The organism is Asanoa siamensis, from assembly GCF_016862555.1.
GTDB lineage: Bacteria > Actinomycetota > Actinomycetes > Mycobacteriales > Micromonosporaceae > Asanoa > Asanoa siamensis.
This window is the reverse complement of sequence record NZ_BONE01000044.1, coordinates 1-55533: the sequence shown is the minus strand read 5'-3', so window position 1 is coordinate 55533 and position 55533 is coordinate 1. Positions and strand designations below refer to the sequence as shown.

56 protein-coding genes, 1 tRNA gene and 2 pseudogenes (1 of these 59 only partly in view) are annotated in these 55533 nt (G+C 72.3%); 28 read left to right on the top strand and 31 right to left on the bottom strand.

The genetic code is table 11. The features are described 5' to 3' along the window. Window positions 1–134 carry the 5' portion of a helix-turn-helix domain-containing protein gene (locus Asi02nite_RS25260; RefSeq protein WP_203716398.1) on the bottom strand. The gene continues 808 nt to the left of window position 1, outside the view, so the window shows 134 of its 942 coding nt (coding positions 1–134); it begins with the start codon at window positions 132–134; its stop codon lies beyond the left edge, outside the window. A gap of 150 nt (window positions 135–284) precedes the next feature. Here Asi02nite_RS25260 and Asi02nite_RS25255 point away from each other — a divergent pair, with 150 nt between their 5' ends. Then, window positions 285–686, top strand: a complete 402-nt coding sequence (locus Asi02nite_RS25255; protein ID WP_203716397.1) for a GlcG/HbpS family heme-binding protein — start codon at window positions 285–287, stop codon at window positions 684–686. Between the two features lie 728 nt (window positions 687–1414). On the opposite strand, the pseudogene Asi02nite_RS25250 reads toward Asi02nite_RS25255, so the two are convergent. Continuing rightward, window positions 1415–1570 (bottom strand): annotated as a pseudogene (locus Asi02nite_RS25250) (DUF255 domain-containing protein); the annotation flags it as partial. 90 nt (window positions 1571–1660) lie between these two features. Between Asi02nite_RS25250 and Asi02nite_RS25245 the strand changes: the two are divergent. After that, window positions 1661–2617 carry a phosphotransferase gene (locus Asi02nite_RS25245; protein WP_203716396.1) on the top strand — a complete coding sequence of 319 codons (957 nt, stop codon included), beginning with the start codon at window positions 1661–1663 and terminating at the stop codon, window positions 2615–2617. On the opposite strand, the gene Asi02nite_RS25240 is transcribed toward Asi02nite_RS25245, so the two are convergent. Beyond that, window positions 2614–3492: an oxidoreductase gene (locus Asi02nite_RS25240; RefSeq protein WP_203716395.1), complete on the bottom strand. Its 879-nt coding sequence runs from the start codon at window positions 3490–3492 to the stop codon at window positions 2614–2616. The two genes, Asi02nite_RS25245 and Asi02nite_RS25240, sit on opposite strands and share 4 nt — an antisense overlap. A 97-nt stretch (window positions 3493–3589) precedes the next feature. Between Asi02nite_RS25240 and Asi02nite_RS25235 the strand changes: the two genes are divergently transcribed. Then, entirely contained in the window at window positions 3590–4159 is a 570-nt protein-coding gene (locus Asi02nite_RS25235) for a TetR family transcriptional regulator (RefSeq protein WP_203716394.1), read from the top strand. A gap of 3 nt (window positions 4160–4162) precedes the next feature. Here the strand turns inward: Asi02nite_RS25235 and Asi02nite_RS25230 are convergent, their stop codons facing one another. From Asi02nite_RS25230 to mca, 3 genes are all read right to left on the bottom strand, one after another. Continuing rightward, entirely contained in the window at window positions 4163–6682 is a 2520-nt protein-coding gene (locus Asi02nite_RS25230) for a putative bifunctional diguanylate cyclase/phosphodiesterase (RefSeq protein WP_203716393.1), read from the bottom strand. A 261-nt stretch (window positions 6683–6943) separates the two neighbouring features. Next, window positions 6944–7192: a hypothetical protein gene (locus Asi02nite_RS25225; RefSeq protein WP_203716392.1), complete on the bottom strand. Its 249-nt coding sequence runs from the start codon at window positions 7190–7192 to the stop codon at window positions 6944–6946. 74 nt (window positions 7193–7266) lie between these two features. Beyond that, window positions 7267–8148 (bottom strand): mycothiol conjugate amidase Mca, encoded by an 882-nt coding sequence (mca, locus tag Asi02nite_RS25220; RefSeq protein ID WP_203716391.1) that lies wholly within the window; start codon window positions 8146–8148, stop codon window positions 7267–7269. A 123-nt stretch (window positions 8149–8271) separates the two neighbouring features. Here mca and Asi02nite_RS25215 point away from each other — a divergent pair, with 123 nt between their 5' ends. After that, window positions 8272–8706, top strand: a complete 435-nt coding sequence (locus Asi02nite_RS25215; RefSeq protein WP_239127056.1) for a DUF4307 domain-containing protein — start codon at window positions 8272–8274, stop codon at window positions 8704–8706. Window positions 8707–8792: 86 nt separating this feature from the next. Beyond that, entirely contained in the window at window positions 8793–9293 is a 501-nt protein-coding gene (gene greA / locus Asi02nite_RS25210; protein WP_203716389.1) for a transcription elongation factor GreA, read from the top strand. Window positions 9294–9306: 13 nt separating this feature from the next. On the opposite strand, the gene ilvA is transcribed toward greA, so the two are convergent. The 4 genes from ilvA to Asi02nite_RS25190 all read right to left on the bottom strand — a co-directional run bounded on the left by ilvA (window position 9307) and on the right by Asi02nite_RS25190 (window position 13908). Beyond that, complete coding sequence (gene ilvA / locus Asi02nite_RS25205; RefSeq protein ID WP_203716388.1) at window positions 9307–10518, bottom strand: threonine ammonia-lyase; 1212 nt, start codon at window positions 10516–10518, stop codon at window positions 9307–9309. Then, the gene (locus Asi02nite_RS25200; protein WP_203716387.1) at window positions 10515–11237 is read right to left on the bottom strand and encodes a DUF4328 domain-containing protein; all 723 of its coding nucleotides are present in this window, start codon (window positions 11235–11237) and stop codon (window positions 10515–10517) included. The genes ilvA and Asi02nite_RS25200 overlap by 4 nt, the downstream gene beginning before the upstream one ends. Before the next feature lie 86 nt (window positions 11238–11323). Beyond that, window positions 11324–12715: an amidase gene (locus tag Asi02nite_RS25195; protein ID WP_203716386.1), complete on the bottom strand. Its 1392-nt coding sequence runs from the start codon at window positions 12713–12715 to the stop codon at window positions 11324–11326. Window positions 12716–12765: 50 nt separating this feature from the next. Continuing rightward, window positions 12766–13908: a cystathionine gamma-synthase gene (locus tag Asi02nite_RS25190; protein ID WP_203716385.1), complete on the bottom strand. Its 1143-nt coding sequence runs from the start codon at window positions 13906–13908 to the stop codon at window positions 12766–12768. Between the two features lie 106 nt (window positions 13909–14014). On the opposite strand from Asi02nite_RS25190, the gene Asi02nite_RS25185 reads away from it, so the two are divergent. Then, window positions 14015–14869 carry an NAD-dependent epimerase/dehydratase family protein gene (locus tag Asi02nite_RS25185; RefSeq protein ID WP_203716384.1) on the top strand — a complete coding sequence of 285 codons (855 nt, stop codon included), beginning with the start codon at window positions 14015–14017 and terminating at the stop codon, window positions 14867–14869. Here Asi02nite_RS25185 and Asi02nite_RS25180 read toward each other — a convergent pair whose 3' ends face one another. Both Asi02nite_RS25180 and Asi02nite_RS25175 read right to left on the bottom strand, forming a co-directional pair. Then, window positions 14870–15361, bottom strand: a complete 492-nt coding sequence (locus tag Asi02nite_RS25180) for a GNAT family N-acetyltransferase (protein WP_203716383.1) — start codon at window positions 15359–15361, stop codon at window positions 14870–14872. Between the two features lies 1 nt (window position 15362). After that, window positions 15363–15644 carry a type II toxin-antitoxin system TacA family antitoxin gene (locus Asi02nite_RS25175; protein WP_203716382.1) on the bottom strand — a complete coding sequence of 94 codons (282 nt, stop codon included), beginning with the start codon at window positions 15642–15644 and terminating at the stop codon, window positions 15363–15365. 172 nt (window positions 15645–15816) lie between these two features. Here Asi02nite_RS25175 and Asi02nite_RS25170 point away from each other — a divergent pair, with 172 nt between their 5' ends. Next, complete coding sequence (locus tag Asi02nite_RS25170) at window positions 15817–16689, top strand: DUF4253 domain-containing protein (protein WP_203716381.1); 873 nt, start codon at window positions 15817–15819, stop codon at window positions 16687–16689. Here Asi02nite_RS25170 and Asi02nite_RS25165 read toward each other — a convergent pair. From Asi02nite_RS25165 to Asi02nite_RS25150, 4 genes are all read right to left on the bottom strand, one after another. Next, on the bottom strand, window positions 16624–17007 hold the full coding sequence (locus Asi02nite_RS25165) for a hypothetical protein (RefSeq protein WP_203716380.1): 384 nt from the start codon (window positions 17005–17007) through the stop codon (window positions 16624–16626). The two genes, Asi02nite_RS25170 and Asi02nite_RS25165, sit on opposite strands and share 66 nt — an antisense overlap. 48 nt (window positions 17008–17055) lie before the next feature. Then, a complete protein-coding gene (msrA, locus tag Asi02nite_RS25160) occupies window positions 17056–17727 on the bottom strand; it encodes a peptide-methionine (S)-S-oxide reductase MsrA (RefSeq protein ID WP_203716411.1) in 672 nt (223 codons plus the stop codon). A 102-nt stretch (window positions 17728–17829) separates the two neighbouring features. Further along, window positions 17830–19074, bottom strand: coding sequence for a glycoside hydrolase family 16 protein (locus tag Asi02nite_RS25155; protein WP_239127051.1), 1245 nt, complete (start codon window positions 19072–19074; stop codon window positions 17830–17832). Between the two features lie 130 nt (window positions 19075–19204). Further along, window positions 19205–20881 (bottom strand): substrate-binding domain-containing protein, encoded by a 1677-nt coding sequence (locus Asi02nite_RS25150; RefSeq protein ID WP_203716378.1) that lies wholly within the window; start codon window positions 20879–20881, stop codon window positions 19205–19207. A gap of 488 nt (window positions 20882–21369) precedes the next feature. On the opposite strand from Asi02nite_RS25150, the gene Asi02nite_RS25145 reads away from it, so the two are divergent. Continuing rightward, window positions 21370–21894, top strand: coding sequence for a GNAT family N-acetyltransferase (locus Asi02nite_RS25145; RefSeq protein WP_203716377.1), 525 nt, complete (start codon window positions 21370–21372; stop codon window positions 21892–21894). A 186-nt stretch (window positions 21895–22080) separates the two neighbouring features. Here Asi02nite_RS25145 and Asi02nite_RS25140 read toward each other — a convergent pair whose 3' ends face one another. Next, on the bottom strand, window positions 22081–22359 hold the full coding sequence (locus Asi02nite_RS25140; protein WP_203716376.1) for a hypothetical protein: 279 nt from the start codon (window positions 22357–22359) through the stop codon (window positions 22081–22083). Window positions 22360–22541: 182 nt separating this feature from the next. Here Asi02nite_RS25140 and Asi02nite_RS25135 point away from each other — a divergent pair, with 182 nt between their 5' ends. Next, window positions 22542–24257, top strand: a complete 1716-nt coding sequence (locus tag Asi02nite_RS25135; protein ID WP_203716375.1) for an aminotransferase class V-fold PLP-dependent enzyme — start codon at window positions 22542–22544, stop codon at window positions 24255–24257. 77 nt (window positions 24258–24334) lie between these two features. Further along, entirely contained in the window at window positions 24335–25294 is a 960-nt protein-coding gene (locus Asi02nite_RS25130; protein WP_203716374.1) for a S1C family serine protease, read from the top strand. Between the two features lie 280 nt (window positions 25295–25574). On the opposite strand, the gene Asi02nite_RS25125 is transcribed toward Asi02nite_RS25130, so the two are convergent. The 3 genes from Asi02nite_RS25125 to Asi02nite_RS25115 all read right to left on the bottom strand — a co-directional run bounded on the left by Asi02nite_RS25125 (window position 25575) and on the right by Asi02nite_RS25115 (window position 29227). Then, window positions 25575–27308 carry a collagen-binding domain-containing protein gene (locus tag Asi02nite_RS25125; protein WP_203716373.1) on the bottom strand — a complete coding sequence of 578 codons (1734 nt, stop codon included), beginning with the start codon at window positions 27306–27308 and terminating at the stop codon, window positions 25575–25577. 125 nt (window positions 27309–27433) lie between these two features. Then, window positions 27434–28804, bottom strand: a complete 1371-nt coding sequence (locus Asi02nite_RS25120; RefSeq protein WP_203716372.1) for a cystathionine beta-synthase — start codon at window positions 28802–28804, stop codon at window positions 27434–27436. A gap of 66 nt (window positions 28805–28870) precedes the next feature. Continuing rightward, window positions 28871–29227: a YkvA family protein gene (locus Asi02nite_RS25115; protein ID WP_203716371.1), complete on the bottom strand. Its 357-nt coding sequence runs from the start codon at window positions 29225–29227 to the stop codon at window positions 28871–28873. 147 nt (window positions 29228–29374) lie between these two features. On the opposite strand from Asi02nite_RS25115, the gene Asi02nite_RS25110 reads away from it, so the two are divergent. From Asi02nite_RS25110 to Asi02nite_RS25100, 3 genes are all read left to right on the top strand, one after another. Then, on the top strand, window positions 29375–30478 hold the full coding sequence (locus tag Asi02nite_RS25110) for an SGNH/GDSL hydrolase family protein (protein WP_203716370.1): 1104 nt from the start codon (window positions 29375–29377) through the stop codon (window positions 30476–30478). Beyond that, window positions 30475–31269 (top strand): SGNH/GDSL hydrolase family protein, encoded by a 795-nt coding sequence (locus Asi02nite_RS25105; protein ID WP_203716369.1) that lies wholly within the window; start codon window positions 30475–30477, stop codon window positions 31267–31269. Before Asi02nite_RS25110 ends, Asi02nite_RS25105 begins: the two co-directional genes overlap by 4 nt. Before the next feature lie 62 nt (window positions 31270–31331). Beyond that, the gene (locus tag Asi02nite_RS25100; protein ID WP_203716368.1) at window positions 31332–32594 is read left to right on the top strand and encodes an acetyl-CoA C-acetyltransferase; all 1263 of its coding nucleotides are present in this window, start codon (window positions 31332–31334) and stop codon (window positions 32592–32594) included. A gap of 638 nt (window positions 32595–33232) precedes the next feature. Here Asi02nite_RS25100 and Asi02nite_RS25095 read toward each other — a convergent pair. Both Asi02nite_RS25095 and Asi02nite_RS25090 read right to left on the bottom strand, forming a co-directional pair. Beyond that, window positions 33233–33964 carry an ABC transporter substrate-binding protein gene (locus tag Asi02nite_RS25095; RefSeq protein WP_203716367.1) on the bottom strand — a complete coding sequence of 244 codons (732 nt, stop codon included), beginning with the start codon at window positions 33962–33964 and terminating at the stop codon, window positions 33233–33235. 361 nt (window positions 33965–34325) lie between these two features. After that, window positions 34326–36164 carry a hypothetical protein gene (locus tag Asi02nite_RS25090; protein WP_203716366.1) on the bottom strand — a complete coding sequence of 613 codons (1839 nt, stop codon included), beginning with the start codon at window positions 36162–36164 and terminating at the stop codon, window positions 34326–34328. Window positions 36165–36277: 113 nt separating this feature from the next. On the opposite strand from Asi02nite_RS25090, the gene Asi02nite_RS25085 reads away from it, so the two are divergent. Then, window positions 36278–36358: transfer RNA gene (locus tag Asi02nite_RS25085), tRNA-Leu, on the top strand. Between the two features lie 14 nt (window positions 36359–36372). Here the strand turns inward: Asi02nite_RS25085 and Asi02nite_RS25080 are convergent. Genes Asi02nite_RS25080 through Asi02nite_RS25070 form a run of 3 tightly spaced genes read right to left on the bottom strand, consistent with a single transcriptional unit; the run spans window position 36373 to window position 39323 of the window. Further along, a complete protein-coding gene (locus tag Asi02nite_RS25080) occupies window positions 36373–37500 on the bottom strand; it encodes an acyl-CoA dehydrogenase family protein (RefSeq protein WP_203716365.1) in 1128 nt (375 codons plus the stop codon). Window position 37501: 1 nt separating this feature from the next. Then, window positions 37502–38323, bottom strand: coding sequence for a GNAT family N-acetyltransferase (locus tag Asi02nite_RS25075; protein ID WP_203716364.1), 822 nt, complete (start codon window positions 38321–38323; stop codon window positions 37502–37504). Between the two features lie 55 nt (window positions 38324–38378). Then, on the bottom strand, window positions 38379–39323 hold the full coding sequence (locus Asi02nite_RS25070; RefSeq protein ID WP_203716363.1) for an RNA polymerase sigma factor: 945 nt from the start codon (window positions 39321–39323) through the stop codon (window positions 38379–38381). Window positions 39324–39431: 108 nt separating this feature from the next. Between Asi02nite_RS25070 and Asi02nite_RS25065 the strand changes: the two genes are divergently transcribed. The 13 genes from Asi02nite_RS25065 to Asi02nite_RS25005 all read left to right on the top strand — a co-directional run bounded on the left by Asi02nite_RS25065 (window position 39432) and on the right by Asi02nite_RS25005 (window position 50191). Continuing rightward, window positions 39432–40208: a Bax inhibitor-1/YccA family protein gene (locus tag Asi02nite_RS25065; RefSeq protein ID WP_203716410.1), complete on the top strand. Its 777-nt coding sequence runs from the start codon at window positions 39432–39434 to the stop codon at window positions 40206–40208. 90 nt (window positions 40209–40298) lie between these two features. Beyond that, a complete protein-coding gene (locus Asi02nite_RS25060; protein WP_203716362.1) occupies window positions 40299–41060 on the top strand; it encodes a Bax inhibitor-1/YccA family protein in 762 nt (253 codons plus the stop codon). 10 nt (window positions 41061–41070) lie between these two features. Continuing rightward, complete coding sequence (locus Asi02nite_RS25055) at window positions 41071–41394, top strand: hypothetical protein (protein ID WP_203716361.1); 324 nt, start codon at window positions 41071–41073, stop codon at window positions 41392–41394. Between the two features lie 65 nt (window positions 41395–41459). Continuing rightward, window positions 41460–41792: a PadR family transcriptional regulator gene (locus tag Asi02nite_RS25050; protein WP_203716360.1), complete on the top strand. Its 333-nt coding sequence runs from the start codon at window positions 41460–41462 to the stop codon at window positions 41790–41792. After that, window positions 41789–42790, top strand: a complete 1002-nt coding sequence (locus tag Asi02nite_RS25045) for a DUF1700 domain-containing protein (protein WP_203716359.1) — start codon at window positions 41789–41791, stop codon at window positions 42788–42790. Before Asi02nite_RS25050 ends, Asi02nite_RS25045 begins: the two co-directional genes overlap by 4 nt. A 167-nt stretch (window positions 42791–42957) precedes the next feature. Next, window positions 42958–43650 (top strand): dienelactone hydrolase family protein, encoded by a 693-nt coding sequence (locus Asi02nite_RS25040; RefSeq protein WP_203716358.1) that lies wholly within the window; start codon window positions 42958–42960, stop codon window positions 43648–43650. Window positions 43651–43659: 9 nt separating this feature from the next. After that, window positions 43660–44400 carry a uracil-DNA glycosylase gene (locus Asi02nite_RS25035; protein WP_373312325.1) on the top strand — a complete coding sequence of 247 codons (741 nt, stop codon included), beginning with the start codon at window positions 43660–43662 and terminating at the stop codon, window positions 44398–44400. A gap of 2 nt (window positions 44401–44402) precedes the next feature. Further along, window positions 44403–45116 (top strand): DUF4129 domain-containing protein, encoded by a 714-nt coding sequence (locus tag Asi02nite_RS25030; RefSeq protein WP_203716356.1) that lies wholly within the window; start codon window positions 44403–44405, stop codon window positions 45114–45116. Further along, the gene (locus Asi02nite_RS25025) at window positions 45113–45751 is read left to right on the top strand and encodes a hypothetical protein (RefSeq protein WP_203716355.1); all 639 of its coding nucleotides are present in this window, start codon (window positions 45113–45115) and stop codon (window positions 45749–45751) included. The genes Asi02nite_RS25030 and Asi02nite_RS25025 overlap by 4 nt, the downstream gene beginning before the upstream one ends. Further along, entirely contained in the window at window positions 45748–46803 is a 1056-nt protein-coding gene (locus tag Asi02nite_RS25020) for an AAA family ATPase (protein ID WP_239127049.1), read from the top strand. Before Asi02nite_RS25025 ends, Asi02nite_RS25020 begins: the two co-directional genes overlap by 4 nt. After that, the gene (locus Asi02nite_RS25015) at window positions 46800–48152 is read left to right on the top strand and encodes a DUF58 domain-containing protein (protein ID WP_203716354.1); all 1353 of its coding nucleotides are present in this window, start codon (window positions 46800–46802) and stop codon (window positions 48150–48152) included. The genes Asi02nite_RS25020 and Asi02nite_RS25015 overlap by 4 nt, the downstream gene beginning before the upstream one ends. Window positions 48153–48160: 8 nt before the next feature. After that, window positions 48161–48715, top strand: a complete 555-nt coding sequence (locus tag Asi02nite_RS25010) for a hypothetical protein (protein ID WP_203716353.1) — start codon at window positions 48161–48163, stop codon at window positions 48713–48715. 87 nt (window positions 48716–48802) lie between these two features. Continuing rightward, window positions 48803–50191 carry an NAD(P)/FAD-dependent oxidoreductase gene (locus Asi02nite_RS25005; RefSeq protein WP_203716352.1) on the top strand — a complete coding sequence of 463 codons (1389 nt, stop codon included), beginning with the start codon at window positions 48803–48805 and terminating at the stop codon, window positions 50189–50191. A gap of 38 nt (window positions 50192–50229) precedes the next feature. Here Asi02nite_RS25005 and Asi02nite_RS25000 read toward each other — a convergent pair whose 3' ends face one another. From Asi02nite_RS25000 to eno, 6 genes and pseudogenes are all read right to left on the bottom strand, one after another. Beyond that, window positions 50230–50607: a type II toxin-antitoxin system death-on-curing family toxin gene (locus tag Asi02nite_RS25000; RefSeq protein ID WP_203716351.1), complete on the bottom strand. Its 378-nt coding sequence runs from the start codon at window positions 50605–50607 to the stop codon at window positions 50230–50232. An 89-nt stretch (window positions 50608–50696) separates the two neighbouring features. Then, a pseudogene (locus Asi02nite_RS24995) lies at window positions 50697–51608 on the bottom strand (Ppx/GppA phosphatase family protein); the annotation flags it as partial. Between the two features lie 10 nt (window positions 51609–51618). Then, on the bottom strand, window positions 51619–52122 hold the full coding sequence (locus Asi02nite_RS24990) for an amino-acid N-acetyltransferase (RefSeq protein WP_203716349.1): 504 nt from the start codon (window positions 52120–52122) through the stop codon (window positions 51619–51621). Continuing rightward, on the bottom strand, window positions 52122–52637 hold the full coding sequence (locus Asi02nite_RS24985; protein ID WP_203716348.1) for a DUF501 domain-containing protein: 516 nt from the start codon (window positions 52635–52637) through the stop codon (window positions 52122–52124). Before Asi02nite_RS24985 ends, Asi02nite_RS24990 begins: the two co-directional genes overlap by 1 nt. After that, window positions 52634–53251 (bottom strand): FtsB family cell division protein, encoded by a 618-nt coding sequence (locus Asi02nite_RS24980; RefSeq protein WP_203716347.1) that lies wholly within the window; start codon window positions 53249–53251, stop codon window positions 52634–52636. The genes Asi02nite_RS24985 and Asi02nite_RS24980 overlap by 4 nt, the downstream gene beginning before the upstream one ends. 70 nt (window positions 53252–53321) lie before the next feature. Further along, entirely contained in the window at window positions 53322–54608 is a 1287-nt protein-coding gene (gene eno, locus Asi02nite_RS24975; RefSeq protein ID WP_203716346.1) for a phosphopyruvate hydratase, read from the bottom strand. Window positions 54609–54734: 126 nt separating this feature from the next. Here eno and nudC point away from each other — a divergent pair, with 126 nt between their 5' ends. After that, complete coding sequence (nudC, locus tag Asi02nite_RS24970) at window positions 54735–55532, top strand: NAD(+) diphosphatase (RefSeq protein WP_239127047.1); 798 nt, start codon at window positions 54735–54737, stop codon at window positions 55530–55532. The last annotated feature ends 1 nt before the right edge of the window (window position 55533 follow it).

Below are 55533 nucleotides of genomic sequence, written 5' to 3'. Positions count from 1 at the left end.
ACGGCAGCGAGGTAGGCGACCTCCTCGCGGCGAAGGCCTACCACCCGTCGTGGGTTGCCGATCGCCGGCAGACCGACGTCTTCCGGCCTGATGGCCGCTCGCTTGGCTTTCAAAAAGTGTCCGAGCTCGCTCACGCCGCCCAGTGTCACATCCGTGTCTCGCCTGTTCCTGGGGTGCTGCTCCCCAGGAACACGGTGGCCGGTCACCACACGCCTCTGGCTGCTGCGACGAGCTGGGCTGACGCTTGTCGGGAACTGATCGCACCACTTCTCCGGAGGTACTCCATGTCCGCGCTGACTCTTGAAGCTGCTGACCGTATCGCCGCCGCAGGTCGAAAGGCAGCGGCTGAGAACGGCACCGCGATGAACATCGCCATTGTCGATGGCGGCGGCCATCTGGTGTATTTCTCGCGTATGGACCAGGCTTGGCTCGGCTCGATCGACCTTGCCCTGAAAAAGGCGAAAACCTCAGTCCTGTTTTGTATGCCCAGCTCCGTGCTCGGTGAGATGTCGCAGCCGGGTGGTCCCGTCTACGGCATCGAGTGGAGCAACGACGGCTTGGTTTCCTTCGGCGGCGGCCTGCCTCTCACCGCCGTGGACGGCAGTATCGTCGGCGCGGTCGGCGTCTCTGGCGGTACCGCTGAACAGGACGTGCAGATCGCTCAAGCATGCGTCCAAGCCCTGTAGCGAACGCCTAATGCCGATGATGACGGACCGCCGGCCAGGCGCCGGCGGCTGTCATCGCTCCCGCGATGTCTCCGCAGCCGCGGCCAGAAACTGCGTCGGGCGGGAAGCGGACGACCGCGCATACTGGCCGTGGCCGAAGGGCGACTCGACGCACGCTGCAGCAACGCGTTTGCGTCGATCGCAGGATGGACCTCCAGCGCGAACGGGTCGCGTTCGCCGACCGCGCAAAGTCGCCACCCAGGATTTCGGTAGGTAGAGGGCGGTATCGAGCATCGCGTGAGCCGTCTGGGCGGCCTCGACATCGCCGAGATACTCACGGCTCGGGCCAGCCGAAACGCTGTCCGACCGTCAACATCAGCTAATCCAACAACGCCCCGCCACCGTCGGGCGTCGACCCTCTAGCCGGCCCGCCCCTAGCTGCCGCCAGTTCGGGTGGCACTCGCGCACCTGGGTGGTCCGCCAGCAACGCGCGCCGCTACGACGGCTGCGAAGGCATGCGACACCGCGGCTGTGCCACTTCGGTCACCGGATACTCTCGCGACGCGGACTCGCGGAGGAGGAGGACCTGGAGGGGCCGCCATGGCCTCGTCCCCGAGTTCCGGTGCCTGTTCGAGCGAACCGCAACCCAGCGATCGATCTCCTCGTCGACCGTGTCGTCGTACGCGATCATCTGCGACCTCGCTGGCGCCAGCCCCAGCAGATCCACTACTGGTTTGACGAGTTCACTGACACCAGTGGCAGGCGGCGTAACCGACGGAGATCAGCACGGGCACGTCGCGCCGGGCAGCCTCGGCGAACGCCTCCGCTCCCCACGGCCACCAGTCGACCGGGTTGTCGGCGTGCTGCAGGAGGTAGGGCGAGGTGGCGCTGGCGAGCCTGTTCACGGTTCCTAGCCTGTCACAGCGGACGCCCCGTAACTCGTTTGCGTCGCGCGGCGTCGCTCGGCAGCATTGCCCGCCGACCTTGGAGGCGGGATGGCGCGGGAGTTCCTGCGGGGCGACGAGCTTCGCGACCTGGTGGCCGAGCAGTTCGGCACCGCACGTCGGCTGCTCGACGTGCGGCGGCTGGCCGGGGGCAGCAGGAAGGGCGTCTACCGGCTGCGGCTGGACGACGGGACCTCGGCGGTGCTCTACCGGTGGACGGACGACGAGGACTACTGGCCGGCGCCGCCGGTGGTGCCGGGCGACCCGTTCGTCAACGCGTCCGGCCCGGCACTGTTCGCGGCGAGCCATGCCGCGCTCACCGCGGCGGGCGTGCGGGTGCCGCGACTGATCACGACGGACGGTGCGGTCGCGCTGCTCGAGGACGCGGGCGGCACGACGCTGGAGACCCTGTTGGAGCGTGATCCGGCGGCCGCTGCGGCGCCGCTGGCCGCTCTCGGCGACGCGGTGCGCCGGATGCACACGACGTTCGGTCCGCGCTACGGAAAGCTCGAGGAGATCGACCACACCGCGGCCCAGCGGCCCGCGCAGGACGTGATCCTCGACCGTGCGCTCGTCCACCTCGACGCCGCGGCCGCCCGCGACGACCGGATGGCCGCGGCGCGCGAGCCGATCGCGGCGCACGCGCGCCGGCTGCACGGCGCTGTCCGGCCCCGCCACGAGTTCGCGTTGATCCACGCCGAGTTGGGCCCGGACCACGTGCTCGTCACGGCCGACGGCGAGCCGGTCCTGATCGACATCGAGGGCGTGTCCTATTTCGACGTGGAGTGGGAGCACGCGTTCCTCCAGCTCCGCTTCGGTGCCGCGTACCCGGCCCTCGGACCTGTCGCGTGTGACCCGGCGCGGCTGGCGTTCTACCGCTACGCCCAGGTGCTCGCGCTGGTCGAGGGCCCGCTGCGGATCGCCACGACCGACTTCCCGCAGCGGCGGTGGATGCTCGACCTGGCCGACCTCAACATCACCAAGGCCTGCCGCGAGGCGGCCGCCTAGCCCGCCCGCGCGGCGAGGTCGTACGAGACGCCGGTCAACCGCTCCGAGGCCGTCCAGAGACGCGTACGCGTCGACGGGTCCTGCGCGGCGGCCGGGATCCTGGCCGGCGCGGGGAGGCCGCGGCCCTCGCCGAAGCCGCGCGGCGCGTAGTAGGCGCCGCTGGAAGCCGTGGGGTCGGTCGCGGCGAACAGGCTCGGCCGGGCAGCGTCCTCGACGCTCTGCCCCAACAGGGCGACGACCCGGTCGGCGAGGAACCGGAGCGGGCCCGAGACGTGCCGCTGGATGCCCGTGGGCGCGGTCCCGGGATGCACGGCGATGCTGCGCAGCCCGTCGGCGCGCGCGGCGAGTTCGAGTGCGAACGCCACGTTGGCCAGCTTGGCCGCGCTGTAGGCGCGCATCGGGCGATAGCCGGTGCGCAGGTCGAGGTTCTCGAAGTCCAGCCGGCCCCGGCGGGCGATCACGGCGCTCACGGTCACCACCCGCGGCGCGTCGGCGGCGAGCAGGGCCGGCAGCAGCAGGCCCGTGAGCGCGAAGTGCCCGAGGTGGTTGGTGCCGAAGGTGAGCTCGAAGCCGTCGGCGGTCAGCCGCCGCTCCGGCACGGCCATCACGCCGGCGTTGTTGACCAGCAGGTCGACGCGGGGGTGGTCGACCAGGATCCGGCCGGCGAACGCGCGCACGGACGTCAGGTCGGCGAGGTCCAGCTCGCCGGTGGAGACGGTGCTGTAGGGGTACGCGGCGCGGATCCGGGCGGCGGCGGCTCGCAGCGCTTCCGGCCGCCGGCCGGCGATGACGACGTGCCGCCCCAGCCGGGCCAGCTCGGCGGCCGTCACGTACCCGATCCCGCCGGTGCTCCCCGTGACGATGGCGATCTTCATGGTCGTACCCCTCCTCGCTCGGTCGTTGACTAACTAGATAGTCAACCTGCGGAGGCCCGATTGTCAACTAACCGGTTAGTCAAGTAATCTCAGCGACATGCCGCCGACCGGAGACGCCCAGGAAACCCGCCGCCGCCTGGTGGAGGCCGCCTATCGCGAGTTCGCCGCCCACGGCATCGCCGGAGCGCGCGTCGACCGCATCGCGGCCGCGGCCGGTGCCAACAAGGCGCTCATCTACTTTCACTTCGGCAACAAGGACGGCCTGTTCACGGCGGTCTTCGAGATGATCGTGAGCCAGGCGCTGGCCGAGGCCCCGATCGACGCCGCCGATCTCCCGGAATACGCCGGTCGCCTCTTCGACGCGTCCGAGGCCCATCCCGACGCGCTGCGCCTGGCCACCTGGCACCGCCTGGAGCGTGCCGCCGACCAGCCGCCGATCCAGGCGGTGCTCGACGCCAACCAGGCCAAGGTCGACACGATCGCGCGGGCCCAGGCCGCCGGCCTGATCACGACCCGCTACACGGCGGCGGAGATCCTGGCCCTCGTGCTGACCATCGCCAACATGTGGTCGGTGCTGTCGCCCGAGATGCACGTGACGGCCCCGCAGGACCGCGCCACCCGCCGCGCCTTGGTCGTCTCAGCGGTCACGACGCTGATCCAGCCCTAGGAACTAGGCCGATCCGTCGGCCCGCAGCGGGAAGACCTTGGCCCGCGCCGAGTCGGTGAGCTGGCTCAACACCGCCACGATCTTGTCGGCCGGCATCGGCTTGAAGAAGTGGTAGCCCTGCGCCGCCGCGCACCCGAGGTTTTCCAACGCGGCGCGCTGGGCGGCCGTCTCGACGCCCTCGGCCACGACCCGTAGCCCGAGTTCCTGGCCGAGCCCGATGGTGAAGCGGACGATCGCGGCGGCCTGGGGCGACTCGGCCATCCGCATGACGAACGAGCGGTCGACCTTGACCTCGTCGACCGGCACCCGGGCCAGGAAGGCCAGCGACGAGTAGCCGGTGCCGAAGTCGTCGAGCGCGATCCGCACGCCCAGGTTCCGCAGGCCCGCGAGCACCTCGTCGATGATCTCCTGGTCGCTCATCACCACGGTCTCGGTGATCTCCAGGACGAGCCGTTCGGGCCCGACGCCGTGCTGGCGGAGCAACTCGGCGACGGCGTTGGGCAGGTGCTGGTCGAGCAGGTTGTGCGCCGACAGGTTGACCGCGATCGGCACGTCCATGCCGTGCGCGGCCACGTCGGCCGCGACCCGCAGCGCGCGGTCGATCACGTAGAGGGTGAAGGCGCCCAGCAGGTCGCTCTCCTCGGCGGCCCGGACGAAGTCGCCGGGCTTGAGGACGCCGCGGCGCGGGTGGCGCCAGCGGATCAGGGCCTCGACGCCGGTGGGGGCGCCGGTGGTCAGGTCGACGGCGGGCTGCAGCGCCAGCACGAGCTGGTCCTCGGCCTCCAGGGCCTCGCGCAGCTCGGCCAGCAGGGTGAGCTGGTCGGTGCTGCTCTCGTCGCGGCTCGGGTCGTAGCAGGCGGTGTTGGCGCCGCCGTCCTGCTTGGCGTAGCGCAGCGCGATGTCGGCCCTGCGCAGCAGCTCGGCCACGTTGGCACTGCCGGCGGCGGCCACGACCACGCCCGCGGAGGCCTCGACCGCGAGCTGGATGCTCTGCACCTCGGTCGGCGTCGCCACGGCCTCGACCATCTCCGCGGCCCGGTCCAGCGCCCGCGACGTGGTCATCCGCTCGGGCCCGGCGAGCAGCAGCGCGAACTGGTCGCCGCCGAGCCGGCCGAGCAGCTCGCCGGGGCCGGTCAGCGTGTTCATCCGCGCGGCGGTCGCGGCCAGCAACTCGTCGCCGGCCGCGTGGCCGAGCGTGTCGTTGACGGTGCGGAACTGCTTGATGTCGACGACGAGCAGGGCGATCGGATGGTCGCGGCCCAGCCGGCGCAGGGCGGCGTCACCCTGGGCGACCACGGCGGTCCGGTCGAGCAGCCCGGTCGTCCGGTCGTGCACGGCGTCGTACGAGGAGCGTTCGCGCAGCAGCGCCCAGGCGCGGTGGGTGACCGCGTCGTGCAGGGCCACCGCCAGGGTGTCGCCGAACGAGCGGAGCGCGAACTCGTCGCGGGCCGACGGCAGCGTGGGGCGCGGCAACGCGACCCGGATCTGGCCGACGAGCTGGCCGCGGACAGTCAGCTCGCGGACGAGGGTGGACTCGTCGCCTTCGGTGGCGGGCCGTTCGTCGAGGTCGGCGGCTCCCCCACCGCCGTCGGCGTCGCCGTGGTAGCGCCGCCAGCCGCCGTCCATCCGGATCACGTCGAGGTCGACCCGCTCGGCGACCAGCAGGCGCAGCGCGCCCGCGACACCGGCCGTGGCCACCTCGTCCTCGTCGAGCTTCTTGAGCGCGCTGGTGGCGCCGGCGAACTCCTCCCAGGCGCGCCGCTCGTCGGCGGCCCGCAGGCGCTGCCCGTAGGTCTGGTGGAGCAGCCAGAGCACCGGCGGGAGCAGCAGCAGCCAGCGGGGGTCGCTGTCGACCATCGCGACCACCGCGAGGCCGACCAGGACGTTGCCGACGACCATCAGCATCTTGTCGCGCAGCGCGCGGAGCAGCGTCGCGAACACCGGGACGCCGTGGACGAGGCGGAGGAAGACCACCGCGAGCAGCGCGCCGACGAGCAGGTAGGTGAGCGCGCCCAGGACCAGGGCGCCGGCCAGCGGCGGGGTGAGCGGTGCGCCGATCGGGTCCGAGAGGCGGCAGGCGACGGTGACCGCGGCCGCGACCGCGACGGTCTGGCTGGCCGCGATGTGCACGACCTCGATCGGGGTGCGGAGCTTCGCGAAGACCGCGAGGAGGAGCCAGGCGGCGAAGGCGCCGGCGAACGTGGCGGCGGCCAGCCAGCCGGATGGTGCGACGTAGAGGCCGATGATCAGCGCGGCCTCGCCCCAGGTGACGGATAGTCGCCCGGAGCCGATGCGTAGTCGGAGGCTGGCGAGCTGGGCCAGGGCCATCACGCCGCAGGCGATGCCGAACCGGGCGGCGGGCGGCAGCGGGTCATCGGTCGGGATCGTCGCCGGCCAGAGGAGCCCGACGATGGTGACGACGACCGCGCCGACGATGAGGAAGCCGGTGAAGGCGTGCGCCCGCGCCGGCACGTCCCCGGCGCCGCGGGCGACCCGACCCAGGCCGGCCCGCAGAGCGCTCATCGCCGACTCCCGCCCACGGGACCGCGCACGGCACGCTGACGATGATCGTCATGCGACCGGTCGCGCCAGGAGCGGCCGGTGATGCCCATCGGCGGCCCCCTTCCCGCGCACGCCACGGAAACCCGCACGGGTCCCCACGGCGGAAGGCTAAGCCAAACGGAGTGGGCGCAACAGGGGGCAGACGTCTGGTTTGGTGGTCAATGGATGCCGTCGTGCCTGGTCAGCACCAGATTGCCCAGTCTGGAACGAATCCAGAGCTGGTCAGGAACGGTCATTCGGGTCAATGGGTTTCGCCGCGACAGATTTCGTCGCGGTCGGATCCGCGACACTGTCGTCCTGCGCGGGGAAACGCTCCGGCAACCGCTTGAGCCGACCGTTCATGTTGCGGATCAACAGAACGGTCGCGGTGCCCAGCAGAATGATCAGCAGCAGCCCCATCGGGCCGGCCAGGCCGCCCTCCCGGGTGTCGCCGAAGTTGTTGACCGCGAGCACGTCGACGACCGTCAGCATGGCGGCACACTCCTTCTCACCGGGGGCTCGTCACCGAGGGGGCGGGGACGGCCCTTCACGCTACGCCCGCCCGCTCAGCGGGCGTGCACCGCCTCCCGAATGCCCGCGAACAGGTCGGACTCGGGCACCGGGCTGTCGACGAGCGACTTGACCAACTCGAAGTCTTCGGTCGGCCAGACCTTGCGCTGCAGCTCCAGCGGCACCCGGAACCAGGCGCCGTCGGGGTCGACCTGCGTGGCGTGGGCGCGCAGGGCGTCGTCGCGGGTCTCGAAGTATTCGCCGCACTCGACCCGGGTGGTGACCCGGTCGCCCTTGTCCTCGCGCTTGTCCCACTCCTTGATCCAGTCGGTGTAGGGCGACTCGAGGCCCGCCGCCAGCATCGCCTCGTGGGTCGCGAGCAGCCGGCCCCGGCTCCAGCCCATGTTGTAGTAGAGCTTCAGCGGCTGCCAAGGCTCGCCCTGGTCGGGGTAGCGCTCCGGGTCGCCGGCGGCGTCGAAGGCCGCGACGCTGACCTTGTGGCACATGATGTGGTCGGGGTGCGGGTAGCCGCCGTTCTCGTCATAGGTCGTGACGACGTGCGGGCGGAACTCGCGCATCAGGCGCACCAGCGGCGCCGTGGCCACCTCGAGCGGCTCAAGCGCGAAGCAGCCCTCGGGCAGCGGCGGCAGCGGGTCGCCCTCGGGCAGGCCCGAGTCGACGAAGCCCAGCCAGGCCTGCCGGATGCCGAGGATCGCGCGGGCCTCGTCCATCTCGGCGCGGCGGATCTCGGCGATGTTCTCCCAGACGTCGGGGCGGTCGAGCTTGGGGTTGAGCACGCTGCCGCGCTCGCCGCCGGTGCAGGTGACGACCAGGACGTCGACACCCTCCGCGACGTAGCGCGCGGCCGACGCGGCGCCCTTGCTCGACTCGTCGTCGGGATGTGCGTGCACGGCCATCAGACGCAACTGCTCTGCCACGGAGTGCTCCCCCTCGTCCCTGCCTCGGGCCTGGTCATCCTCGGCTGCGAGGATGGAACCCTGCCATTCTGGCCGATCGCACCGACAGGAATTCCGTCGGGACCAACCGCAGAGGTGCCCCCGTTGACCGAGACGCCGACATCAACAACACCGGCCACGCCGGTGTTCCCGCCCGGCCGCTACGGCCACCGGCGCGACGCGCGCCGGCGCCGGCCCTGGCTGGTCGCCGGACTGGCCGTGGTCACCCTGATCGTCGGGGCCCTCGTGTCGGTCCGGCTCTACAAAAACTACGGCGACCCGGCGTACGACGCCCAGGTAGTCAACTTCACCGATATCGCCGACGACGGGCTGACTCTCAGGTTCCGGGTCACGATCCCAGATGGTGGACAGGCGACCTGCGTGCTGCGGGCGCGGGCCAAGGACGGGGCGACGGTCGGCACCCAGGAGCTGCCGGTCAGCGACCAGCCCGGTGACGGGGCCACCGCGGTCACGCATCGCCTGGTCACGACCGCCAAGCCGTTCATCGGCGAAGTGCTGCGCTGCCGGCCGGCGGGATAACGGGTGTTTCGGGCGCGACAACTGATGGTCTATCGCTGGTAAGTTGGAAGTTCGTACCTGTCACCCGCCACCCAAGGAGATCGTCTGTGTCCACGACCGACCGCGGGGCTCCCGTCACATGGTTGTCCCAGGACGCGCATGACCGGCTCCAGGCGGAGCTCGACGAGCTGATCGCGGCCCGCCCCGTGATCGCCGCCGAGATCAACGCCCGCCGCGAGGAGGGCGACCTGCGCGAGAACGGGGGCTACCACGCCGCCCGCGAGGAGCAGGGCAAGCAGGAGCACCGCATCAGCTACCTCAAGGAACTGCTGCGCACCGCGCAGGTCGGCGACGCCCCCACGGCCGACGCCGTCGCGCCCGGCACCGTCGTGACGATCCACTTCGACGACGACGCCGCCGACACCGAGACGTTCCTGCTCGGCTCGCGGGAGATCGCGGCGACGACCGACCTGACCGTCTACAGCCCCGAGTCGGCGCTCGGCAAGGCCATCCTCGGCGCGCACAACGGCGACACCGTGACCTACACGGCCCCCAGCGGCGCCGACATCAAGGTCACCGTCGTCACCTTCGCGCCGTTCGAGGGCTGACCTCGCCGCAGGCTCAGGCGAACGAGACGATGTAGCCGCACGCGCGCAGGGCACCCACCACCTGGTCGGAGTGTTCCGAGCCGCGCGTCTCGACCGAGAGCGCGACCTCGACCTCGCCGAGCCGCAGGTGCGGGTTCTGCCGCTGGTGCACGACGTCGACGACGTTGGCGTGCTGGTCGGCGATCTGCCGGAGCAGGTTGGCGAGCTGGCCAGGCCGGTCGGCACAGCGCACCGTGAACCTCAGGTAGCGGCCGGCCGCCGCCAGCCCGTGCTCGATCACCCGCATCAGCAGCAGCGGGTCGATGTTGCCGCCCGAGAGCACGGCGACGGTCGGCGGCTCGGCCTCGACCACGCCGGCCAGCAGGGCGGCGACGCCGACCGCGCCGGCCGGCTCGACGACCAGCTTGCCGCGTTCGAGCAGCATCAGCAGCGCCCGGGAGATGTCCTCCTCGGTCACCGTGACGACCTCGTCGACCAGCTTCTCGACGTGCGCGAAGGTGAGGTCGCCGGGGCAGCCGACCGCGATGCCGTCGGCGATCGTCGAGTAGCTGGCCAGCCGGGTCGGCGAGCCCGCGATCAGCGAGGGCGGGAACGCCGCGGCGTTGGCGGCCTGCACCCCGACCACGCGTACGTGCGGGTTGAGCGCCTTGGCCGCCACCGCCAGACCGGAGACGAGCCCACCGCCGCCGACCCCGGTGACGATCGTGCGGACCTGCGGGAGCTGCTCGAGGATCTCCAACGCAACGGTGCCCTGCCCGGCGATCACGTCGGGGTGGTCGAACGGGTGGATGAAGATCGCGCCCGTCCGGTCGGCGAACTCCTGCGCCGCGACCAGCGACTCGTCGACGGTCGCGCCGACCAGCTCGATCGCCGCGCCGTAGCCCTTGGTGGCCGCCACCTTAGGCAGCGGCGCGCCCTCGGGCATGAAGACGGTGGCGCTCGCACCGAGCATCTCGGCGGCGAGGGCGACGCCCTGGGCGTGGTTGCCGGCGCTGGCCGCGACCACGCCGCGGGCGCGCTCCGCGTCGGTCAGCCGGGCGATCCGCACGTACGCGCCGCGAACCTTGTACGAGCCGGCACGCTGCAGGTTCTCGCACTTGAGCCAGGCCGGGCCGCCGAGCCGGGCGCTCAGCGGCCGGGATGGTTCCAGCGGCGTGGTGCGTACGACTCCGGCCAGCAGCTCGCGGGCCGCCTCGACGTCGGCCAGCCCGACAAGGTCCGTCATGCCCCGATCGTCGCACTCCCGGCGGCGTCCGGCGCGTCGGGTGCCGCTGTTACACCCGTCACCCCGCCCTGCCCGGCCCGGATGCGGGCCTCCTGCGCCGCGCAGACGCGCAGCACCACCGGGACGAACGCGGCGGCCGCGAGCAGCCCCAGGACGGCGGCCGCTCCCTCGATCCGGGTGGCCAGCAGGTAGGCGTCGGACTTCTCGATCCTCTCATCGATGAAGGGGTTGAGCGTGACCACGAACGCGATCCGGTCCAGTGCGGTCGAGCCGACCAGCGTGAGCCACCAGAAGACGGCGACGCGGCGCGCCCATGGCGCGGTGACGCTCTCCCGGGTCACGTTGTGCACCATCCGGCCGGGAAGGTAGAGGTTGGCGCCCGGCACGAACCAGCCGCCGATCGCCCAGCCGGGGCCGAGGGTCACCTCGGTGTAGGGGAACGCGTCGACGTTCTTGCGCGCCCGCCACAGCCAGACGATCGTCGCCGCCAGCGCGAGGAGTTGCACCGCGTTGACCGCGAGGCTGGCCGCCGGGATCTGCTCCTCGGCACGGACCGCCCGGTCGAGGTCGCCGACCCAGAGGCCGTCCGACACCGTCCAGGCCAGCACCGGGTTGACCAGGTACGCCAGCGCCGCCAGCCAGACCAGGACGATGGCGATGACGCCGACGGCCCGTACGCGATAGGTCCTGTGTCCTTCGTAGACGAACTCGTTCTTCATGCCCACTCCCCGTGATCTTGGACCGGATGATTCTGCGGTGCGCACGGGGAATCGAGATCAACCGGACGGGTGGATATCGACGCCGATCAGGCCGTCCCGGCCGGGTCGGCGACGCGCGGCCAGGAGCGGGCGTAGCGCGGCCACGGCGCCGCCACCTCGAACTGCCCCGCGATCGCGAGCAGCGACATCTCGCTGCCGGGCGGGCCGACCAGCTGCACGCCCAGCGGCAGGCCCTCGGGACGCATGCCGACCGGCACGACCAGGGCGGGCAGACCGGCGAGGTTCCAGGGCGCCGCGAAGGGGGCGTACCGCAGGCTCGTCAGCAGGTTGGCCCGCCACGACCGGGTCGACCACCGGTCGGCCGGCGGGGGTGCCGCGGCCAGCGCGGGGGTGACCAGCACGTCGACGTGGTGGTCGGTGAAGAAGTCGATGGACCGCTGCCGCCACGCCTCACGGTCGGCCGCCTTGACGTAGCCGCGCCTGGTGACCCAGTCGCCGAGCGCCGCGTGCCGCCGGCTGCGGGGCTGCAGCGCGCCGCGGTCGAGCGCGTCGAAGTCGGCGTCGCTGGAGGCCGCGGCGAACCAGTGCGCCATGCCCTTGAGCCCGAGCGACATCGGATAGGCCGGGTCGACGGTGGCGACGTCGTGCCCGGCGTCGACCAGCAGCTTCGACGCGGTGGTGACGGCGTCGCGGTTGGGTCCGTCGACGCGGACCCCGGCCACCGGCGAGCGGGTCGACACCGCGAACCGCAGCCGGGCCGGCTCGACCAGCTTCTCGGGGTTGCGGCCGGCGAGCACCGCGAAGACCAGGGCCGCGTCGGCCACGGCGGTCGCGAACACGCCGTGCTCGCTCAGCCCGAACCACCCGTCGGCACCCAACTCGCGGGGCACGACGTCACGGCCCGGCTTGAGCCCGATCAGGCCGCAGCAGGCGGCCGGGATGCGCACCGAGCCGAGCCCGTCGGTGCCGTGCGCGACCGGCACCATGCCGCTGGCGACCGCGGCCGCGGCGCCGCCCGACGAGCCACCGGGCGTGCGGTCGGTGCGCCACGGGTTGCGGGTCACGGCGGTCTCGTCGTCGGTCATGCCGAACAGCGCGAGCTCCGGCATCCGGGTGATGCCGACCGCGACCGCGCCGGCGCCACGCAGCCGGCGGACCACCTCGTGGTCCTCGGCCGCCACCGGCGTACGCGCGGCGGCGGAACCGTTCCAGATCGGCACGCCGGCGATCGCCGTGTTCTCCTTGATCGCGACCGGCACGCCGGCCAGCGGGAGGCTCGACAGGTCCTCGAGGACGTCGACCTCCTCGGCCTCGACGATCGCCGCGCCGGCCCGGACGGTCCGGAACGCGGACACGACCGGGTCGGCGACGGCGATGTGGTCGAGATGGTCGGCGACCACCCGGGTCGCGGTGGTGTCACCACGCCGCACGGCGCGGGCGATCTGGCGCGCGGTGGCGCCAACCCAACTCTCTGGCACGGGCCACCCTCCCCATCGGGCCGCATTGACCGCGCCAGTGTCTCAATAGGTCAGCCGAGCGCGCGCTCCAGGTCCGCCAGGAGATCGTCGGCCGTCTCGATGCCGACAGACAGGCGGACCAGATCGCCGGGCACCTCGAGCGGCGAACCGGCGGCGCTGGCGTGGGTCATCCGGCCCGGGTGCTCGATCAGCGATTCCACCCCACCGAGCGACTCGGCCAGGATGAACAGCTTCGTGCGCTCGCAGATGCGTACCGCCGCGTCCTCGCCGCCCGCGGCGCGGAACGAGACCATGCCGCCGAACCGCTTCATCTGCTTCGCGGCGGTCTCGTGCCCCGGGTGGGTGGGCAGGCCCGGGTAGAGCACTTCGGACACCGCCTGGTGGTGGCGTAGGTAGTCGACCACGCGCTCGGCGTTGTCGCAGTGCCGGTCCATCCGTACGCCCAGGGTCCGGATGCCCCGCATGGTCAGCCAGGCGTCGAACGGCCCGTTGACGGAACCCATCGCGTTCTGGTGGTACGCGAGCCGCTCACCGAGCTCGTCGTCGTTGACGATCAGCGCGCCGCCGACGACGTCGGAGTGGCCGCCGAGGTATTTGGTCGTCGAGTGGACCACCACGTCGGCGCCGAGGCTGAGCGGCTGCTGCAGGTAGGGCGAGGCGAACGTGTTGTCGACGACCAGCAGTGCTTGTGCGTCCCGCGCCAGCGCGGCGGTCGCGGCGATGTCGTTGACGCCGAGCAGCGGGTTCGACGGTGTCTCGACCCAGATGACCTTGGTCTGCCCCGGCCGGATCGCCGCGCGCATCGTGTCGAGGTGGTGGATGCTCGCCGCCGTCCAGGTCAGCCCCCAGCGCTCCGCCACCTTGGCGAAGAGCCGGAACGTGCCGCCGTACGCGTCGTCGGGGATGACCACGTGGTCGCCGGGCTGGCAGACGGTGCGCAGCAGCGTGTCCTCGGCGGCGAGCCCACTCGCGAACGCGAGGCCGCGACGGCCGCCTTCCAGCGCGCGCAGGCACTCCTGCAGGGCATCCCGGGTGGGGTTGCCGGAGCGGCTGTACTCGTAGCCTTCCCGCGGTTGGCCGACCCCGTCCTGGGCGTACGTGCTGGTCTGGAAGATCGGCGGGACGACCGACCCGGTGCGCGCCTCCGGATCCTGGCCGGCGTGGATGGCGAGCGTGTCGAAACCGTAGGTCATCTGATGGAGGCTAGTCGCCTTTGCTTCCGGTGCGCTGGGCGAGGTGCCCGCTTTGCCGTTTTCCCGCCATGGTGCGCCGGCTTTTCGGCGCTGTAGTTTCTGCGGAATGACAACACGCGTCGTCGTCACGGGCGGCAGCGGCAAGCTGGGCCGCGCCGTCGTGCGAGATCTGCTTTCACACGGGTACGAGGTTCACAATGTCGACCGGGTGCCGTCGCCGGACCCGGTGGCGGGTTTCACCCGCATCGACCTGGGTGACTATGGGCAGGTCGTCGAGGCGCTGTCGGGGATCGAGGACCGCTACTCGTCGGTCGACGCGGTGGTCCACCTGGCCGCCATCCCGGCTCCCGGCCTGACCGGAAACGCGGCGACGTTCACGCACAACATCACGGCGACCCACCACGTCTTCGCGGCGGCCCGGGCCGCGGGGATCACGAACGTGGTGTGGGCGAGCAGCGAGACACTGCTGGGCCTGCCGTTCCTCGAGTGCCCGCCGCCGTACCTGCCGGTGGACGAGGAGTATCCGGCGCGCCCGCAGTCGTCGTACGCGCTGGCGAAGCATCTGGAAGAGAAGATGGCGGAACAGTTCTGCCGCTTGAATCCGGCGATGAAGATAATCGGGCTGCGCTTCTCGAACGTGATGGAGCCGGCGGACTACGCGGCGTTCCCGTCGTACGCGGCGGACCCGCGCCTACGAAGCTGGAACGCCTGGTCCTACATCGACGCCCGCGACGGCGCCCAGGCGGTGCGGCTGTCCCTGGAACTGGACGCGACGGGCATGGACATCTTCATCATCGCCAACGCGGACACGGTGATGCCGCAGAAGTCCGCCGACCTGGCGGCGGAGGTCTTCCCGAACATCCCGCTGACCCACGACGTGGGCGACCACGGCACGTTCCTGTCGATCGAAAAAGCCCGACGGGTCCTGGGCTACGAACCCGAATTCACCTGGCGATCCTGACTAGTCGCCGATCGCGGCGGCGATGTCGGTGATCTTCTGGACCAGCCGAAGCGAGGACGGGATCTCGCGGAAGCCGTGGTGGGCGTAGAACGACTGGGCGGCGCGATCGATCGCGTCGACGACGACGTAGCGGGCGGCGACCGTCCTGGTGGCGGCCACGACCCGGGCGAGCGAGTCGGCCAGCAGCGCGCCGCCCAGGCCCTGCCCCTGGAGCGACTTGTCGAGCGCCAGCCGGGCGAGCAGCACCGCGGGGATCTGCGTCGGGTTGCCGCGCCCGATCGAGCGCGGCAGGCCTTCGCGCACGATCAGGTGGGCCGCGAGGGTGTAGTAGCCCACCACGCGGCCGTTGTCGTGCCAGACGAAGGTGCGCCCCGTGCGGCGGGCCTCGACGGTCAGGGCGTGCGCGCGAAGCCAGCCGTCCAGCTCGGGCTTGCCGCTCTCGAAGCGATCGCGATCGTGTCGGTCATGCAGCGGTTCTCCCGCGAAGGGCACGTCAGCGTCCCTCCACAGCGGAGCGCGCCCGCCGGGCGGCGGCCTGCAGCGCGGGGTTGGGTCGGGCGGGCGCGTCGAGCGCGCGCAGCAACTCGTCGAAGAAGTCGGCGGGCACGACCGTCGCCGACTCGTGCTCGTGGAGCACACGCTCGGCCCGTTCCTCGGTCGCAGTCCGCGCGAAGTCTGACGTGGTCTCGTTGACCAACTCGGCGGCGCGCTCGATCCGGCTCTTGACCTCGGGACGTAGCCGGAACTCGAACCGCGCTGACGCTGCAGTCGCCATCTGTCGTCCCTCCGTCGCTGTACGGACAATCGTACGGACGAAGGGGCGGAGAACGCCAGCCTTATTCGACATCCGTCACACCTCCGCCGCGGAGTGTGACAGCCCTCGCCCAGACCCGTTGGCGCGTGCGCGCCGAACTGCGCGGAAGATTGACATGCGTAGGCTGCGGTCCGTGGGCGCGGACCTGGCTTCGTTGTTGCCCGAGCGGGCTCGAGGCTGGCGGCCTGCCGTCACGCTGCCCCCGGGGCACGTCGTGGTCGCGGCGATGCCTCGGCGCCCGGTCGCGGAGGAGCGCTGGGCGAGCCGGGAATGGCCGACATACGCGGCCAAGCCGGCGACCATGTACGACGGCCTGCCGCACCCGCCGGTCTGTTGGCTCACCGACGGGCCGGTCTCCGCCGGGCTCTGGAGCCACCTGCGGGCCGAGCATCATCGCTCCGGGCTGTGGCCGTTGCTGGTGTTCCGTGGAGCCGGCGGGTTCGGCTGGTACGCGGAGGACGAGTCATCGCTGGCGCGGCTCGATCCCATGGCACTGATGGCGGGATGGTGGGCGAGCAGCGGCGTACGCCTGACCAAGGTCGACCGCCGCGTCCTGGGAACCGCCGCCTGGCCCGGCCCGGCGTCGCCCGGCAGGACGCGGGTCGACCCGGACGTGCTGGCCGACCAGATCGCCGAAGAACGGGTGGCGCGGGAACCGGCGGGAATCGCCCTGGTCCCGGCCACGCGCAGCGCCGACGCGATCGGCCTCGCGGGTTGGACGGCGACCGACTACGAGCCGTATTCACCCGGAGCGCTCTCGGCGGTGCTCCGCACCTGGGAGGACCGCTTCGGCGCCCGCGTGCTCGGTGTCGGTTCGGGCACCCTCTGGGTGAGCGTGGCCGCACCCCCGACCACCCTCGACCACGCGGCGCGCGTCGCGGTGGAGCACTTCGCCTTCTGCCCCGAGGTCGAACCGCCGGAAGAACGCTCCGACCAGCCCTCAGATTTCCTGCACTACGCCGCGACCATCATGCACCGCCCCCTCTGGCGCTTCTGGTGGGACTGAGCCGGGCACGCCCTTCGGGTTCTTCGAAGCTGCTTTGACCTCGTAGTTCGTGATGCGCCGCGCCTGCTCGGCCTCCCGGCTGTGCGGCACGAAGCAGGGCAGGCCGACTTCAGCCAACGCTTGCTCGAGCAGATCTTCGACGTCGCGATCATCGAGCGTACGGAGAGGCAACGCGGCCAGCATCGAGAGTGCCCGCCCGTCGTCGCCGCTCACCAGGACATCGCAGGCGGCGAGGACGACGGGTTCCGGGCCGTCGAAGCCGGCACTCCACATCGCCGCCGCGTCATGCAGGCGAGCCAACGCATCAGTACGGTTCATCGGACAATCCTGCGGGCCGGCCCGTCGACACGCTCGTAGTTTTCGCGCTCAACGCGCCTGGCGCGCATTCTTGGCCACGCCGACCGGGCAGGTCATGCCGTTCGGGCCGTGGTTGCAGTAGCCGTAAGGATTCTTCGCGTCCGAGAGGTACTGCTGGTGGTAGTCCTCCGCGTAGTAGAAATCGCTCAGCTTCGCGACCTCTGTCGTGATCTCGCCGCGGCCCGTCGCACGGACGATCGGGGCGAACGACTCGCGCGAGGACTCCGCCGCCACCCGCTGCTCGTCCGTCGTCACATAGATCGTCGAGCGGTACTGCGTGCCCACGTCGTTGCCCTGGCGCATCCCTTGCGTCGGGTCGTGGTTCTCCCAGAAGACCTTGAGCAGGTCCTCGTAGTCGATCCGCGCCGGGTCGTAGACCACCTGGACCACCTCCGCGTGGCCCGTGCCTCCCGAGCAGACCTCCTCGTACGTGGGATTACGAGTCTGGCCACCCGCGTAGCCGGCCGCCGTCGAGATCACCCCCGGCAGCGTCCAGAACAGCCGTTCCGCGCCCCAGAAACAGCCCATGCCAAAGACGGCTACCCGCGCGCCCGACGGCCACGGCCCGGTCATCGGCGTGCCCAGCACCACGTGCCGGTCGGCCACCGGCATGCGCAGCGGGCGGCCCGGCAGCGCCGCGCCCGGGGCGGGCAGGTCCGACTTCATTCGACGCAGGAACACGGTGGACTCCTCTCGCTCCGCCATGTGTAACACCGCAGAACGAAGGGGCCCACCCAGGACGGAAATGGGCCCCTTCGTCCGAAGCGGTCGGGCGGGCAGCGATCAGCTGCGCGACCACTTCTGGTTGGCACCGCCGGTGCAGTCCCAGATCTGCAACCTGGTGCCGTTGGCCGAACTGTTGCCCGTGGCGTCCATGCACTTGTTGGACTGCGGGTTGACGATGTCGTTGGCGCCTGTGAAGGTCCAGCGTTGCGCCCCGCTGCCGTTGCAGTCCCAGAGCTGCAGCTTCGCGCCGTTGGCCGTCGAACCCGACGGCACGTCGAGGCACTTGCCCAGCGCGCGGACCGAACCGTCGGCGGCCCAGGTCCACTGTTGCGCACCCGTGCCGTTGCAGTCCCAGAGCTGCACCGCGGTGCCGTTGGCCGGGTTGGCGCCCGAGACGTCGACGCACTTGCCGCCGACGCCCGTGATCCGGTTGCCACCGGTCGGCGGCGGCGGGTTGGTGCCACCCGGCGGCGCGTACGCCCGCACGTAGTCGACGGTCATCGACTGCGGGAAGGTGGTCGAGCCGTCCGGATAGCCGGGCCAGTAGCCACCGACCGCCACGTTCATGATCATGAAGAAGTTGTGGTCGAAGACCCAGCGGTCACCACCAAGATCGGCAGGTGTACGGCGCTGGTACTCGTTGCCGTCCACGTACCAGATGATCAGGTTGGGCGACCAGTCGACGGCGAAGGTGTGGAACGCGTCCGCGAACGCCCCGCCGATCGTGTAGGCGGCGCCGATGCCCTCGCCACCCGAGTAGCCGGGGCCGTGGATCGTGCCGTGCACGATGTTCGGCTCGCGGCCGATGTTCTCCATGATGTCGATCTCGCCGCTGGTCGGCCAGTTGACCGGGGCGCCGAGCATCCAGAACGCCGGCCAGATGCCCTGCCCGCGCGGCACCTTCAACCGGGCCTCGAACCGCCCGTACGTGCGGCTGAAGGTGGCCGCGGTCAGCAGCCGGGCCGACGTGTACTGGCAGGTGCCGTAGTGGCACTGGTAGTTGGCCGGGTTCTCGCGGCGCGCGGTGATGACCAGGTTGCCGGCGCCGTCCATCGAGGCGTTGCGGGTGCTGTTGGTGTAGTACTGCTGCTCGTTGTTGCCCCAGCCGCTGCCGCCGATGTCGAAGCGCCACTTCGACTGGTCGACGGCACTGCCGGCGGGCCCGTTGAACTCGTCGGACCAGACCAGTGGCCCGGGTGGTGGTGCCGCGCTGGCCGGGCTGGCGGCCAGCGGGATGGTCAGCGCGGTGGCCACCAGCATGGCGCTCGCCGCGGCTGCGATCAAAGTGCGGGGACGGCGCACGACGATCACCTCTTCAGGCATGAGATAGAGACGGACGTAACTATCTGGAAACCTGTCAGATAGACGAACGTCGTGTCAAGAGAGCGCTCTCAGCCAGAACGGAAAATTTCGGCCCCGGACCCCGAGAGGATCAGCCGTGCAGGCCGCCCGCCGCGACGTGGATGAACACCGCCGACACCTCGCTGGCCGTCGCCAGCGTGTCGACGTACCCCTGCGCCGGCTCCAGCGCCTTCTCGAGCTCCGCCGACGAGCCCTTGGTCGCCTCGGCGTCACCGAACACGACGACGCTCAGGCTCACCGGCCGCTCCTCGTCGGCAAGCGCCGCGAGCTGCGCGGTCAGGCCCGGCAGGGTGAGCTTCGAGCCGGCGTCCTGGTTGCGGCCGTCGGTGAAGATCAACACCCGGTTGGGTACGTCCTTGCGGGCGTTGTCCTGCGCGCTCTTGTAGGCGGCGAGGATCGTCTCGTACAACTTCGTGCCGTTGGAATGGGTCTTGAGCCCGTCGCACACCTCGGCCGTGGCCTTGCGATGCGACGCCGTCAGCGACTCCGCCGGCAGCAGCTCGCGGTGGTCGCGCGGCGGGTCGAGCTGCGCGCCGAACTCCCAGACGCCCAGCCGGCTGTCGTCGGGCAGCAGGTTCTCCAGTTGCGCGCAGCCTTCGGCGACGAGCCGGATCAGCGACTGGTCGGAGCCCGGCGCCGGGTCGTCCATCGAGCCCGACACGTCGACCACGACGAGCAGGTCGGTCTGCCGATCCTCGGCGTACCAGGTGGCCAGCACGTGGTCGACGTGGTGCGCGCCGAGGTACGGCATCTGCTTGCCGGCCAGCGCCGGCAGTTGCTCGGCGCCCGGCGGCGGCTCGTCGGGCTCGTCGGAGCGGGGGGTGCGCAGGCCGGCGGCGGCGATCGCGGCCGAACCGTCCTGCGTGGCCAGCGCGTCGAGCAGCCGGCCCAGCGCCGCGGCCCGGCCCTCGTCGGCCAGCGCGGCATTGGTCGGGAACCAGGTGTAGCGCAGCGACACCCGCCAGTCCGTGCCCGCCAGCACCGCGCCGTCCGGGCCGAGCTTGCTCAGCTGCGGCACCAGGGCGTACTCGGCGACCAGGCCGACCTCGCCGGGCTTCTCCGGCAGCGCGAGCGCACCGCCGCGCACGGTGCGGGTCTTGGTGTACGCCCGGGACAGCACCTGGGCCGAGGCGTCCATGCCCTGGCCCTCCCAGATCGTCTCGGCCATCGAGCCCGCGCCGACCATGCCGTCGCCGGAGGTGCCGGGCTCGCGCACGGCCAGCCGTACCCCCGGATCGGTGTCCAGGAGATTGGCCAGGGCGAGCCAGGAGTCGCCGGCGGCGCGCAGCTTCGTCGCCGTCGGCGCGTCGGTGACCATGTAGATGGGGCTGTCGGCGACCACGGTGCCGGCGCCGCCCACGCCGATCGTGTTCTCGGGGCCGAGCCGCGCCAGGTCGAGATCGGGCGCGGTGCCGACCCACGAGGTGTCGTCGGGGATCCACAGGTCGGCGCTCGTCTGCCGGACCGTGTCGGGCGCGGCGCGGCCGTCGGCCACCACGATGTCCATCCGGACGCACTCGTCGGCCTTGGCGAGGTCGGGCGCCAGGGCCGCGAGCACCGGGGCGAACGACGAGGCGGCCACCACCTTGATCTTCTGGCCGCAGGCCGCGCGGCCGGGAGCCAGCGCCGACCAGCCGTCGCCGCGGACCACCACGATGCCGGCCGCGACCAGAGCGGGCAGGCCGAGCAGGAGGAAGGCGAACACGGCCGGCCGGGCGACCCCACGGCGGGCCGCGTGCTTACCCATCACGTCGTGCGTTCCCCCCTCGACGCCGACCGATCCGTCCCCCGCGAACCGGTCAGATCCGCCGTCAACCCGCCGTTGCCCAGAAATTTCGATCTCTGTGTTGCCGCCAAAGTGGCATATGACCCAGAAAAAACCGTTGCTCGGCACCTCTTCGCGTGGATAGCGTGGCCGTACACGGGAAAGGAGGTGGTCCAGCTTTGTATAGCACTGGGACTCGTGAGGTGGCTGCCCGCTAGCCGCTGTCCTTGACAGTTTCCGTTCGTCGAGACCGTGTGGCAGCGGCGCGGCGAAACTCAAGCAGCCACCCGACCCCCGAGGTGCCGGCCATAGTCCAGCCGGCCCGTGCTCACGCACGGCCATCCCTCGGGGGTCGAACCCTATTCGGGGTCATTCCAGGGGTTTATCCCGGCCCGCAAAGGCGACCCATCCGGACGACCAACTTCGATCCGATCAGACAATCGGCTGACAGCCGTTATGGAGCCATTTCCGTGACGCTCTCGCTACGTCCCGCACAGGCCGCGGACATCGACGCGATTGGCACCTTGCACTACGACTCCCGGATTGCCGCCTATCGAGACTTCGTGCCGATTGCCGGGCTCCAGGCGCTCTCCCCGGAAATGCTGTCCGCCTGGTGGCGAGAACGATTCACCTATGAGGCGGAGACGCACCGGCTGACGGTCGCGGAGGTCGACGGGCGGACGGTCGGCTTCAGCTACGTCGGCCCCGAGGAGGAGCACACCGCCGGGGTCGGCCAGCTGTACGCGATCCATCTCGACCCGGCGACGCAGGGGCGTGGCTTCGGGCGGGCGCTGATGACCGACGCCCTGGCCGCGATGCGCGACCAGGGCTGTGGCAGTGCGGTGCTCTGGGTGCTCGACGGCAACGCGCACGCCCGGCGCTTCTACGAGCGGGGCGGCTGGCGGCCCGACGGCCGGGAGCGCGAGGAGTTGATGGGTGCGGCGCCCACCCGCCAGCTTCGCTATGCGCGGGGCTGGCTGGGCGAGAGTGCGTGACCGAGATATGCGGGGGAACCGATTGGTCACGCACCCTCGCCCGCCGTACCCAACCGTTGCCCGGTGATGCCTGGCCGGAGGCATCGTGACCGGCGGAGGCTAGCCGGTCCGGACCGCGGGTGGGTGTTTGCGGGATTGCCGCTGTGCTGGCGGAGCACGCGACGGTCACCGCGGGTGCGGAGGTCTTCAGTTGAACGACAGGGCGGCGCGCACGCTGTTGAGGTCGTGCCGGGCCGTCCAGCCTTCACGCCATGACCGGCGGGAGGCCGCCAGGGCGTGCTCGGCGACGCGCCGGGAGTGACAGGGCCAGGCCCCGCCGCACCCGTCGCAGCCACCGTCACTGCGGGGTCGTGCGTGCCGCCCGAGAATCTCCCGGGCGTCTTGCCAGAGGAGCCGGTCGACAACGTCTTCCGGCGCGGTTTCGCGGCCCGAACTGGCCCGCACGGTATGGTCGACGCTGACCATCGGTCCCCCTCGTTCGCGGCGGCCCGCCGGCCGCCGTACGCATATGGAACCGTCTCGTGGTCGCCCGCAATCGGACAGTCTGTGCGACTTCCCGGAATAATCCGCTTTGAGGCCCTTCACAGCCTGGCGTTAGATGCGCGACAACCCACCGGTAACCCGTAAACGGCTCACATAATTGCGCCATGACCAGCGCAGAGGCGCCGCTGCTGCGGCTGATCCGCGAGAGCGTGATCGGCGACGACCAGGTGATGTGGGGCCCGTACGGGCCGCGCCGGGTGACCTACGCGGACTACACGGCCTCGGGACGCTCCCTCGGCTTCGTGGAGGACTTCATCCGCGCCGAGGTGCTCCCCCGCTACGCCAACACGCACACGGAGTCGTCCGGCACCGGCCGGCAGACCACCCGGCTGCGCGAGGACGCCCGCGCGGTGATCCGGGACGCGGTCGGCGGCGACGACGACACCGTGGTGATCTTCGCGGGCTCCGGCGCCACGGGCGCGATCGACAAGCTGGTCCGGATCCTCGGCATCCGGATCCCGGCAGAGCTCGACGACGTGTACGGGTTCCGCGAGATGATCCCCGCCGACCAGCGGCCGGTGATCTTCATCGGGCCCTACGAGCACCACTCCAACGAGCTCCCCTGGCGCGAGTCGATCGCCGACGTCGTGGTCGTCCCGGAGGACGCCGACGGCCACGTCGACCAGGAAACCCTGGCCACGGAGCTCGCGCGGTACGCCGACCGCCCGCTCAAGATCGGCTCGTTCTCGGCGGCCTCCAACGTCACCGGGATCATCACCGACGTCGCCGCGATCTCCGCGCTGCTGCGCGCGCACGGCGCCCTCGCCTGCTGGGACTTCGCCGCCGCCGGCCCGTACGTCGACATCGACATAGCCGGCAAGGACGCGATCTTCCTCTCCCCGCACAAGTTCGTCGGCGGTCCCGGCACGCCGGGCGTGCTGGTGATCCGCCGGCACCTGCTGCGCAACCGGGTGCCCACCGTGCCCGGCGGCGGCACCGTCGACTACGTCAACGCGACCGAGCACCACTACCTGAGCGACCCCGCGCACCGCGAGGAGGGCGGCACGCCGGCGATCGTCGAGTCGATCCGCGCGGGCATGGTCTTCAAGCTCAAGCGGGCTGTCGGCACCGACCTGATCCGCGCGCAGGAGGAGCGCTTCCGCCGCGTCGCGATGGAGGCCTGGGCGGCGAACCCGGCGATCGAGGTGCTCGGCAACCCGCGCGCCGACCGGCTCTCCATCCTTTCCTTCGTCGTCCGCCGGCCCGGCGACCGCTACCTGCACCACAACTTCGTCGTGGCGCTGCTCAACGACCTGTTCGGCATCCAGTCCCGGGGTGGCTGCTCGTGCGCCGGGCCGTACGGGCATCGGCTGCTCGGCATCGACCTCGACCACTCGCACCGGTTCGAGCGGGAGGTGGTGGCGGGCGGCTGCGAGGGGATCAAGCCCGGCTGGGTACGGGTCAGCTTCAACTACTTCCTGACCGACGCCGTCTGCCGTTACATCGTGGACGCGGTCGACCTGATCGCCCGGGAGGGCTGGAAGCTGCTGCCCGACTACCGGTTCGACCCCTACTCGGGGCTGTGGCGGCACCACCGCGGGCCGGCCGAGCCGGCGCTGCGGCTGACCGGGCTGACCTTCGACGGCGGCGGGGTCCGCTGGGCGGACGCGGCGCCCGCCGAACGCGCGCCCGAGGAGGCGCTGCGCGGCTATCTGGAGCAGGCCAGGACGATCTTCCAGGGGTACGACGGCAGCGGGTCGGCCGAAGGCGACGGCGGGCATGCCGTTTCGCCCGGTTTTGAGGCGTTGCGCTGGTTCGACCTGCCGGCGGTCTGCCTGGAGCCGGTGGCGCCCGTGTCGCCGGTCGCGCCGGCCGCTTGATCGACCCCGCCCGTTCGCTCTGAGCGAATCTCGCCGTTCCGCGGCATTCGCGCTGGCCACGGCGTGTTGTGGGAGGCGTGGATACCGAACGGACCGAACCAGAGCGCGACGAGGCTGCCGCGCTCGACGCGTACTCGCGGGTCGTCACGACGGTGGCCGCACAGATCCTGCCCAGCGTGGCCGCGGTCTCGGTGCGTACGAGCCGCGGCGCCGGCGCGGGATCGGCGGTGACCTTCACCGACGACGGATTCCTGCTCACCAGCGCCCACGTGGTCGAGGGCGCGTCCGGCGGCACGGCCACCTTCGGCGACGGGGCCGAGGCCGGCTTCGACGTCGTCGGCCGGGACCCGCTCTCCGACCTCGCCGTGCTCCGGGTACGCAACCCGGGCGCCCGCCCGGCCCCCCTCGGCGACGCCGACCAGCTCAAGATCGGGCAGCTCGTCGTGGCCGTCGGCAACCCGATGGGCCTCGCCGGCTCGGTCACCGCGGGCGTGGTCTCGGGCCTCGGCCGGTCGCTGCCGGCCCGGGAGGGTCGCGCGATCCGCCTCATCGACGACGTCATCCAGACCGACGCGGCGCTCAACCCCGGCAACTCCGGCGGCGCACTGGTCAACTCCGCCGGCCAGGTGATCGGGGTCAACACCGCGGTCGCCGGGTACGGGCTCGGCCTCGCCGTGCCCATCAACCGCAACACACGGCAGATCATCGGCGACCTGATCCAGGACGGCCGGGTACGCCGCGCCTGGCTCGGCGTCGCCGGCGTGCCCGTGCCGCTGCCGCCGCAGGTGGCGGCCCGCACGGGCCAGCGCACGGGCCTGCGGGTCGTTGAGGTGGTGCCGGGCAGCCCGGCCGGCGTGGCCGGGATCTACCTGGGCGACATCCTGCTGACGGCGGGCGGCCAGCAGATCCAGAGCGTCCAGTCGCTGCAGCGCCTGATGCTGGGCCCAGCAATCGGCAACCGCCTCCCGGTCACCCTCCTACGCCGCAACGCCTTCGTCGACGTGGTCGCGGTCCCCGCGGAGCTGAGCACCCGGTAGAGCCCGTCCGGGGGCCCGTGGGGCCGTGCGCCCCGGCGAGGTCCCGGGACGGGGGTGGTGGCGGGGTGGGTCGGATACTGGTGTCGTGTCGACCCACCCCTGCCGGCGGGCGGTCGCCACCCGAGCCGGGCGGCCCCACCCTCCCCCGGTCCCGGTTTGCCATGTCCGACCCGCCTCGGCGGGCGGGTCGATCGCCATCCGGACCGGGCGGGCCTGCCCCGGACGTGGTCGAGCCGGCTCCCCCTGCCGAAGGGAGCCGGCTCGGCCGGTGCGGTGCGGGTCAGAGTGCGTGGCGGCGCTTGCGGCGCCGGCCCAGCAGGAGCAGTGCGGTGCTGACGACCAGGATGGACAGGCCGGCGATGAGCAGCCGGACGTTGGACGGGCGGTTGAGCGCCTCGCCGCCCTCGGCGGCGCCCTGGCCCGGCAGCGGGCCGTAGTTGGCGACCACCGCGGGCTCGGTGCTGCCCGACGGCGTGGCCGCGGGACTCGCCGAGGTGCTCGCCGCCGCGCTCGCCGAGATCGACGGATCCGCGGACGGGAAGAACGGCAGGTCGCCGCCGTCACCCGCCGGCTCGCCACCGACGGCCGGGTCGTCACCCGCCGCCGGCTGCTCGCCTGCCGCAGGGTCCCCACCGGCGGGGTCACCAGCCGCCGGGTCACCGCCGGACGGGTCACCGCCGGACGGATTGCCGCCAGCAGGGTTGCCGCCCGCGGGTTCGCCCCCCGCCGGCTCGCCGCCGGCCGGCTGCCCGGCGTCACCCGGCTGCGCGGCCGTGTCACCCGGCTGCGCCGGCGCGGACCCCGGCTGCCCCGAGGTCGTGCCGCCCGCCGGCCGGCTGGGCTCCGCCGCCACCGGCGCCGAGGCCGACGGTGCGCCCGGCAGGTAGTGCGGCTCGCTCGGCCACGTCCACGGGAACTTGCTGTCCAGCGGCTCCGGCTCCTCGCCCGCCGGCGAGGCCGTCGGCCGCGCCGCGGCCGGGCGTGACGCGGGCGCGCTCGCAGGGGTCACCACCGTCGACGCGGCCGCCGCCGGCAGCGTCCGGGCCGGGCCGCTCGCCGCCGGCATCGGGTCGGCCGCACCGCACCGCAGCGTGGTGTTGAAGGCCAGGTCGTGCGTCTCGCCCCCGTTGGTCGCCGCGCTGCCGTGGGTGTACCTGCGCACCACCAGGTTGCCCTCGTTGTTGGCGGTGTTGACGTCGGTGAACGCCGCCTTCGGCGCGTAGATGGTGCCCTCCGCGGTGTCGGCACCGACCTGGGTGAGGGACGTGGCGTTCGGGAAGTTCATCAGGATGAACGGCGCCTGGTTGTCGCTGATCCCGGCGAAGTTCGCGGTGCGCCACTCGTACGCGGCCGCGGTGTCCACGTTGACCAGCAGCGGCGTCGCGGCGCTGGGCTGCGTGTTGAACGTCAGGTCGGACAGGTTGTTGAACTCCGCGCCGGTCAGGTTGAGCACGTTGGTCTGGTTGGGCGTCAGCGACACGTACGCCTTGGTGTCCGGTGTGCTGATCGGCCGCGCCAACTCCCCGCCGCCCGAGTTTCGCAGCGTCACCGTCTCGGTGCACGTGCCGAACCGCTCCGAGCGCTCCCGGAACGTGGCGAACACGCCGGCGAAGTCGATGGCGTCCTGTGCCGCCAGGCTGGCCTTGCGTTTGTTGCCCGGCAGCGCGCGCGGCGGGTCTTCGGCCCGGATGACACCGTCGGCGTCGAGCACCTTGGCGTCGACGACCGGCGGCGCCCCGATCAGCGCCCGCCCGCCGATCACCAGCGGGCTGTCGCCGGCGCCGACGCGTACGTTCCGCTCGGAAGCGATCCGATAGGCGGAGCCGAAGGTCAGGTCACCGCCGACCGCCAGCGGACCTTCGCTCTCGGTGGCGGTCAGCGTGGCATCGCCCTCGACGAGCACGAGGAAACCGAGGCCGCCCTCGACCGGGTTCACCGGCCCGGTCGCGGCCGCCGGCGTCAACATCCACAGCGATGCGCCGGCCGCGACGGCTCCCACCGCCGTCGCGGCCATCCATCGAGCTTTCCTGGCCATGCGAAAACCGCCCCCCGAAGCGAATAAACCTCCAAGAGGTAGTATTCACCTGGAATGGGACAGAGTTCGCGTTTTGCCCTAACTGCCTTAAACCGGAGAAATGTTCAGCGCGCGCCGAGGTGCGCGAGCAGGTCCTGCCGCGTGATCACGCCCTTGGGCTTGCCGTCGATCAGCACCAGCGCCGCGTCCGACGTCTCCATCAGCGCGACCGCCTCGCTCACCGGCTGGCCACCGCCGATCATCGGCAGCGGGGCGTGCATGTGCTTCTCGACCATGTCGTGCAGGTGCGCCTGTCCGGTGAACAGCGCGTCGAGCAGCTCCTTCTCGACGATCGAGCCGGCCACCTCGCCGGTCACCACGGGCGGCTCCGCCTTGAGGACGGGCACCTGGGAAACGCCGTACTCCCGCATGCGGTCGATCGCCTCGCGGACCGGATCGGTCGGGTGCACGTGCACGAGCTCGGGCATCTCGCCACCCTTGCCGGCGAGCACGTGCGCCACGGTGGGCTCGGCGCCGCCGGTGGTCAGGAAGCCGTACCGGGCCATCCAGTCGTCGTTGAAGATCTTCGACAGGTAGCCACGGCCGCCGTCGGGCAGCAGCACGACGATCACGTCGTCGGGGCCGGCGCGGTGCGCCACCTCGAGCGCGGCCGCGACGGCCATGCCGCACGAGCCGCCGACCAGCAGGCCCTCCTCGCGGGCCAGCCGCCGGGTGATGTCGAACGAGGTCTTGTCGGACACCTCGACGATCTCGTCGCAGATCGAGCGGTCGTAGGTCTCGGGCCAGAAGTCCTCGCCGACGCCCTCGACCAGGTACGGCCGGCCGGTGCCGCCGGAGTAGACGGAGCCCTCCGGGTCAGCGCCGATCACCCGCACTGAACCAGCTGAGGCCTCCTTGAGGTAGCGCCCGACGCCGGAGATCGTGCCGCCGGTGCCGACGCCCGCCACGAAGTGCGTCACCCGGCCACCGGTCTGCTCCCAGACCTCGGGACCCGTCGTCTCGTAGTGCGAGCGCGGGTTCTCCTGGTTCGCGTACTGGTTGGGCTTCCAGGCACCCGGGATCTCGCGGGCGAGCCGGTCGGAGACGTTGTAGTAGGACCGCGGGTCCTCGGGCGCGACGGCGGTCGGGCAGACCACCACCTCGGCGCCGTACGCCCGCAGCACGTTGCGCTTGTCCTCGCTGACCTTGTCGGGGCAGACGAAGACGCAGCGGTAGCCCTTGAGCTGGGCGACGAGCGCCAGCCCGACGCCGGTGTTGCCGCTGGTGGGCTCGACGATCGTGCCACCGGCCTGGAGCAGGCCGGCCTTCTCGGCCGCCTCGACCATCCGTACCGCGATGCGGTCCTTGACCGAGCCGCCCGGGTTGAAATATTCGACCTTGGCCAGCACCGTCGCGTCGATGCCGGCGGCGACGTTGCGCAGCCGGACGAGCGGCGTGTTACCGATGAGGTCGACGACGTTGTCGTAGTAGCGCACGGCGTTGTGCCCTTCTGGGTCCAGCCCCGCCGGGTCGGCGGGTCGATCCCAGCCTACGTGCGCAGGTCAGGGAAGCACGGTGCCGGGTATCACGCCCTTCTGGCGGGCCTCCCAGGCCAGGAAGCGCTCGGTCTCCGCCAGCACGGCGCCCGCGAGCCAGGTCGCCGCGACCACGTCGTCGACCAGCCCGAAAATCGCCAGGAACGCCTCGGGTACGAAGTCGAGCGGGGAGATCACGTAGATCGTCGCGGCCGTCATCATGGCCAGCCGCAGCCCACCGTCGTACTCGCCGCTCGCTGTTGCCTTGATCATCCGGGGCAGGGCCGCGAGCCGCGTGCCCAGCCCGGGGCCGCCGCGGGCGCCGGCGGTGAGGGCCCGGCCCAGAGCGGCGAACGCCGCGGTGCGCTTCAACGTCTTCGCCATCGCGTATCGACCTCCTCCGCACCATGATGCCCAGAACGCGCCACCCCCAATCGCCGCGAGGTTTCGGCCCTCCGGAGCGGGGAGCACCTTTTCGAGCGTGACGGCGTTAGCCTCGTAGCCGAAACATCACACATGGGGGGCACGCCAATGGGGGCAGCCGAGGCAGCGGCCTGGCGCACCGCCGCCCGGACGGTCGCGCGGTTCACGGCCGTCGGCGCGGGGGTCACGGCGTTCGGAGCGGTGGCCGGCGCCGCGCTCATCGTCGGTCAGGCCGAGCAGGCCCGTCGGCGCATCCCGCAGGCGCAGGAGCCACCGCCACGCGGTGACGGTGTCTACGGCACCCGCTACCCCGGCAGGCCGATCGAGATGGTCGTGGTCGGTGACTCGTCCGCCGCCGGCTACGGCGTGCACAAGCCCCGCGAGACCCCCGGCGCCCTGCTCGCGACCGGCGTCTCCCGCCGCCTGCAGCGGCCCGTCCGGCTGCACCGCCACGCCGTCGTCGGCGCGCTCTCGGCGGGCCTGCCGCACCAGGTCGAGGCCGCGCTAGAGCGCACGCCGCACCCCGACCTGGCCGTGATCATCATCGGCGGCAACGACGTCACGCACCGCACGAGCACCCACATCGCGGTGCGCCACCTGGTCAACGCCGTCCGCAAGTTCCGCGCCGCGGGCGCCCGGGTCGTCGTCGGCACCTGTCCCGACCTCGGCACGATCCAGCCGATCCAGCCGCCGCTGCGCTGGCTCGCCGGCCGCTGGAGCCGCCAACTCGCCGCCGCGCAGACCGTGGCCAGCGTCGAGGCGGGCGCCTCGACGGTCTCCCTCGGCGACCTGCTCGGCCCCCGGTTCGCGGCCGAGCCCGCGCGGATGTTCAGCCTCGACCGGTTCCACCCGTCCGCCGAGGGCTACGCGCTGGCCGCCGCGGCGATGCTGCCCACCGTGCTGGCCGCACTCGGCGCGCCCGAGGAGCGGGTCGCGCTGCGCGCCGGCGAGGGCGTGCGGTCGCTGCCGCAGGCCGCGCAGGAGGCCGCCCGCCAGCCCGGCACCGAGGTCAGCGGCACCCAGGTCGCAGGCCGCGACCGTGGCCCCGCGGGCCGTTGGGCCCAGCTCCGCCGTCGCCCGGCCGCGTGGTTCAACCCCGGCCCGGGTGGCGCTCGTCGCCTGTTCGGGAACCTCCGCGGAGCCGCGCCGACGTTACCCTTGGAGCCGGCCCGCGACGACGCGGAGCCGTCCACGGTGGAGGAGTTGGCATGACGTCTCGCGGTCTCGTCGGCCGGATTGGCCGCACGGCCGCGATGACCCTGTTCGCCGGCACGCTCGCGAGCGCGGCCCTGCTGGCCGGCGAGTTCGTCGCCGCCCGCAACCGGCGCTACGCGCAGCCGCAGCTCGGGCTCGCGCTGCGCACCGCGGTCGGCCGCGAGGGCGCCCCCGAGCTGCGGATGGTGCTGCTCGGCGACTCCACATCGCTCGGTGTCGGCGTCGACGACGTCGACGACACGGTCGGCGGCCAGCTCGCCCGCCTCCTGGCCGAGGACGCCGGGCTGCGGGTGCGGCTGTCCTCGGTCGGCGTCTCCGGTTCGCGGTCGACGGACCTGGCCACCCAGGTGGCCCGCGCACTGCTCGGCGAGCGGCCCGACCTGGCCGTGATCCTGATCGGCGCCAACGACGCGACCGCGCTGCGCCGCCCCGGCGAGTCGGCGGCCTACCTGGCGGCCGCGGTCCGCCGGCTGCGCGACGCGGGGGTCGAGGTGGTCGTGGGCACGTGCCCCGACCTTGGCGCGGCCCGGGCGATCGAGCAGCCGCTACGGGAGATCGCGGGCTGGTGGGGCCGGCAGACGGCGGCCGCCCAGGGCCGGGCGGTCCGGGCCGCCGGCGGCGCCGTGGTCGACCTGGCCGCCGAGACCGGCGCGGTCTTCCGCGCCGACGCGGGCACGCTCTGCTTCGACGGCTTCCACCCGTCCGCCGACGGCTACCGGGTGTGGGCACACGCGCTGCTACCGGCCGTTTCGTCACTCGCGGGGCTGGGGCGCTCACCGGCGTCGTAACACACCGGAGATTGAGACCAATCGCATTCTCACGTGCGGTTCACGTCGGGTTAACGTTTGTTATGGCCATCCAGTCGGACCGCGACGCCGTCATCGTCGCCACCGCTCGCTCGCCCATCGGTCGGGCTGTCAAGGGTTCGCTGCGGGAGCTGCGGGCCGACGACCTGACGACCACGATCGTCCGGGCCGCGCTCGACAAGGTCCCCGAACTGGACCCGACCACGATCGACGACCTCTACCTCGGCTGCGGCCTGCCCGGCGGCGAGCAGGGCTTCAACATGGCGCGCGTGGTCGCCACCATGCTCGACCTCGACGGCCTGCCCGGCGCCACGATCACGCGCTACTGCTCGTCGTCGCTGCAGACCACGCGGATGGCGTTCCACGCGATCCGCGCGGGCGAGGGCGACGTGTTCATCTCGGCCGGCGTCGAGTGCGTGTCGCGGTTCGCCCGCGGCTCGTCGGACTCGCTCCCGCCGGAGGTGCAGGAGCAGGTCGGCGGCCGCTGGGAGAACCCGCGCTTCGCCCCGGCCCGGTCGCGCTCTGTCGCGCGGGCGGCCGGCGGCGCCGACGTCTGGCACGACCCGCGCGGCGACGGCCTGCTCCCCGACATCTACCTGGCGATGGGCCAGACCGCGGAAAACCTGGCACAGGTCAAGGGCGTGAGCCGCGAGGAGATGGACGAGTTCGGCGTACGCAGCCAGAACCTCGCCGAGAAGGCCATCGCCGACGGCTTCTGGGCCCGCGAGATCACCCCGGTGACCACCCCGAGCGGCACGGTGGTCTCCCAGGACGACGGCCCCCGCGCGGGCGTGACGGTCGAGGGCGTGGCGGGCCTGAAGCCGGTGTTCCGCCCGGACGGCCGCATCACGGCGGGCAACTGCTGCCCCCTCAACGACGGCGCGGCAGCGGTCATCGTGATGAGCGCGGGCCGCGCCCGCGATTTGGGCATCACCCCCCTGGCCCGCATCGTCTCGACGGGCGTGACGGCACTCTCCCCCGAGATCATGGGCCTGGGCCCGGTGGGCGCGTCACTGCAGGCATTGAAGCGGGCCGGCATGACGATGGCCGACGTCGACCTGGTCGAGATCAACGAAGCGTTCGCGGCGCAGGTGATCCCGTCCTACCAGGACCTGGACATCCCGATCGAAAAGCTCAACGTGATGGGCGGCGCGATCGCGGTCGGCCACCCGTTCGGCATGACGGGCGCCCGCATCACCGGCACCCTGATCAACTCGCTGGACTGGAACGACAAGACCATCGGCTTGGAAACGATGTGCGTCGGCGGCGGGCAAGGGATGGCCATGGTCTTGGAGCGGTTGAGCTAAGCGACGATTTGGCGGGCTCGGGTTCGCGGTGGGGGCGACCGTCGCTCCCGCCAGGCACCGCTCCGCTTCGCTCCGCTGCCAGGTCCGCGCTGGGCCGCGCTCACCCCACATCGGACCCGGCCCGGTGCCGGGTCCGATCGGCCGCGTCGCTGGCCATCTCCGAGGCAACGCCGCAGGCAGGACGGACCCGACCGCGCCTCGGCTCTGATCCGCCACGTCGTTGGCCGGCCCAAGGCAACGCCGCAGGCGGGACGAATCCGACCGCGCCCCATACCGAGCCTGATCCAGCACATCGTCGGCTGGCGCCAAGGCAACGCCGGCAGTAGGACGGATCGGGCCTGGCCCCGTGTCGGGTCTGATCGGACGCGACGCTGGCCGATCCCGAGGCAACGCCGCACGCAGGACGGATCCAATCGGGCCCCCGGGCCAGGACCGATCCGGCACGTCGCTGGCCGATCCCAAGGCAACGCCACAGACGGGACGGATCCAACCGGGCCCCGGACCGGGTCTGATCCGGCACCTCGCTGGCTGACGCCGAGCCAACGCCGGCGGTGGGACGGATCCGACGTGGCCCTCTGTCGGGTCTGATCGGGCGCGTCGTTGGCCGGTGCCTACGGAACGTAGGTGATGGGTCGGCGTCAGGCCGCGCGGGCGATGTGGTTCGGCGGTGGGGTCGGGACCGCGGTGGGGTGGAGGATCGCGGCCATGGCCTCGACGCCGTCGATCAGGCGGCGGCCCGGGCGGACGACGAGGGCGTCCGCGTCGATCGCCCAGATCGGCGTGCCCGGGAAGAGCGGCGCGAGGGCCGTCGCCTGGGCGGTCGCGCCCGCGAGGTCGTAGCCGCAGGGAGCCACGACGACCACGTCCGGTTTCGCCTGCTGGAAGGTTGACCACGTGGTCGGAGTCGAGCGGGCCCCGGGGTGGGCCGCCACGGCGGTGCCGCCGGCGGCCGTCACGAGGTCGGGGATCCAATGGCCCGGGCCGAAGGGTGGGTCGGTCCACTCGATCACCGCTACCCGCGGGCGGGGGCGACCGGCCACCGCCGCCTCGACCGCCGCGAGTCGATCGTCGAGAGCGCGCACCAGCGTCGCGGCCGCGTCGGGCGCGCCCGCACGGGTGCCGACCAGCGTGATCGAGTCGAGCACCTCACCCAGGGTGTGCGGGTCCAGGGTGACGACGTCCGCGCGGCACCCCAGGTGGTCCAAGGCGTCCGCGACGCGACCCGACGGCAGCGCGCATACCCGGCACAGGTCCTGCGTCAGGATCAGGTCGGGCCGCAGGTCCGCCAACGCGTCGGCATGCAGCGTGTAGAGATCCGCCCCGGACGCCGCCGCCGAGCGGACGTAGGCGTCGATCTCCGCCGGGGTCATGCGCCGCGTGTCGCGCCCACCGACCACGACCGCCGGGCCGAGGGCCGGCGCGGTCGGAACCGGGGCCGCCGGAGCCGATGCCGGGCCGGTCACGGTCGAGGCCGGCGCCGTCGGGACCGAGGCCGCCGGGAGCGACGCCGGAGCGGTTAAGGCCGAGGCCAGCGCCGTCGGAGCCGAGGCCGCCGGGAGCGACGCCGGTGCGGTTGAAAGCGAGGGCGGCGCGGTCGGCACGAGGCCCGCGGCCGCCGGAGGCGACGACGGTGGGATCGTGCACTCGAAGGTCACGCCGACCAGGTCGGGGCCCAGGCCGAGGGCGTAGACGATCTCCGTGGCCGATGGGAGGAGCGAGACGATGCGCAGGTCAGCCGACCTTCCACGTCGTCACGTCCGCGATGCGCTTGCCTGGACCGAGAAGCTGCTCCAGCGTCGTGCGGAGCGTGGCCTCGTTGACCGTGCCGTCGGCCAGAACTACGCACTCCGCCTTCCAGAAGGCGAAGTCCTCGCGCGCCTGGGCCCGTTGGAAGTCGCCGATGCCCGGCACCACGCCCTCGGTGGCCGCCTGTTTGAAGAGCACCGACGTCGGCTGTGAGTAGGTGCCCATCGACGCCGTGCCGTCGGCGCCGTAGGGCGCGATGAAGAAGCCCTCCGGGATGGCGAACGCCGCGTCCGCCGCCGCCGACCAGCGCATCGGCCATGGCTCCTTCGGGGTCGCCGGTGGCACCGGGATCATCACCCCACCCGGTGAGACGCACTCGCGCCAGTGGCCGCCGCTGATGAACTCCGGGACCGGGGCCCGGTCGACGGCCGGCAGCGGCTTCGGGAACAGCGGCAGCAGGGCGATCGCGACAAGGGCCGGCACCAGGATGCGGCCCGGCTGCCAGTCGAGCTTGCGGGCCGCGTCGATCGCGACCACCAGCACCGTCGCGATCAGTGGGATCAGCGCCAGCGCGAACCGCATCGGCAGCGCGCCGTCGACCACCGGCAGGCCCAGCAGGAGCCGATAGGGTCCCCAGACCGAGGTGCGGACGCCGTCGACGACGATCTGCGGGCCGAGCGAGAGCACCGCCATCACGACTGCCGCGATCGTGCACGCCAGCACCAGCGGGCGGCGAATCAGCCACGCCGCGCAGCCGATCGCCACGAGGATCAGCGGCCAGCCGAGGAACGTGTTGTATTCGGCCGGGCCGGTGCTCAACCGGGCCGCCTCGTCGCGGCCGAACAGCGAGAGCGGCGACACCGTCTTGAAGCTCGCCAGGTCGGCCGAGAAGAAGTGCGGGCTGAACACCCCGTTGGGCACGCTCTGTGGCCCCTTGAACTGGAACCACAGAGGGTACGCCAGGGCCAGCACCGACAGCCCGACCGCGATGCCGAGGCCGGCCGCCGCGCCGCCCAGCACCCGGCGGGCCAACGCCGGCTGCGCACCCGCGTACACCAGGGTCATGATCACCAGGGTCAGCGCGCTGAGGAACAGGACCTCCTCGCCGATGAACACCTGGATCGTCACCGTGACCGCGAGGACGACGCCGAACACGATGATCCGGCGCCAGCCGCGGCGGCCGTCGCGGCCCGCGTTGACCGGGTCCTCCGGATCCGCGGCCCGGACGATCCCGATCACGGCCCAGACCAGCACCGGCACCAGCCACAGCGCCGTCATGTGCAGGTGGCTGTTGTTCTGGGAGATCATGCCAGGCGCGAAACCGCAGAACCCGCCGCCGATCGCCGCCGCCAGCCGGCTGGCCCGCAGGACCCGGCGGAACAGCAGGTAGAACGCGACCGCGGTGCCGCCGAGGGTCAGCGTGGCCAGCAGCGCGAACGTGACCGGCGCGCCGAACAGCAGCGTGACCGGCGAGAACAGGGCGCCCAGCGCGATGACCGTCGTGTTGGCCATCAGGTTGACCCCGTCCGGCGCGTTGAGCCGGTCGGTGAGCAGCGAGAAGTCGCCGTGCAGGATCCGCGAGTCGACGGCCAGGAACCACTCGTAGAGGGTCTGGTCCTCGGGGTTGAGGCCGAGCACTCGGCCGGTCGGCGACGGCCACAGCCCGTGCATGACCCAGCCGGCGATCAGCAGGAGGCCGAGGCAGATCCCCAGGTCGGGCAGGCCCGGACGGATCCGGTCGGCCAACCGGCGTGCGACCCGCCCCGAGGCCGGTGGCGGGTCGGCGGGGTCGGCCTGCTGCGCGGCACGGGCAGTGCTGGTCACGCGCTAGACCCTAGTATGCGAAGTGACGGCGGAGGTGCCGCCTCCACGGTAGCCGGCCACCGGTTACCGTGACAGGCGGTCACCGTCCCACAAACGTTGATCGTCAGGAACATGCCCGGATGGTGAAATGGCAGACACGGCTGCCTTAAAAGCGGCTGCCGAAAGGCGTGCGGGTTCGAGTCCCGCTCCGGGCACCGGCCACTGAGGATCAGACGAGCAAGGCGTTCGGCGGCAGGCCCAGCCGGGTCCGCCCGGCGAGTTCGTAGTGCGCCGCCGACATGTTGGCGTGCTGGGCCGCCGCCATCCCGTCCCGGAAGATCCGCCCGAGCCGGCTCGACCCGTAGAGCGGGTCGGAGCTGCCGGCCTCGTACATCGCGGTCAGCACGGACCGCGCGGTCTCGGCCGCGTACGAGATCGCCCCGCGCAACTCGCCCCGCTGCGCCTCGGTGGTGGCCACACCGGCCCGGTCGAGCTCGGCGGCGCAGGACAGCAGCAGCGCCCGCGCCGCGCCCACCTGTGCGCCGGCCCGGCCGACCGCCGCCTGCAGCCGCGGCTGCTCGGCCAGCGGCACGCCGTCCATCCCGACCTTTCGCCCGGCCAGCGCGGCCACCTCGTCGACCGCCGCCCGCGCCATGCCGAGCAGCACCGCGGCACAACCCGGAAAAACCAGGTGCACCAGCGGTGCGCGGTACGCCGGCCGGTCGATCCGCGGCGTCACGGAGAGCGGGACGACCAGGTCCGCCGGCACCGTCAGGTCCGCGACGACCACAGTGTTGCTGTTGGTGCCCCGCATCCCGACGACCTGCCAGGTGTCGCGCACCGTCACCGCGGAGCGCGGCACCCAGACGATCCGGACATCCGGGCCGGCCGGCGTCATCCGGGGCTGGTCGCCCTCGAACACGATCGCCAGCAGCGCGGCCCAGTCGGCCGACTCGATGCCGCTGACGATCTTCCAGGCGCCGGACAGCCGCCAGTCGGCGCCGTCCGCCACCAACCGGCCCGGCTGGCCGGAGTTCGCGATCAACGCGTCGGCCCCGATCCGGGCGAACCCCGACGGCGGCAGGATGGCCGCGCTGAAGCCCCAGTTCAGGTTCCAGACCACCCAGGCCGTCGGCCCGTCGATCCGCCCTAGCCGCTCGTACAGGTCGAGCACGGACGCGAGCGGCAACTCGAACCCGCCGGTCTCGCGTGGGGCGTTGAGCCGGAACGCGCCGGCGGTACGCAGTTCGTCGAGCAGCCCGGCGGGCATCCGCCGGGTCTCGTCGGCCTCGTCGCGGTACTTCTCGATCGCCGGCCGGAGCAGCTCCGGAAGCTGGTCAGCGGTGATGTCGGACATGTCAACGTTCCCCCGTTGCGTCGTTGTGCCAGATCCAGTTCTGCCGGGCGTACCGGACGCGCAGCCTGGCCCGCTCGAGGTTGGTCAGGGACGGGTTGGTCGCGCCCGCGGCGGGCTTGCCGGTCTCGGCGACCAGCCACCGGCAGCCGGCGGCCCGGGCGGCCTCGGCCCGGACCGCGATCAGCGCCGACTGCGCCCCCAGGTTCCGATGGCCGGGCAGGATCGCCGCGCCGTTCAGGACGGCAACCGGGCCGTCGACGAAGAGATTCCCCACCCCGACCAGGTCGTCGCCGTCCCACACGCCGAAGGGCCGGAAGGCCGGGTTCGCCAGCCCGTCCGTGATCATCTGGTCCAGACCCTCGGTCGGCATGCCGAAGCCGCGGAGCAGGACCAGCGCCCACGCCGCCCGGTCCGCGGGCGAGACGGCGGCGACCCGCAGCGCGGTGCGACCGGTGGCGCGGACCTCGTCCAGCGGCGCCGCCAGCTTCACCCAGGGCGAACCCGAGACCAGGCCGTACGCGGACCTGATCTCCGCCCAGTCAGCAGGCAACGCCGCCGGGGCGATTTGGATCGTGGCCCGCGGCGTCCCCTCGTCCCGGTAGAACCCTACGACCCGGTCGATCAGGTCGCGGGTGACCGGTTCGGTGAAGCCGAACCCGAGTGCCTTGCTCCAGTACCCGGACGGGTCGTGCCGCACGGACAGCACGACCCCGCCCCCGATCCGGGCGGCCGCGGCGCCGAGCGAAGGCGGCGCCGCGGCCTCGTACGCGAACATCGATTCCGCCTCGGCCCCCTCGACCAAGGCGGTCACATCAATCGTCACGTGACCAAGATGGCGGCCCGTGAAGAGAAGTTCGGTCGTGGCAGCGTGGCGCCGGTCACGCGGCGAGGGCGACCTCGGGAGCGGGGCGCGGGGAGTTGTACAGCCAGCACCGCCGCACCAGGCCCTGCTCGACCTGCTGCACCCAGACGGCGCCCGGCGGGCAGTGCTCCGGGTTCTCCGGCGGGTTGACCAGGTCGAGCTCCCAGATGTTCAGGTCCTGGCTCGCCACCACGTTGGTCAGCCGGTGTGCGACACCGGCCGTCAGGTCCGACGCGAGGCCGCGGATCAGGAACCCGTGACCGGTCGCGCGGACGCCGCGCGGCCAGTTCGACTCGACGGTCGGCGACCAGTACTGGGTCAGCGCCGACCCGATCTCACCGCGGTCCGCGGCCGCCAGGGTCTCCTCGGCCTCGCGGCGGCGCGCGGCGGTCAGCGTGGTCACGTCGTCGTGCGCGCCGTCGGCGGTGGCCAGCAGCGCGGCCGCGAGCTTCCGGCGGCCCTCGTTGAGCCGGCTGCGGACCGTGCCGACGGGCACACCGCAGACGTCGGCGATGTCGGCGTAGCTGGTCACCCCGGTGAAGTGCCGCAGCATCAGCACCAGGCGCAACGAGGGCGACAGCTCGCCGAGCGCGTGCCAGACCCAGTCCCGGCCGGCCTGCCGGTCGAGCAGGTCCGCCGGGTCCGGCTCCGTCGAGGGCAGGGCCGCGACGAGCCCGTCCTCCAGCGGTGCGTCGACCGGGCCCCGCAGCCGCATCCGGCAGGCGTTGCGGACCACCATCCGCAGCCAGGCGCCGACGGCGGCCGGATCACGCACGTCCCCGATCCGCCGCAGGGCCACCACCGCCGCTTCCTGGACGGCGTCCTCCGCGTCGGGGGTGTGCCCGAGAATCGCGTACGCGACGGCGAGCTGAGCCGGTCGATGCCGGGTGAGCAGGGTCCCGAGGGAGCCGATGTCGCCGGCCTGTGCCGAGCGGACGAGGTCAGCGTCCGTGAGTGCCATTCGCACCAACGTACGCGGCGGGCGGAGCGCTGCGAATGTGATTCCCCACTTAGCGGCGCCCATCCCTTACCCTTTGAGCACCTAATTCGTCCTCAGGGAGGCGTGACTGTGAAGACGTCCAACCCGGTGCTGGCGGGCCTGGGCCGCGAGGCCGCCCAGCCCGGGTACGCGCAGCCGTACCCGGCGGGTACGGGGGCCTACCCGGCCGCACCGCCCGCCGTACGACCGATGTCGATCGACGACGTCGTTATCAAGACCGTCGCACTGCTCGCGATCGTCGGCGTCGCCGCCACGGCCGCGTGGAACCTGATCCCCGACTCGCTGCTCGGCCCGGCCTGGATCGGTTCCGCGATCGTCGGCCTGGTCCTCGGCCTGGTCATCTCGTTCATGCGCATGGCCAACCCGGCGCTGATCGTCACCTACGCGGTGGTCGAAGGCGTGTTCGTCGGCCTCGTCAGCAAGTTCTTCGAATCGTTCAAAGACGGCATCGTCCTGCAGGCCGTCGTCGCCACGTTCGGCCTGTTCTTCGTGATGGCCGCGCTCTACAAGCTCAAGGTCATCCGGGCCACCCCCAGGTTCGTCAAGTTCATCGTCGCGGCGATGGCCGGCATCTTCGCGATCATCCTGATCAACCTGGTGCTCTCGCTGTTCGGCTTCAGCACCGGGCTGCGCGACAACGGCGCGCTGGGCATCGGCTTCAGCCTGGTCTGCATCGTGATCGCGTCGCTGAGCTTCGTGCTCAGCTTCCACGAGGTCGAAGAGGGCGTCCGGATGGGCCTGCCCGAGCGCTACTCGTGGGTCGCCGCGTTCGGCATCCTGGTCAGCCTGATCTGGCTCTACCTCGAGGTGCTGCGCCTGCTCAGCTTCCTGCAGGGCGACGACTGACCCGATTGACCGCGCGAAGCGCCCCCGACGTCGAGCAGACGCGGGGGCGCTTCCGCTTTAGGCAGATATGGTCGAAGCCGGGGGTACGCCATGCAGAGTTCGAACCCGGTCCTGACCCACCTGGACGACACCGCCCGCACCGAGCGCCAGGTCCTCGGCCAGGCTCCGGTCGACCGCGCGATGACCGTCGACGACGTGGTCGTCCGCACGGTGGCCCTGATCGTGCTGACCGCCGCCGTCGCCGCGGTCGCCTGGTTCACCATCGAGAGCGGCCCGGCGCTGCGCTTCGCCATCATCGGCGGCTCGATCGCCGGCGTCGTGCTGGCCCTCGTGATCAGCTTCCGGCGGATCACCAACCCGGCGGTGATCAGCCTGTACGCGATCCTCCAGGGCGTGCTGCTCGGCGTGGCCAGCCGCGGCTTCGAGGAGTTGTATCCGGGGATCGTCATCCAGGCGGTGGTCGGCACGCTCGGGGTGTTCCTCGGCATGGGTGTGCTCTACCGGGCCCGGATCATCCGGGCCACACCCCGGTTCACCCGCTTCGTGATCGGCGCGCTGATCGGCGTGGTGGTGCTCGGCTTCACCAACCTGATCATCTTCTGGGTCAGCGGCCGGCAGGGCCTGGAGGTCTACACGCAGTCCGGCGAAGTCGGCTGGATCCCGTACGTCTTCGCGGTGATCTGCATCGGCGTCGGCGCGCTGACCTTCATCCTCGATTTCGCCGCCGTGGAGCAGGGCGTCCGCTACGGGCTGCCGCGCCGCTACGCCTGGTACTGCGCGTTCGGCATGCTGGTCGGCCTGATCTTCCTCTACTGGCAGATCCTCCGCCTGCTCAGCTACATCCGGCGATAGGTTGGCGGGCGTGACGGATCAGGATGATCTCGGGCGGGTCGTCGACCTGCTCACCCGGCAGGTCTCGCACTGGCAGGCACCCCGATGGTCGGCACCGGCCGCGGCGGGCGACGGCACCCGGGGCGACGCGGTCCACCGCCTGGTCCAGCGCCTCGCCGACCTGGCCGCCGACGTGGAGGGCCGGGTCCGCCAGGAAGTGCCCCGCCTCGACAACGACACGTCGCTGCCCGACCAACTCCGGGTGGTGGCCGCGGATCTGGTCGCCGCCGGCCCGTCCCCCGAGGTGCTGGTCGCCGCGGCCGGCGACGTCGCCGGCGTCCGGGCCGTCCTCTAGACCTTCGGTAGGCGAACTACCTCGTTCTTGACACTACCTCGCATTGCGAAGTAGCTTCTTCCACCGTGGACACCACCCAGTTGCTCAAGGGGGTGCTCGACCTCGCCGTGCTGGCCGTGCTCAAGGACGAGGACGGTTACGGCTACGACATCCTGCGCCGGCTCCGGACGGCCGGGCTCGAAGAGGTCGGCGACGCCTCCGTCTACGGCACCTTGCGCCGGCTCTTCCAGGCCGGGCTCCTCAACACCTACGTCGTGCCGAGCGAGGAAGGGCCGCACCGCAAGTACTACGGCCTGAACGCCGCCGGTCGCGACCAACTCAACCGCGCCGGCAAGACCTGGCGTGGCTTCGCGTCCACCATGGACGCCCTGCTCGACGAACGGGGGGTGGCGGCGTGAACGTCGCGACTGAGCAGGAGGCTTACCTCGAGGCCGTCAAGCGCGCGCTCGCCGATCTCGACCCGACCACGCGCGAGGAGCTGCTCGAGGACCTGCCCGAGCACCTGGCCGAGGTGGCCGCCGAGGGCGAGGGGTCACTCGCGGAACGGCTCGGGCCGCCCGACGCGTACGCGGCCGAACTGCGCCTGGCCGCCGGGCTCGGGGCGGCGACCACGCCCGCCCGCGGGCTCGACGACCGGATCGCCGTCGCTGTCCGCCGGGTCCGCGGGGCACTCGGCGTCGCCGACCGCAAGGCGGGGCCGGTCCTCGGCTACGGCAAGGCCAGCGAGTTCCTGCGGCTGCTGCTGCCCGCCTGGTGGGTGCTCCGCGGCTACCTGGTGGCGATGGCGATCACCGTGCTGACCACGAGCCAGTTCGGCCTGCTGCCCCGGCTCGGTGGGAGCACGCTGGCCGCGGTGCTGATGCTGACGGTCTGCGTGCTGGCGTCGATCTGGCTGGGCCGCCGCGAAGCCCGGCTGCGGCCGGTGGTGCGGGTCGGCCTCGGCCTGGCCGGCGTGGGCCTGGTGCTGTTCGGCCTGGTCGGCTTCGACAAGGCCGACCAGTACGGCACCGTCTACATCGACCAGACCTACTCCACCAACCAGTACGAGTACGTCCAGGACGTCTACGCGTACGACGAGAACGGCAACCCGCTGTCCAACGTGCGGCTCTTCGACCAGGACGGCAACCCGATCCAACTCGGCGACCCGTACCGCTGCCTGAACGTCGACGACTACCAGGCGAAGGTCGACGCGACCGGTCCCACCTATCCCCACTGCCCGAACCGGCTGCCGTACCTGATCGCGCCGCAGCCCGGCCTGCGCGTGCCCGACCGCGGCGCGGTCGTCACGCCGACGCCGGACGGCCCGACCGAGGCGCCCCCGACGGCGTCTCCCGTGCCGGAACCGAGCGCCACCGCGGCGCCGACCGGCACCCCGGGGGCGACCCCGACCAACTGATCGACCGTCATCGAGGGCGACGTGGCGTGCACCGAGCGCGAAAAGCGAGGTGTATGCCACGTCGCCGTCGTCTTTCGTTCGCCTTGACGGCATGGCAAGGTTTTGACACCGCTACCCGCGGACCGCAAGAGGCAGCCGACGACGTCTGACCCCGACAGGAGAGGCCCATGGGTACGAACATCAGCTACCCGAGCAACGGAGACACCGCCGAGGCCTACCTCGCCCTTCCCGGCGTGGCCGGCGCCCCCGGCGTGATCGTGTTGCACGAGTGGTGGGGCCTCACGCCGCACATCACCGCGATCGCCGACCGGTTCGCCGAGGCCGGCTTCGTCGCCGTCGCCCCCGACCTCTACCGCGGCGAGTCGACCGCCAACCCCGAGACGGCCGCCCGGCTCAAGGAGGCGCTGCCGCTCGACCGGGCCGCCGGCGACATCGCCGGCGCCGCCGACCTCCTGGCCGCGCACCCCGACGTCACCGGCGAGATCGGTGCCGTCGGCTTCAGCATCGGCGGCAGCCTCGCGCTCTGGGCGCCGACGCTCTCCGACCGCATCACCGCCGGCGTCGGCTTCTACCCGTCGATCCGCTGGTCGGCGCTGCGCCCCGACTGGTCCCGCTACGCGGGCAAGCACGCGGTGATCCACTGCTGCGAGGAGGACGGCACCTCGTCGGCCGAGGAGGTGCGGGCGGCCGCGAGCGCGATCGAGGGCGCCGGCGGCACCGTCAAGCTCTACGACTACCCCGGCAGCCGGCACTCGTTCTTCAACGACGACCACCCGCAGAGCTACGACCGCGTCGACGCGGTGACCGCGTGGGCGCGCACGATCGAGACCGTCCGGAGGCTCGCGCCCACCGTGGTGTAAGAACGGGTGGTGGTGCACTCCCCCGCCGAGGTCGCGCGATACGCGGCCGGCGCGGCCGACCTGGCCGGTCTCGACGCCGGCATCGTCGACTGCTTCGCCTGCCCCCGCCTGGTCGCCTGGCGCGAGGAGGTGGCGGCGACGAAGCGGGCCGCGTTCCGCGACCAGGTCTACTGGGGACGGCCCGTGCCCGGCTTCGGCGTCGCGGACGCGCGGATCGGGATCCTCGGGCTGGCGCCGGCGGCGCACGGCGGCAACCGCACCGGCCGGATCTTCACGGGTGACCGCTCCGGTGACGTGCTGTTCGCGGCACTGCACCGGGCGGGCCTGGCCAACCAGCCGACCAGCGTGGCGGCCGACGACGGGCTCGCCCTGCACGATCTGCGGATCTTCGCGTCGGTCCGGTGCGCGCCGCCGGACAACAAGCCCACGCCGATCGAGCGCGACACCTGCGCGCCCTGGCTCTGGCGCGAGCTCGAGCTGATAAAACCGACAGTGCGCGTCGTGGTCGCGCTGGGTGCGTTCGCCTGGGCCGCGTGGTGGCCGGCCATGAGCAGGGTGTACGGCCGGACCCCGCCCAGTCCGCGCCCCGCGTTCGGCCATGGGGCACACTGGACGAGCCCGGACGGTGGAGTACCCCACCTGCTCGGGTGTTACCACGTCAGCCAGCAGAACACCTTCACCGGCCGGCTGACACCCACGATGCTCGACGAGGTCTTCGCTCGGGCGAAGGAGCTGGCCAGGGGGGCTTGAGCATGGATCTCGGATCCCTGCGCCGCTGGTGGCCGCTCGCGCTGGTGGTGGGCCTCCTCGGCCTCGCCGCGCTGGCCGCGGGCCACTCGTCGCTGCAGATCGGTCAGGCCGAGCCCCGCCCGGTGAGCACGCCGGCGGCCGGTGCGCAGGAAGACTTCAGCACGCCGATCGCCCCGACGTTCCCGCCGGAGCCCGAGGAGGTCGCCGCGGCCGAGCCCCGCGAGCTGCCCGGCTGGCTGGCGCCGGCCGCGATGGTGCTCTGCGCCGCGGTCGCGCTCGCGGTCGTCGTCGTGGTCATCTGGATCCTGGTCCGCGACGGTCTGCGCCGGCTGCGCCGCCGCCCGGTGCGCTACGCCGACGAGCCCGCAGCCGTGCCCGACGCCGCCCAGGTGGTCGCGGCCGTCGACGCCGGCCTGACCGACCTGTCGGACACCGACGGCGACCCGCGCCGCGCCGTGATCGCCTGCTGGCTCCGGCTCGAACAGGCGGCGGCCGCGGCCGGCACGCCCCGGCAGGTCGGCGACAGCCCGACCGACCTGGTCGCCCGTCTGCTGCACGCCCACCAGGTCAGCGCCGACGTGCTGGCCGCGTTCGCCGACGTCTACCGCGAGGCGCGGTACGCCACCCACGCGGTCGACGACCGGATGCGCGCCCAGGCCCGGTCCGCGCTACAGCGCATCCGCACCGAGCTCACCACCAGCGAGGTGCCGGCATGACCACGACCCAGGCCGGCGCCGACTACGACGACGACCTCGACGGTCGGGTCGACGACGAGACCCTGATCGACGACCTCTTCGCGTTCGAGGAGGACGACGAGCCGGGCCCGCTCACCGCCCGCGCCGGCACCGGCCTGCGCTGGTGGATCAAGGCGACCCTGGCAGGCGCGGCAGGCGCCGCCGTCGTGGTGTTCGGCCTGCGGATCTTCGGTTACACGGTGCCCGTGGCGGCGGTCGTCGGCGTCATCGTCGCGCTGATCGGCCTGCGCCGGGTGACCAGCCTGCTGCGCCCGCCCCAGCTCACCCGCAACCGGCGGCGCGCCGGGGCGACGGCCGAAGACGGCTCCTACAACTTCGCCGACCGCGACGCGCTGCGCACGGTGGTCGGCCGGTGGGAGCGGTTGTTGCAGCGGGCCGGCAACGACAACGGCTCCGCCCGCGCGGTGCACCGCACGCTGGTCGAGGTCGTCGACGAGCGGCTGCGCCAGCGGCACGGCCTGACCCGGGCCGGCGACCCCGACCGCGCCCGCGACCTGCTCGGCGAACAGCTCTGGGCCTACCTGGCCACCCCGCCCACCCGCAACCTGGCGCCGCGCGACGCGGCGGCGTACATCCAGTCATTGGAGAGGCTATGAAGGACCTGGTCCCCGTACCCGTCTACGAGGTCGGCCGGATGGCGCGGGCGGTGCTCGACTCGGTCGGCAGCGTGGTGGTCGGCAAGCGGGACGCGCTGGAGCTGGTCCTGGCCGGCATCCTGGCCGGCGGTCACGTGCTGCTCGAAGACCTGCCGGGTCTCGGCAAGACGCTGACCGCCCGGTCGTTCGCGCAGGCCCTGGGCCTCGACTTCCGCCGGCTGCAGTTCACCCCCGACCTGCTGCCGGCCGACGTCACGGGCTCGTTCCTCTACGACCAGCGGCGCGCGGACTTCAGCTTCCGGGCCGGCCCGGTGTTCACCAACCTGCTGCTCGCCGACGAGATCAACCGGACGCCGCCGAAGACCCAGTCGGCGCTGCTGGAGGCCATGCAGGAGAAGCAGGTCTCTGTCGAAGGCGTCACCTACCGGCTCGACCCGCCGTTCCACGTGCTCGCGACCGCGAACCCGATCGAGTACGAAGGCACCTACCCCCTGCCGGAGGCGCAGCTCGACCGGTTCCTGCTCCGGGTGTCGTTCGGCTACCCCAACCGCGACGAGGAGTGGGAGGTGCTGCAGCGCCGGATGTCCCGCCGGCGCGAGGAGGCCGAGCTGGAGCCCGTGGTCGACGCCGGCACGCTGCGCGGCATGCAGGCCGCGATCGAGGACGTCGCGGTCGAGGACTCGATCGGCCGCTACATCGTCGACCTGACGGCCGCCACCCGCGAGCACGCCTCGGTGCTGGTCGGCGCGTCGCCGCGGGGCTCGCTGGCGCTGCTGCTGCTGGCCCGGGCCAAGGCGGTGCTCGCCGGCCGCGACTACGTCGTGCCCGAGGACGTCAAGGAGGTGGCCGTGCCGGCGCTGGCCCACCGGATCACGCTGCGGCCCGAGATGTGGCTGCGCCGGGTCGACCCGTCGTTCGTCGTCTCCGAGGTCCTGGCCCAGACGCCGGCCCCGGCCAGCGGCGCGCTGCCCAGCTACAACGCGCTGACCGACACCAACCCCGGGGTCCGCCTGGCCGAGGTGCCGGCGCCATCACGGCACGCTTCGCAATGACCCTTCTCGAGGAACGGCCCGTCGTCGAGTCGCCGGTCGAGGAGCAGACCGAGCCGCAGTGGGTGCCGACCCGTGCGCTCGGGCGGGCGGTGCTGCTCACCGGCCTGCTGCTGATCGCCGGCGTGCTGCTCGGCCGGGTCGACCTCGTCGTGCTCGCGACGCCGTTCGCGATCGGCACCGCGTTCGCCCTGCGCCGTCGCCCCGTCGCGGTGCCCAAGGCGCGCCTCGGCACCGACGACACCCACCACGTCGAGGGCGCCGCGCTGACCGCGGGCGTACAGGTCGTCAACCGCGACACCGTGGGGTACGACCTGGTGGTCGTGCGTACCCTCGTCTCGCCCTGGCTCGCCGTGGAGAAGGCCGACCGCCCGCACGTCGTCACCGTGCCCCGCGGCGGCACCAAGGAGATCGAGCTCGACGGCGAGGCGCTGCGCTGGGGCCGGCACCCGCTGGGCCCGGCCTCCGCCCGGATCACCGCCTGCGACGGCCTGATCGCCGGCCGGCCGGTGGTCAGCAGCGCCCGCAACGTCCGGGTCTACCCGATGACCGAGCCGTTCGACGCCGACGAGGCCATGCCCCGCGCGGCGGGCCTGGTCGGCGGCCACCGCTCCCGGCGCCCCGGCGAGGGCGGCGAGCTGGCCGGCGTGCGGATCTTCGGCCCCGGCGACCGGCTGCGCCGCATCGACTGGCGGGTCTCGCTGCGCACCGAGCGCCTGCACGTGGCCGCGACACTCTCCGACCGCGACGCCGAGGTCGTGCTGCTGCTCGACGTGCTCAACGAGGCCGGCCGCTCCGGCGGGGTCAAGGGCTCCGCCTCGGTCATCGACACGACGGTCCGCTCGGCGGCCGCCATCGCCGAGCACTACCTGCACCGCGGCGACCGGGTCTCGCTGCTCGAATATGGTCCGATCGCCCGCCGCCTGCGCCCCGCCACCGGCCGCCGGCAATACCTCACGGTGCTGGAATGGCTGCTGGACGTGAAGGTCTACCCGGCCGAGTTCCAGCCCTACGACACGGTCTTCGGCTCCCAGGTGCTCTCCCACAACGCGCTGGTCGTCGTGCTCACCCCGCTGATCGACAACCGCTCGGCGGAGATGCTGGCCAAGCTGGCCCGGTCCGGCCGGTACGTGGTCGCCGTCGACACCCTGCCCGCCAAGGCCGCCCCGCCCGCCCGCGGGCCGTGGACCGAGATCGCCCACGGGGTCTGGCGGCTGGAGCGGGACAACATGATCGGCCAGCTTCGCGAGCACGGCGTCCCCGTCGTCGCCTGGGCCGGCGCCGGCAGCCTCGACATGGTGCTGCGCGACGTCGCCCGGCTGGCCTCCGCACCGAAGGCGGTGGGCCGATGATCGGCGCGATGACCGGGTCCCTCCGCCGCCTGCACACCAAGATCAGTCGGGCCACGCTGATCCCGCTGCTGGTCCGAGTCGCGATCTTCGCCGCGTTCCTGGCCGCGATGGGGTTCGCGTTCCCGCCCGCGCTGTTCTTCGGGCGTACCGTCGCCGCCCTGGTCGTGGTCGCGGTCCTGCCGGCGCTGGCCCCGCGCGGGGTGACCACCACGCTGCTGATCGTGGCTATCGTGGTCGGCTGGGTCGCGGTGACGGCGCAGTCGGTCGACGGCATCCAACTCTGGCGGCTGCTCGGGCTCTCCACCTCGCTCTACCTGGCGCACACCCTGGCCGCCCTGGCGGCGGCGCTGCCCAGCGACGCGGTGGTCGCGACCGAGGTGCTGGCCCGCTGGGTGGCCCGGGCGGCGGCGGTCGTGCTGGCCGCGGCGGTCTGCGGCGTGCTGCTGGTCTCGATCGCCGGATCCGGCGACGGCGAGGTGCTCACGGTGGCCGCGCTGGGCGGTCTGGTGGTGGCCGTCACGATCGCCGCGCTGCTCGGTTGGCTGGTCAAGCGCCGGGCGTGACAGTAGTGGAGGTCACATGGTTGTCCTCCATCACAAATCGCCCTTCTGAGTGCGCGTTTCATCCTTGACAAGAGGATCGTTGTCGTCGTGAGACCTCAACGGATTCTTGTGGTCGGTGCCGGGCACGTCGGGCTCTACGCGGCTCTTCGCATGCAGAAGAAGCTCCGCTCCCGTGAGGCCGAGGTGATCGTCGTCGATCCTCAGCCGCACATGACCTACCAGCCGTTCCTGCCTGAGGCCTCGGCGGGCAACATCTCCCCCCGGCACTCCGTGGTGCCGCTGCGCCGGGAGCTCAAGCACTGCACGATCGTGGCCGGGACCGTCACCGACGTCTCCCACGCCCGCAAGGTCGCCACGGTGCAGCCGATCGTGGGCCCGCCGCGCGAGATCGAGTACGACCACATCGTGCTCGCGCCGGGCTCGGTCTCCCGCACGCTGCCGATCCCGGGCCTGCGCGAGCACGGCATCGGCTTCAAGACCATCGGCGAGGCCACGTTCCTCCGCAACCACGTGCTCGACCAGCTCGACGTCGCGGCCGCGACCACGGACCCGGAGGTCCGCAAGCGCGCGCTCACCTTCGTGTTCGTCGGCGGCGGCTACGCCGGCATCGAGGCGCTGGCCGAGATGGAGGACATGGCCCGCGACGCCGCGAAGCGCTACTACCCGGAGATCGCCAAGGGCGAGATGCACTGGGTGCTGGTCGAGGCGACCAACCGGGTGCTGCCCGAGGTCGACCGCGACATGGGCGCGTACACCGTGCAGCAGTTGCTCAAGCGCAAGCTCGACATCCGGCTCGGCACCCGCCTCGAGTCGTGCGTCGACGGCGTCGTCAAGCTCTCCGACGGCGACAGCTTCCCGGCCGACACGATCGTCTGGACCGCGGGCGTCAAGCCGTCGCCGATGCTCGACTTCGTCGACCTCCCGCGTGACCAGCGCGGCCGCCTGACGGCCAACGCCGCCCTGCAGATCGTCGACGGCGACGAGGTCGTCGAGGGCGCCTGGACGGCCGGCGACTGCGCCGCGGTGCCGGACCTGACCAGCACGGTGCCGGGTGCGACCTGCTCGCCGAGCGCCCAGCACGCGGTGCGGCAGGCCAACCGGCTCGCCGACAACATCCGCGCGGTGATCCGGGGCCGCAAGCCCGTCGACTACCGCCACAAGCACGTCGGCAGCGTCGCGAGCCTGGGCCTGCACAAGGGCGTGGCCCAGGTGTACGGCATCAAGCTCACCGGCCCGCTGGCCTGGCTGATGCACCGCGCGTACCACCTCAGCCGGATCCCGTCCTTCGACCGCAAGGTCCGGGTGCTGTTCGACTGGGTGCTGGCGTTCTTCCTGCGCCGCGAGGCGGTCTCGTTGGGCCAGTTGCACGCGCCGAAGGACGAGTTCTTCGACGTGACACCGCACATCGACCCGCCGCCGTCGGTGCCGCTGCCACCGAAACACGACCGGGAACCGGTGACAGCCGGCCGCAGATGACGAAAGGGGCGCCCCCGCCGGGGGGCGCCCCTTTTCGCTCAGGCGTAGAGCGCGCGCAACGCGCGGGCGATCTCCGGGACCTCGGTCATCGCGCCGCTGGCCACCGCCATGACCAGCGCCTCGGCCTCGTCCACGTCGACGTCCCGGACCGGCACCGCGTTCAGCGCCAGGTAGACCCGGGCGGCCACCCAGGCGAGCCGCTTGTTGCCGTCGATCAGGGCGTGGTTCATGCAGATCGAATGCAGCAGCGCGGCGGTCTTGGTCCACAGGTCGGTGTAGGCCTCCTGGCCGAACGCGACCGTGCCAGGGCGTACGGCGGCCGACGAGAGCAGCCCGAGGTCGCGGATCTGCGGTTCCTCGCCCAGCATGATGCCGGCGATCGCGACGAGATCGTCGACCTCGAGGTACGTGTTCACTGGGCCAGCCGCCGCAACAACTCCGCGTCCCGCTCGACCACGTCGGCGGCGAGCGCGCGGACGCGCCCGGGACCGGTGTCGGCCGGCACCAGGCTGTACGCGATGCCGTCGAGGATGTCGTGCTCCGAGGCGATCACCGAGGTCATGCCGGCACGTTCCATGATGATGCGGAGCACCAGGGCGCCCGCGCCGATCACGTCGGCCCGGCCCGGGTGCATGATCGGCAGTTCCATCCGCTCCGCCGGCGTCTGGGCCAGCAGGTCCGCGGTCACCTTGGCCACGTCGTCGTACGAGACCCGGGCGTGGTGGATCCGGGCCGGGTCGTAGCCCGGCAGGTCCAGGGCGATCCCGACCACCGTGGTGACCGAGCCCGCCAGGCCGACCAGCGTTGCCGCGTCCCGGCCGGGCACCGCTTCCAGAGCGCGGTCCACCGCCGCGGCGATGTCGGCCTCCGCCGCCGCCACCTCGGCGGCCGTGGGCGGCGTGCTGTGCAGGTGGCGCTCGGTCATCCGGACGCAGCCGATGTCGACCGAGATCGCCGCGTCCGGGCCGGCGGCGGACGAGCCCGTGACGAACTCCGTCGAGCCGCCGCCGATGTCGACGATCAGGAACGGTGCCGGCGCCACCAGGCCGCGCACCGCGCCCGTGTAGGACAGCCGCGCCTCCTCGTCGCCCGTCACGACCTCCGGGGCCACGCCGAGGGTGGTCAGCACCATCCCGGTGAAGTCGGCGGCGTTGGCCGCGTCGCGGGAGGCGGAGGTGGCGCACATCCGTACCCGGGATGCCCCCAACGCTCTGATCTGCGCCGTGTAGTCGGCGAGCGCGACCCTGGTGCGCTCGATGGCCTCCGGCGCCAGCCGGCCGGTCTGGTCGACACCCTGGCCCAGCCGGACGATCTCCATCCGGCGGGTCACGTCGGTCAGGCGCCCGTCGTCGCCGACGTCCGCGACGAGCAGACGGATGGAGTTGGTCCCACAGTCGATGGCAGCTACCCGCGTCACAAGGTCGACACTACGAGAGGTGCAACAGCATCCGGGTGTTGCCCAGGGTGTTGGGTTTCACCCGTTCGAGGTCGAGGAACTCCGCGACACCCTCGTCGTACGAGCGCAGGAGCTGCTCGTAGACGGTCGGCGGCACCGGGGCGCCGTCGATCTCGCGGAAGCCGAACCGGCCGAAGAACTCGGTCTCGAACGTGAGCACGAACACGCGGCGGACGCCGATCTCGCGCGCGGCGGCCAGCAGCGCGGTCACCAGCTCGTAGCCGATCTTGCGGCCCTGGTGGGCCGGGTCGACCGCGACCGTGCGGATCTCCGCCAGGTCCTCCCACATCACGTGCAGGGCGCCGCAGCCGACCACGGTCTCGCCGTCGACGGCGACCCAGAACTCCAGCACGTCTTCGTACAGCGTGACCGTCGCCTTGCTGAGCAGCCGGCCGCCGGTGCTGAACGCGTCGATCAACCGGCGGATGGCCCGCACGTCACCGGTGCGGGCCCGGCGGACGACGATGTCGGCCATCAGTCGGCGACCTCGACACAGGGGCCGCCGTCCCACCACGAGCCGATCTGGGCCAGCGCCTCGTCGCCGAACGGGTTGACGCCCGGGCCGACGGCGAGCGCGTGCGCGACCAGCACGTGCAGGCACTTGACCCGGCCGGGCATGCCGCCGGCCGAGATGCCGTCGATCTCCTCGACGTGCGCGACCGCCTCGCGCCGGGCGAGGTAGTCCTCGTGCGCGGCCCGGTAGTGCGCGGCCAACTCCGGGTCCTCCGCGAGCCGCGCGGCCATCTCCTTCATCAGCCCGGCCGACTCCAGCCGGCTGCACGCCGCCGTGGTCCGCGGGCAGGTCAGGTAGAACAGGGTCGGGAACGGGGTGCCGTCGGCCAGCCGGGGCGTCGTCTCCACGACGTCGGGCAGCCCGCACGGGCAGCGGTGCGCGACCGACCGGATCGCCCGTGGCGGACGGCCGAGCTGCGCCGCGACGGCGGCCCGGTCGCGCTGCGAGGCCTCTTCGCGGACAGGTGGGGGGATCATCCGGCACGCTCCGAGTTGGCGGCCTCGACGCTCGACCAGAGCGTGTCGTACCAGGGGTCGGGCTCGGGCGGGGTGGCGCTCGGCGGCGGCAGGCCCGCGTCGCGGGCGGCGCCGTCCGGGTCGGAGAGCAGGATCAACAGCTCTTCGCCGGGGAGGACCATGAAGAAGCGGCTCCTCGCCTGGGTCTTGATGTAGTTCGGGTCTTTCCAGAGCTCGGCCTCGGCCTGCAGGCGCTTGATCGTCTCGCGCTGTGCGGCCTGCGCCGACTCGAGCTCGGCGATGTCGGACTGCTGGTTGAGATAAACCCTGATCGGGTACGTGTACGCCAGCGCGAGCGCGATCAACACCGCCACCAGCACGGTCGCCCGGCCGGTGAGCCGGCGCGGCTGCGGTGCGGCGGTGCGGCGGGCGGTGCCCGACTCGGTGCCCCCGCTGGTGCGCCGGGTGGCGACCGGGCGGGTGGCCTTGCGGGGCGCGTTGCCCGTGCGAGCCGGCGCGGCGGCGGTCTCCCGGGTGGTCGCCCGACCGGTTGCGCGGCCCGCGGTGCCCCGGGCACCACCGCTGCTCGGGCGACGGGAGGGCCCCTGCCCGCTCGGCATTCGCCGCTGCGTCACAACCCGACACCCCCTCCCCCGAGGTCCCGGCGCGCCGGGGCCTCCGTGGAGGCCCCGGACACACGCGGGGTCAGCTAGCCGAACGGTACCTCGGGAACGCCCCGGCACCGGCGTAGCGCGCCGCGTCCGCGAGTTCCTCTTCGATCCGGAGGAGCTGGTTGTATTTCGCGACCCGGTCGGACCGGGCGGGCGCGCCGGTCTTGATCTGGCCGGAGCCGACCGCGACGGCCAGGTCGGCGATCGTGGTGTCCTCGGTCTCGCCGGAGCGGTGGCTCATCATCGTCGAGAAGCCGGCGCGGTGGGCCAGGTCGACCGCGTCGAACGTCTCGGTCAGCGAGCCGATCTGGTTGACCTTGACGAGCACCGCGTTGGCGGAGCGCTCGGCGATGCCGCGGGCGATCCGCTGCGGGTTGGTGACGAACAGGTCGTCGCCGACGATCTGCACGCGGTCGCCGACGCGGGCGGTGAACCCGGTCCAGCCGGCCCAGTCGTCCTCGGCCAGCGGGTCCTCGATCGACACGATCGGGTAGTCCGCGACGAGCTTCTCGTAGTAGGCGCTCATCTCGTCGGAGCTGCGCTTCTCGCCCTCGAACGTGTAGACGCCGTCGGCGAAGAACTCGGTCGCGGCCACGTCGAGCGCGAGCACGATGTCGGTGCCCAGCCGGTAGCCGGCCTTCTCGACCGCCTCGGCGATCAGGTCCAGCGCGGCGGCGTTGGTCGGCAGGTTCGGGGCGAAGCCGCCCTCGTCGCCCAGGCCGGTCGACAGGCCCTTGGCCTTCAGCACCGTCTTGAGCGCGTGGTAGACCTCGGCGCCCGAGCGAACGGCCTCGCGGAAGGTCGGCGCGCCGATCGGGGCGATCATGAACTCCTGCACGTCGACGTTCGAGTCGGCGTGGGCGCCACCGTTGAGGATGTTCATCATCGGCACCGGCAGCAGGTGCGCGTTGGGCCCGCCCAGGTAGCGGAAGAGGCTCAGCTCCGCCGAGTCGGCGGCGGCCTTGGCGACGGCGAGCGAGACGCCGAGGATGGCGTTCGCGCCGAGCTGCGACTTGTCGGGCGTACCGTCGATGTCCAGCATCTTCTGGTCGATCAGCCGCTGCTCGCTGGCCTCGTAGCCCAGGAGCTGGTCGACGATCCGGTCCTCGATGTTGGCGACGGCCTTCTCGACGCCCTTGCCGTTGTAGCGGCTCTTGTCGCCGTCACGCAGTTCCAGCGCCTCGAACGCGCCGGTCGACGCACCCGACGGCACCGCGGCCCGCGCGATCGTGCCGTCGTCGAGCCCGACCTCGACCTCGACGGTGGGGTTGCCGCGCGAGTCCAGGATCTCCCGGGCGACGATTCCCTCAATGGTGGCCACTGTTCCGACTCCTACCGTGTGTTGATGGTCGTGGTCTCGCGGCCGCGACGTTGCGTCCCCTGGGGCTGTCGCTGTCGCGACACCGCTTCCCCACGTAGGAGCGTATCGGGCGCTACGGTGGGCTCCGTGAGCCGGTTCGTGCCTGACGCCGTGGCCGTGGTGCCGCCCAGTCCGTCCGACCACTGCGTGCTCGTCGCCGGTCGCCGGCTGTTGACCCCGTTCCCGCGCCACGCCGACCTGTCCGCGCTCGGCGACGACGTGACCTGGGTGCCGCTGGGCGCGCTCGACGGCGTACGGGTCTGGGCGGCCGGGCTGCCCGAGAAGATCGACACGCTGGGCCGGTGGCGGCCCTGGCCGGCGGTCGCGGCGACCCTGGCCGAGCCACTGGCCGCGCTGGCCGGTCGGGCGCTACAGATCGTGACGTGGCGCCGGAGCCACCGCTACTGCGGAGCGTGCGCGACGGAGCTCGCCGACGTGCCCGGCGAGCACGCGCGCCGGTGCCCCGGTTGCGACCTGTATGTGCCGATGCAGCTCTCCCCCGCGGTGCTGACCGCGATCCGCCGCGGCGAGGAGATCCTGCTGGTCAAGCACACCTACGGGCCGACCGAGCTGTGGGCGCTGGTGGCCGGCTTCGTCGAGGCCGGCGAGTCGTTGGAGGAGGCGGTGCACCGCGAGGTCGCCGAGGAGGTCGGGCTCACGGTCTCCGACCTGCGCTACTTCGGCAGCCAGCCGTGGGCGATGTCCGGCCCCGGCGTCGTGCTGACCGGCTTCCTGGCCACGGCCGCGCCCGACGCCGAGCCGGTGATCGACGGCAAGGAGCTCGCCGAGGCCCGCTGGTGGCCGCTGCGCGAGCTGCCCGACGCGCTGCCGCCGGCCTACTCGATCTCCCGCTGGCTGATCGACGCGGCGGCCAAGGCGGTCTAGA

Excerpts from the sequence above, each read along its gene's own strand:
- Asi02nite_RS25255 (WP_203716397.1), top strand. The coding sequence starts at position 285 with ATGTCCGCGCTGACTCTTGAAGCTGCTGACCGTATCGCCGCCGCAGGT.
- Asi02nite_RS25245 (WP_203716396.1), top strand. The coding sequence starts at position 1,661 with ATGGCGCGGGAGTTCCTGCGGGGCGACGAGCTTCGCGACCTGGTGGCC.
- Asi02nite_RS25240 (WP_203716395.1), bottom strand. The coding sequence starts at position 3,492 with ATGAAGATCGCCATCGTCACGGGGAGCACCGGCGGGATCGGGTACGTG.
- Asi02nite_RS25235 (WP_203716394.1), top strand. The coding sequence starts at position 3,590 with ATGCCGCCGACCGGAGACGCCCAGGAAACCCGCCGCCGCCTGGTGGAG.
- Asi02nite_RS25230 (WP_203716393.1), bottom strand. The coding sequence starts at position 6,682 with ATGAGCGCTCTGCGGGCCGGCCTGGGTCGGGTCGCCCGCGGCGCCGGG.
- Asi02nite_RS25225 (WP_203716392.1), bottom strand. The coding sequence starts at position 7,192 with ATGCTGACGGTCGTCGACGTGCTCGCGGTCAACAACTTCGGCGACACC.
- ilvA (WP_203716388.1), bottom strand. The coding sequence starts at position 10,518 with ATGACGGACCTTGTCGGGCTGGCCGACGTCGAGGCGGCCCGCGAGCTG.
- Asi02nite_RS25200 (WP_203716387.1), bottom strand. The coding sequence starts at position 11,237 with ATGAAGAACGAGTTCGTCTACGAAGGACACAGGACCTATCGCGTACGG.
- Asi02nite_RS25190 (WP_203716385.1), bottom strand. The coding sequence starts at position 13,908 with ATGACCTACGGTTTCGACACGCTCGCCATCCACGCCGGCCAGGATCCG.
- Asi02nite_RS25185 (WP_203716384.1), top strand. The coding sequence starts at position 14,015 with ATGACAACACGCGTCGTCGTCACGGGCGGCAGCGGCAAGCTGGGCCGC.
- Asi02nite_RS25175 (WP_203716382.1), bottom strand. The coding sequence starts at position 15,644 with ATGGCGACTGCAGCGTCAGCGCGGTTCGAGTTCCGGCTACGTCCCGAG.
- Asi02nite_RS25165 (WP_203716380.1), bottom strand. The coding sequence starts at position 17,007 with ATGAACCGTACTGATGCGTTGGCTCGCCTGCATGACGCGGCGGCGATG.
- Asi02nite_RS25150 (WP_203716378.1), bottom strand. The coding sequence starts at position 20,881 with ATGGGTAAGCACGCGGCCCGCCGTGGGGTCGCCCGGCCGGCCGTGTTC.
- Asi02nite_RS25140 (WP_203716376.1), bottom strand. The coding sequence starts at position 22,359 with ATGGTCAGCGTCGACCATACCGTGCGGGCCAGTTCGGGCCGCGAAACC.
- Asi02nite_RS25135 (WP_203716375.1), top strand. The coding sequence starts at position 22,542 with ATGACCAGCGCAGAGGCGCCGCTGCTGCGGCTGATCCGCGAGAGCGTG.
- Asi02nite_RS25125 (WP_203716373.1), bottom strand. The coding sequence starts at position 27,308 with ATGGCCGCGACGGCGGTGGGAGCCGTCGCGGCCGGCGCATCGCTGTGG.
- Asi02nite_RS25115 (WP_203716371.1), bottom strand. The coding sequence starts at position 29,227 with ATGGCGAAGACGTTGAAGCGCACCGCGGCGTTCGCCGCTCTGGGCCGG.
- Asi02nite_RS25110 (WP_203716370.1), top strand. The coding sequence starts at position 29,375 with ATGGGGGCAGCCGAGGCAGCGGCCTGGCGCACCGCCGCCCGGACGGTC.
- Asi02nite_RS25105 (WP_203716369.1), top strand. The coding sequence starts at position 30,475 with ATGACGTCTCGCGGTCTCGTCGGCCGGATTGGCCGCACGGCCGCGATG.
- Asi02nite_RS25100 (WP_203716368.1), top strand. The coding sequence starts at position 31,332 with ATGGCCATCCAGTCGGACCGCGACGCCGTCATCGTCGCCACCGCTCGC.
- Asi02nite_RS25095 (WP_203716367.1), bottom strand. The coding sequence starts at position 33,964 with ATGACCCCGGCGGAGATCGACGCCTACGTCCGCTCGGCGGCGGCGTCC.
- Asi02nite_RS25080 (WP_203716365.1), bottom strand. The coding sequence starts at position 37,500 with ATGTCCGACATCACCGCTGACCAGCTTCCGGAGCTGCTCCGGCCGGCG.
- Asi02nite_RS25070 (WP_203716363.1), bottom strand. The coding sequence starts at position 39,323 with ATGGCACTCACGGACGCTGACCTCGTCCGCTCGGCACAGGCCGGCGAC.
- Asi02nite_RS25060 (WP_203716362.1), top strand. The coding sequence starts at position 40,299 with ATGCAGAGTTCGAACCCGGTCCTGACCCACCTGGACGACACCGCCCGC.
- Asi02nite_RS25040 (WP_203716358.1), top strand. The coding sequence starts at position 42,958 with ATGGGTACGAACATCAGCTACCCGAGCAACGGAGACACCGCCGAGGCC.
- Asi02nite_RS25030 (WP_203716356.1), top strand. The coding sequence starts at position 44,403 with ATGGATCTCGGATCCCTGCGCCGCTGGTGGCCGCTCGCGCTGGTGGTG.
- Asi02nite_RS25025 (WP_203716355.1), top strand. The coding sequence starts at position 45,113 with ATGACCACGACCCAGGCCGGCGCCGACTACGACGACGACCTCGACGGT.
- Asi02nite_RS25020 (WP_239127049.1), top strand. The coding sequence starts at position 45,748 with ATGAAGGACCTGGTCCCCGTACCCGTCTACGAGGTCGGCCGGATGGCG.
- Asi02nite_RS25015 (WP_203716354.1), top strand. The coding sequence starts at position 46,800 with ATGACCCTTCTCGAGGAACGGCCCGTCGTCGAGTCGCCGGTCGAGGAG.
- Asi02nite_RS25010 (WP_203716353.1), top strand. The coding sequence starts at position 48,161 with ATGACCGGGTCCCTCCGCCGCCTGCACACCAAGATCAGTCGGGCCACG.
- Asi02nite_RS24990 (WP_203716349.1), bottom strand. The coding sequence starts at position 52,122 with ATGGCCGACATCGTCGTCCGCCGGGCCCGCACCGGTGACGTGCGGGCC.
- Asi02nite_RS24985 (WP_203716348.1), bottom strand. The coding sequence starts at position 52,637 with ATGATCCCCCCACCTGTCCGCGAAGAGGCCTCGCAGCGCGACCGGGCC.